The organism is Cellvibrio sp. 25HG11W-0 (assembly GCF_057815475.1).
This window is the reverse complement of record NZ_CM174230.1, coordinates 4,267,691-4,325,361: the sequence shown is the minus strand read 5'-3', so window position 1 is coordinate 4,325,361 and position 57,671 is coordinate 4,267,691. Positions and strand designations below refer to the sequence as shown.

Genomic DNA, 57,671 nt, shown 5'->3' with positions numbered 1-57,671 from the left:
GTGTAGTCAGCATCCTCAGAGGGGGGGAGGTGTTGTTCGGGGCCGCGATAGCCGTGGCGTCGATCATATTCCATTAAGCCCTTTAAGATGACTGCCTGAGCCGTCGCCTGCATCGAGCTATCGATACTGGTGTAAACCTTGTAACCATCGTTGTAGGTGGCGTCGCCAAAGCGGTCTAGGGCCTCTTGTCGTGCCATTTCAGCGATGTAAGGTGCTTGTACTTCAAGTGTGGTGCCGTGGTAGCTGGCGGAGTTGGCTTCGTTGACGGCGGCCTCATAGGTGGCTTTATCTATATGCTTAAGTTCATACATGCGGCCTAAAATCCAATTGCGACGAATCATCGCGCGCTTGAGGTTGGCGAGTGGGTTATAAGCAGAGGGTGCCTTCAAAACGCCTACAATCATGGCGTACTGCGCGACGCTTAAATCCTTAATATCCTTGCCATAATAGATCTGTGCAGCCGCTTGTAAGCCATAAGCACGGTTGCCGAAGAACATTTTGTTGTTGAAAAGTTCGAGTATTTCCTCTTTGGTGAATTTTCTTTCAATTTCAATGGATAAGAGGATTTCGTTAAACTTACGTGAGAAGACTTGTTTGCGAGTGAGAAAGAAATCACGCGCCAATTGCATAGTAAGTGTACTACCGCCGGATTGGATCTGGCCGGATTTCAAGATTTGTGAAGCGGCGCGCAACATGCCTTTAAGAGAAACCCCATGATGCTCAAAGAAATCAGCATCTTCGGCAGAAAGCAGCGCTTTTATATAAAGTGGTGGAATTTGGTTATAAGCCAGAGGAGTGCGGCGTTGTTCGCCAAATTCACCGATTAATTTTCCATCACTTGAATAAATGCGCAATGGGGTCTGTAATTTAACCTGCCTGAGGCTATCAACCGCGGGCAGTTTGGGGCTTAAGTAAAGGTAGAGTCCCGTAAGTGCTACCAAGGTAACGCTAAAACCGGATAGTAACAGCCAAAAAAAGAAAGCGAAGATGGATTTTTTATTAAACATTTTTTCTATGTGAATTAATGAGTTAGCGAGCTTGTCGCGGGTGGCGGCGATTATACGGCCTTTTTATCTGTTTACATATTCATCGGTTTGTTGCAGGCTTAAGTTAAAGTGCTATAACATAAACAACGTCTAAGTTACGGATATAGATAGAAAAATGGGCATTCTAAGTTTCCTCGATAAGAAAGCTAAGCCGGTACTGGGGTTGGACATAAGTTCCACCTCAGTCAAGTTGCTTGAGCTAAGCCGCAGTGGTGATCGCTACCGCGTTGAATCCTATTCCGTAAAAGCGCTTCCTCCCAATGCGGTGGTCGAGAAGAATATTGCGGATCAGGCTGCGGTGTCCGAAGTTATTCGCGCCATGGTTAAACAATCTAAAACCAAGCTCAAACATGCGGCCGTAGCGGTTGCGGGTTCGGCGGTGATCACCAAAATGATCGATATGCCTGCCGATTTGAGTGATGATGCCATGGAGAGTCAGATTGCTGCCGAAGCCGATCAGTATATTCCCTTCCCCTTAGAGGAGGTCGCGATCGACTTTGAAATTCAAGGCGTCTCGCCGCGCAACCCAGAGCAAGTAGAGGTATTACTGGCAGCCTGTCGGCGCGAAAATGTTGAAGTGCGCGAAGTGGTATTAATCGAATCCGACCTCATTGCTGAGAAGGTCGATATCGAAGCCTACTGTATGGAGCGAGCGTTTGAATTAATCGCTGAACAGCTAGAAGATCAGGAAGGCCAGGTTGTTGCGATCGTCGATATAGGCGCAACTATGACCACCTTGAGTGTTTTGGTGGATGGAAAAACTATTTATACCCGCGAGCAGCTGTTTGGAGGGCGTCAACTTACCGAAGAAATTCAACGTCGTTACGGGTTGTCGCGTGAAGAAGCTGGTTTAGCTAAAAAGCAGGGCGGTTTGCCTGATGACTATGAGGCGGAAGTATTGGCTCCTTTTAAAGAGGCGGTAGTGCAGCAGGTTACGCGTTCGCTGCAGTTCTTCTTCTCGGCGAGTCAATATAATGATGTTGACTATATTATTCTTGCCGGTGGTGTGGCCTCACTTGAAGGCTTGGTGAGTGTGATTGAAGAGAAGTTAGGTACTCAAACAGTAGTGGCAAATCCATTTGCGCGCATGTCGGTATCCTCACGAGTTAATGCCGCTTCTCTTGCTAACGATGCGCCCTCCTTAATGATAGTGACGGGTTTGGCGATGAGGAGTTTTGATTAATGGCAAAAATTAACTTATTGCCGTGGCGCCAAGTCTATCGCGAAGAAAAGAAGCGCGAATTTCTGGGTGTTGTCGCGGCTGTGGCTTTAGTGGCGGGTTTAGGCGCATATTCTTGGGTTGCAAGTGTTGAATCCGCAATTGAAAATCAAAATTCACGCAATCAATTGCTCAATACTGAAATTGCTAAATTGGATGCGCAGGTTAAAGAAATTAGTGAGCTGAAAAAAGTGCGCGATGATCTATTGGCGCGTATTAAAGTGATTACGGATCTTGAGGGAACTCGTCCCGTTATAGTTCGATACTTTGATGATTTTGCTCGAGCCATACCGGATGGTGTGTTCGTTTTAATGATGGAGCGCAAGGGTAACTTAGTGTCTATAGAGGGCGTTGCAGAATCCTATAACAGAGTGGCCAGTTTTATGCGGAATCTCGATGCGTCAGATTGGTTTGCCGCGCCTAGTTTGACCTCTGTCACGGCCGCGCCCGATGAGGGTGAGCAGGCAAGTAGATTTAAAATGACGGTGCAGACATCAGTACCATTGGATGCTACTAGCGCTCAAGCTGGGGAGGACAAATAAATGTCACTTCAAGAATCGTTTGAGCAGCTAAAAGAGTTCGACGTCAATAATATCGATTTTGAAAAAATTGGCGTTTGGCCGCTCGCAGCTAAAATTTTTGTTTGTCTCGTATTGGCTTTATTAATCTTTGCGGGTGCCTATTACTTAAAAGTGAGTGACCTTAATCTTGAGCTTGAATCTGTTGCAGCTCAAGAGCAGACATTGAAGTCGACTTATCAAAAGAAAAGTTTTGAGGCTGCTAATCTTGAGGCTTACAAGGCTCAGATGGAAGAGATGAAAGTTACGTTTGATTCTTTGTTGTCGCGGTTACCGGCTGAATCTGAGGTGCCAGGATTGTTGGAAGATATAGGTACGCGCGGAAGCGAAAGCGGTTTGACGATGAAGGCGGTGAATATTCAGCCAGATGTGGTCGCCGAGTACTATATTGAGGTGCCGATCAATATAGAAGTAATTGGTGGTTATCATGATATGGGGGGCTTTGTGAGTGGTGTAGCAGGTATGCCCCGTATCGTTACCCTACACGATTTCGTTATTGCATCACAAAAAGATAGTCGTGAGCTTAATATGAAAATCTCGGCTAAGACATATCGGTATAAGTCTCAGGAGGCAGCACAATGAAAAAGCTGATCCTAAGTTTAGAACTTTTATTTTTAGTGTTTACTGTAGCGGCTTGTTCGCCAACGGGTGAGCATCAAGATCTTTTAGATTTTATGGCAGAAACTAAGAAAAGACCGCAAGGTCAGATCGAGGCTCTGCCCACTTTTGCGCCTTATCAATCATTTTCTTATAGTGCTATGACGTTGCGCAGTCCATTTGAAAAGCCTGTGCCGGTAGATGAGTCTGCAGCTAAGGGAGGGCGTGCAGTAGCGCCGGATCTGAATCGTGAGCGGGAGTTCTTAGAGGGTTTCAACATTGCGTCTTTAAGGATGGTTGGAACTATATCAAGAACAAGCAAACTCTGGGCCTTAATCGACAATAGCGAAGGTTCAGTGGTGCCGGCTACGGTAGGTAATTTTCTTGGTAAGAATCACGGTAAAATTATTGCAACGTCTCCTGCGCAAATTGAAGTAATGGAAATAGTTGCTGATGGCTCAAATGGTTGGGTTGAACGTCCCAGAATTATCAAATTAGAAGAAAAGGAATAAGCGTATATGTGTGCTTTATTCTCATCGGGGTTAAATATGCGAAATTTAGTATTGCTTATGGTTTGTATGGTTTCGCCCTTAGCTTGGGCGAATACGCTAAATAAAATTGACTTTTCTCAGTTACCCGGAGAGCGGTTTGAGGCACGGTTGAGTTTTGACTCGACGCCACCCTCACCCAAAGGCTATACCATTGAAAAGCCTGCGCGCATTGTGCTCGATTTCCCTGATGTTGTCAGTGGCTTAAAAGAGCGTCGTATTCCCTTGGCTGTTGATAACGGTCAGAGCGCAATGGTGCTTACTTCTGAAGGTCGTACGCGTTTAATTTTAAACTTGAACGATTTGGCCTCCTATTCTACCCGAGTAGAAGGCAATAGCTTTATTGTTGAAGTGGGTGCAGTGGCAGGTTCGGCCGATAAAAATGTTGCTGCGCCTTCTGTGGCGCTGGCGAATAAAGGTAAGTCATATAGCGGTGAGGCTCTTGGTAATGGCGTTAAGATTACTAACATAGATTTTCGTCGTGGCACCGCAGGAGAGGGTCGTGTAATCGTGACCTTATCTAATCCAAAGGTCAGTGCCGATATGGTGGGTACTGGAGCAGGTGTGCGACTTTCGTTTAAAAATGCTTGGATGGCTCCTGAATTGCGCCGCAGACTTGATGTGGTAGATTTTGCGACGCCCGTTAGCTTGGTGACAGCCACGCAAGATGGTGAGACATCAACCTTGAATATATCTGCGGGTGGTGATTTTGATTATCTTGCTTATCAAACGGACAATGAATATGTGTTGAGTATTAAGCCTTTGACTGCGCAAGAAAAGCTGGAAAAGAAGAAAGACTTTGAGTATACCGGCGAGAAGTTGTCCTTGGACTTCCAAGATATTGAAGTTAGGGCTGTACTGCAAATTATCGCTGATTTTACTGAGTTGAATTTGGTGGCGAGCGACACCGTTCAAGGACGTATTACCTTGCGTTTACAAAATGTTCCCTGGGATCAGGCATTGGAAATGGTGCTTAAGAACAAAGGGTTGGATAAGCGCCAGGTTGGCAACGTGCTCATGGTGGCGCCTGCCGCTGAGATAGCTGAACGCGAACGTCAAGAAATCACTACCAAGAAGCAACTGGAAGAATTGGCGCCCTTACGCACTGAATATATTCGTGTTCGCTATGCGAATGCCAAAGAGATGTTTGAATTGTTTCGCGGTGATAGCGGCGGCAGTGGTGGCGGTAGTGGTAAGGGGAGCCAATCTACCGGTAGTGTGCTGTCAGAACGTGGGCAAGGCGTGGTGGATGAGCGTACTAACTCTATTATCATTACTGATACCTCGGAGCGAATCGAAGCATTCAAACGTTTAGTAGATCAAATTGATGTACCTATTCGCCAAGTGATGATTGAGGCGCGTATTGTTATAGCTAATACCGATTTTCAGCGTGAAATGGGCATTCGTTGGGGCGGGGCTGGCTATAATCTAAATAGCAGTAAGAGTCGATTGGTGGAAGTTGCTGGCTCACAGAGCGGTATGGATGATGATGATGGTACTAGCCCTTATAATTGGTTTACACAAGATCCAAATGGAGAAGCTAAGAGCTTAAACTTAACTGAAAATAATATGGTCAATGCGCCGGTTAACAATCCTGTAGGCACTCTTGCTGTCGCGCTCTTAACTGATAGTACTTTTTTAGATTTAGAGTTAAGCGCTCTTGAGAACTCGGGTTATGCTGAGATTGTATCCCAGCCCAAGGTTATTACCAGTGATAAACAAACGGCTTCAATTCGCTCAGGTAAGGAAATCGGCTATCAAGAGGCTTCTGCAAGTGGTGCAACCACAACCTCATTCCGTGAAGCCGTGTTAAAGCTGGAGGTTACGCCACAGATAACGCCAGACAATCGCATAATTATGGACTTGTCAGTTTCAAAAGATTCAATTGGCGAAGTGACAGATACGGGTATCCCAACTATCGATTTGACTCGTTTGGAAACTAAAGTGCTAGTTAACAATGGTCAGACAGTGGTGTTGGGTGGGGTCTTTTCTGTAGAGGGCACTAAGGGTGAGACTAAGGTTCCTGTCTTAGGTGATATTCCTTACTTGGGTCGTTTGTTTAAAAAGACTGTTGAGCAGCAATTCAAAACAGAATTATTGATTTTTGTTACCCCTAAACTTATGTCGGACACCCTTTCGAACTAATGCGTAAGCCCATCGTTTTTCTTGTCGGCCCCATGGGGGCCGGTAAGTCCACAATAGGCCGCCTTTTGGCGGCCGAATTAAATCTAAGTTTCCGCGATAGTGACCGTGTGATTGAAGAACGCACGGGCGCCGATATTCCTTGGATATTTGATATGGAAGGGGAAGAGGGTTTTCGTGAGCGCGAAACGGCTGTATTACAAGAGCTGGCACAAGAGCGTGATGTAGTGATTGCTACTGGCGGAGGCATAGTTCTGCGGGAGCAAAACCGCGAACTTATGAAAGCTGTTGGAAGTGTTTTTTATCTCACGGCATCTATTGAACAATTGGTTGAGCGCACGGCGCGCGATAAAAAACGCCCGTTACTACAGGTGGAAAACCCTCGGCAAAAAATCATCGACTTATTAGCCTTGCGAGATCCGCTCTATCGCGCGGCAGCTAACTTTGTGGTGAATACTGATCGCCGTTCACCTAAGTCTGTTGCACAAGAAATTGCTTCATTGGCTAAGTCATAAATATAACGCTAATTTGTACAAATCTTATTTACCTGTGCGATTTTTATAATCCACTCGTTTTCCTCTTGATGTGCATTCTGATATTCAGTATGGGTTTATGCTAAAGTGCGAGCTTTATTACAGCCCATATATTGTTTTAGAAGGCGTTTCTATGCAGGTGTTAACCGTTGATTTAAATGACCGCAGTTACCCGATCTATATTGGTGAACAGCTGCTTGGTCAATCATCACTTATTACCCAGCACATCCGTGCTAGCCAAGTTTGTATCGTAACCAATGAAACCGTTGCGCCTCTTTATTTGCAGAAGCTTACTGATAGTTTAAATGAGTTTTCTCTGGCGTCGGTCATTTTGCCTGATGGCGAGAGCTTTAAAAATCTCGATACGCTCAATAATATTTTTGATGGGCTTCTTAGTGCGCGTCACAATCGCACTACCACGCTAATTGCATTGGGTGGCGGTGTCGTTGGTGATATGACAGGGTTTGCTGCGGCTTGTTATCAGCGTGGAGTGGATTTTATTCAGGTTCCCACGACTTTGTTGTCGATGGTGGATTCTTCTGTCGGTGGTAAAACGGGCGTCAATCATGCGCTGGGTAAAAATATGATCGGCGCTTTTTATCAGCCGCGTTGTGTTATTGCTGATACCTCTGTGCTCCAGAGCCTACCTCCGCGTGAATTGTCTGCGGGCATCGCCGAAATTATTAAGTATGGATTAATTTGTGACTATGAGTTTTTTCTGTGGCTAGAAGAGCATATGGATGAACTTATGGCGAGTGATCCTGCAGCCTTAGCTTATGCGGTGAAACGCTCTTGTGAGAATAAAGCCAAAGTTGTTGCGCAAGATGAATTTGAAGGCGGTATTAGGGCCATCTTAAACCTTGGTCATACCTTTGGCCATGCGATCGAAACTGCTCAAGGCTATGGTAATTGGCTGCACGGTGAAGCTGTTGGTGCGGGCATGGCTATGGCCGCAGATCTTTCTTGGCGGCGGGGTGCGCTGAGTGATACGGATCTGGAGCGTACATTAACGCTGTTGGCTCGCGCAAAGTTACCGACCAAAGCTCCCGCAGACATGTCTCCATCGCAGTTTATGGAACTGATGGGGGTCGATAAAAAAGTGCTCGATGGTCGTTTGCGTTTGGTGTTACTTGAGGCAATGGGCAAAGCCATAGTGACTAGCGATATAGAGTTGCCTTTATTGCAGCAGACCTTTGAGGCCTGCAAGGCAAGTTAATTTCTCAGCTGCTGGACAGCATTTTAACTTTTTCATCTCAGTTTTTATTATTGCAAGGCTGAATTGGTTGGCTATTGGTCTTGGGATTTAAAATGGCACTTTAGTATTTAGAGTTTTTACTATGTCAAAAGAACCCTCAATGCGGGCAGAGTCTGATTATCGATTGTTAGATGAACCACATGACTCGCCTCAGGCTCGTTTATTTGAAGAGGCGAACTCATCATCTGATGAGCAATTGCTAGCGGACTATCGTCAGCGTTATGGCTTAGCCGAAGATCCTTTTACGAACGATTACTCCTTCCCTTTATTTACCGTAGGTGGGCGCCGCCAACTACTTGAGCAGTTGCTGCACCTCTGTCAGTTCAGCAGTAGTCTCTTATTGGTTCTTGGGGAATATGGCGTTGGTAAAACCCGCACAGCACATGGTTTTATGGATTCGCTCACCGAAGCGGATACTATTTGTTTTGTTAGCGTGCGCGCAGGGCAAACACTAGAGCAGTTGTTGTTAACCGTTGTGCAATCTTTGAAATTACCTCTAGAGGCTTTGCCTACGGCAGAAAATTTGCTGTCAGTGATAGAGGATTTTATTGCTAGCGAGCAGCCGCCAGAGGAAGAAGGTCTTGCGGTTGTGGTGTTGGATGATGCGCATCTTCTCGATGAAAAAACGATCCAGGTTATCACCTCATTGTTGCAAAGTTTTCCACAACAAACGCGTCTGCACTTTGTTTGTTTTGGTGAGTATTCACTGCTGGGGCGCGCTGAGCGAATAGGCGGCGCATCGCTACTGATTAACGACTTCAGCTTGCAGCCATTTAGTCTCGCTGAAACGGTTGATTACCTCAATTTCCGCATGGAAATGGCGGACTATTTAGGGCCAGAAATTTTTACTGAGTCTATGGTCGACCCTTGGTGGCGCGAAGCCCAAGGTGATTTGAGGGTGGTACACCTGCTAGCGCAGGAGCGCTTACTTGAATCGGTTATGCCCAAGCGTGGTGCTATGCGCAGACCGCTACCTGTACTTCATATAATTGCCATGGCCATGTTGATTGCCTTAGTCGGCATACTCTTTCTCTATATGGACGGTGATGACAAAGACAAGTCTGGTGCTGCTGTGCCTTCAGTCGCTGCGATAAATCAGCCTATAGCAGTGCCTTTGCCCGCTGCCACAAGTGCTACGCGGGAGCGGGATCTCACACGCGGTGATACACCTATTGAGCCGATATTGCCGTCTTTGCCTAGTGTAGGGCAGGAGCCTGTAGTGCAGAAATTAACGGTTGCGCCTGAGGAGGTTATTCCTTTAGCGGAATTACCTAAGTCGGCGAATAATATTGGCAGTGGGCAGATTCAATTGGAAAAGCCCGAGGTTGCTGTTGCTCCGGCTCAGGTCGCCCAAGTTACACCTGCTGCTCAGCCCGCACCTGGAGTTTCTGAAGTTGCACAAACTACCCCCAAGCCTGTACCGGTATTTACGCAAAATAAGCCCCATCAAACTGAGTCAAAAAATACAGGAAGCAGCGGTAAATCCGCGCAGGAAAAAATTATCTTGGCTTGGCCAGCGGCCCACTACACAATTCAATTGTTGGGTGTTAGTAATGCTAAAGCAGCGCAGGATTATATGGCGCAACAGCCCAACAAGAGCGAGTTGTTGATGTTTAAAAGCAAGCGTTTAGGCAAAGATTGGTTCGTGGTAATCAAGGGGCATTTTGCCAGTACCGCTCAAGCGCGGCAGGCCATTGCTGGCTTGCCATCTGCGCAGCGTGATGCGGGGCCTTGGCCGCGTGATTTAAAGGCGATTCAACAAGAAATCCGCGCTGTGCGTTAAGTCTTATGGGTCAAAATAAGCTGACGCTTCAAATCATGCAGGCAATAAAAAACGCGGCTTTGTGCCGCGTTTTTTATGAATACATTTTCTAATGCTAGCGATTATTCGTCGCTTTCTAGCAGCTCGCGGTAATCTTCTGCTTCCATGGCTTCTTCGAGCTCGGAGAGGTCGTCAGGTTTAACGCGAAAGAACCAGCCGTCGTCATAGGGCGAGCTGTTAACGGTTTCGGGTGCATCTTGCAGCAGTTCGTTAACGGCGACAACTTCACCCGATACCAGTGAGTAGATGTCCGAAGCCGCTTTAACGGATTCAACCACACCGGCTTCTTCACCAACAGTAACGCGCGTGCCCACTTCTGGCGTCTCTACATAAACCACATCACCCAAGGCATCTTGTGCGTGATCGGTGATGCCTATGGTTACGGTGCCGTCTTCTTCAAGGCGCGCCCATTCATGGCTGCTGAGGTATTTCAATTCTTTGCGGATATCGCTCATGGTCCTATTTCCTATCAAAAGATGTAATAAATAATAAGGTGTAAAAAATATTGAAGCTGGCGGCGCGCTGAAAATTAAACCAGCGCTTTACCATGACGAACAAAATTAGGTGTAACGACGTCTACTGTGACTTGCTTGCCGCGCATTTCCACATCGCATTGGTTGCCGACAGTGACGGGGACGCGTGCCAAGGCAATAGAATAGCCCAAGGTAGGGGAAAAAGTCCCGCTGGTAATGATGCCTTTTTCAGTGGTGCCCGCGCTGCTTACCTGTTGTTCTGCACGCAGTACGCCACGCTCGCGTAAAACGAGGCCGATCAATTTGTGTGTGATGCCCTTGGCCTTTTCAGCTTCAATAACTACGCGGCCAATGAAATCCCGAGAGCTTGGTTCCCAAGCAATAGTCCAGCCCATATTGGCGACTAGCGGCGAAATATTATCATCCATTTCGTGTCCGTATAAATTCATGCCCGCTTCAAGACGCAATGTGTCGCGTGCGCCCAAACCACAGGGGGCAACGCCAGCGTCGGCCAAGGCACTCCAAAAAGCGCCAGCTGCGCTGTTGGGTAGCATGATTTCGAGACCATCTTCACCGGTGTAGCCGGTACGCGCTATAAACCAATCTGCGGCGGCTAAACCTTGGAATACTTTTAGTATGTCGATAATGTCGGCGCGAGCAGGGGTGACGACGCTTTTGGTTAGTTCTATGGCCTTGGGGCCTTGAATGGCAATCATTGCCAAATCGTCACGTTCTTTCAGTTCAACAGCGAAGTCTGCAGCGACCTTTGTCATCCAGGCCAAATCTTTTTCACGGGTGCCGCAGTTGACCACGGTCCGGTACCAGCCATCCATGTTGTAGACGATCAAGTCATCGATAACGCCGCCTGCAGGGTTCAGCATACCGCTGTATAGGGCTTTGCCGAGCATGGTGTCAATTTTGGCGACATCGTTGGCGAGCAAATATTGCAAATAAGCCTTGGCATCAGCGCCAGTTATATCGACCACGGTCATGTGGGATACATCAAACATGCCTGCTGATTGGCGCACTTTATGGTGCTCTTCAATTTGCGAGCCGTAATGCAGCGGCATATCCCAGCCGCCGAAATCCACGAGTTTGCCACCCATCTGTTGATGCGTTGCGTAGAGAGCGGTTTTATTACCCATGAGTTACCTATCTGGGAGGATGAGTGAGGCTTGCTAAGAGGGCGCTATTTTAGGTGGCCGAAGAGGGGGTGTCTATGTGCTTTTGTGATTGAACGGGGAATTGCGCATGTAGTGAGTAGCGAGGGGAAAAAGGTTGGCGTATATCCGGTCACTGTCAATTTAAGTTCAGGCCTGAGCTACGCATGATTAGCTCAGGCCTGTGTTACCGAAAATGTCTATTGCCTAGGGCAATATTTTATCCGCATCCGCATCCGCATCCGCAGAGCTGGTTTGTTGACTGGAAGTTGGAGTTGTTTGATCCTCGCTGTCTTTTAAGGCTTTAGTCTTCGCGTCTTTAATCGCATTTTTATCCGCAGTGTCTTTGCGACTTTGATCAACCTTGGCTTTGAGTTTCCCAAGTTCTGTGGTGAACTCGGTGAGGCTTTGGTCGCTGCTCAGGCGCAGTACGGGTGGGTAAATTACGCCCATATACAACTCGTCTGATAGATGGCTGCTGGCTTGATAATGTTTGGTCATGGTGATGGCGGAAATAAAGACTGCCAACACGGCAAGGTAAATCTTTAATCGCCCCGGCCGCTTGTTGCCGCTGGTGACCAGATGGAAATAAAGTATTACCGCGCAGAGGTAAATCACCGGATGATTGTTAAATTTGGCGAGGCTTTCCCAGCTCAAGGCGTAGGCAAGCATACTGCTGAGGTGATCCCACAGTTCAAGTACGGCAGCGCCGCAACTGATGATAAACAGGTGTCGCCCAAAGCGAGAGTGACCGGTAAAGAGCTTGCTGAAAATAGCCCAAATACCACTCCAGCCTATGGCGAGCCCCAGCAGGCTGATTAAGTCGAGTAGGTATTTGCTCAAATTACTTTCGTTGAGGTCGGCGAGCCAAGTGCTGAGCAGGCCTGTCACTATCAATAGAGCGCTACCTGCGAGCGCGGGCAGCCAGCCCTCCCAGTGATGATTGGTGGGGTCGATTACTTCGGGGGCGACTTCATAATCGTGACTGCGCACCCTTAAACTGGTGCGACCGAGGCGGTAGCTGTGCGCGCCGTCCACCACAAAAAAACCGGCGCGCTGATGATCGAGGCTGATGCCATTGAGGCTGTCGAGGTCGGTAATAATCAGCTCGTCCAACTGGTTTTGCTCCAGCTGAGCGTGATGTGCCGCCGTGTGAGGGTCGTCGAGAATGATGTCGTTATCGTAGGCGCGACCAATACGTGCCGGCAGGCGATCAATTTTCTGACGCGACTTTACATCGCCATCGGGCGTTACAATTTCAACGAAAATAGGCAGGCTTAGGCTCATGGTTGCACCTCCTGCGCAGCAGTATCGAGGGCAATATCTTGGGAAGCCTCATCGGTTTTTTTGGTCTTAGCCGGTACTTTGGGTTTCGAATCTGTGTCGCTTATTGTTAGATCGCGGTCCATATCCTGAATAAATTGACTGATCAACTTAATGCCATTGGCATAGGATACGCCCTGAATATTGAGCATGCTCTGTAAACTCATTTGACTGTCGTCGGTGCTGGCAGTGATCAAGGTGAAATCGTAGAGATCTTTAAATTTGTGATAGGCCTCGGCGCAGGCGAGGGCACGCAGGCGAATATTTTTGTTATGGATAAACTCTTCAGTGCATTCCGCTGGGGTGATAGTGTCGCTTTTCGCGGTGCTATATACCTGATTGTCGTACACGTTGGTGGCGAGCTGAGCGAATTGCATGGCGGTTAAGCGCTTGTTGCGCAAGTATTTGTGACGCATGGAGATGTGGCCAGTTTGTAAATCGCCAGACACAAAGATTTCCGACTCCATAGAGCAGTTGATATTGGCCACTGTGTAGGGTTTTTTGGGCGTGGCATTGGCATTGCCCCAGCAGCGCACCTGATCCGATTCACGCACGGGTACTCGGTAGGGTCCCAGTTCTTTAATGCTGAAAGGTTTCTCCAGCAGCGTATCGACCATCACCGCTTGGTGTTCCAGTAACTGCTTACCAATAATCGGTTTGAAATCTTTTGGTGGCGACATACTGTTGGTCACCCGCGCGAGCAGTTCTTGCACAAAGCGGACGGGCACCAAAAAGCTCACCAGCTCGCCATCGCGACGATGGGCGACATTCACCCCCGCCACTTGGCCGTCGACGGTGATATTCGGGCCACCACTCATGCCGGGGTTTACCGGGCCGGTAAACATCAGCTGATCGGAGAAGCCGCGGCTGCTCAAGCCGTTATAAGTCCCTTCGGAAATGGTAAAGCCCAAATCGAGCGGGTTGCCTAAAGAGTAAAGGTGTTCACCTTGGCTTAGGCTTACTAATTTACCGTCACTGGCGGCGGGCACCTTAAAGAACCCTGTTCCGTGGGGTTTTACCCGCACTACCGCGAGGTCGTGGCGCACATCAACGGCCAATAATTCAAGGGAGCCGCTATTGCCTTGGGTGTCTTTGTACTCGCCGTAATAGGTTTCTGGCTCGAGGGCAATTTGCGATACCACATGAAAGTTGGTAACCACTAAATTACTGGTGCCGATTAAAAAGCCCGAGCCAACCGATGACTGGCTGTTGCCATTTTTAAGCAGCACTCGCAGTTGCAGTAAATCTCCCGCGGCGGCGGCATACAGTTGTTGTGCGGCGGTCGAGGGTGGCGGTAAGGGTTCATTGCTGTCAGCGTTTTTGGCAGCTTGTTGCGCGAAGTTGGCCATGCTAAGGCCTGTCAATAAGGCGGCGAGCGCCAAGGGTGCAAATTTCATAAGAGCCTATGTTGTGTGTCGATGATATACGTCTATGTTGTGTATGCGAACCTAACGATTGCGATGGATCTTAGCGGTTATTTGCGCTGGACTGTAACAAGATTTGTCAGTTCAGTCTTGTTGCTTGCCAGATTCACGTTGTGCGCAACCTTGTTCATTCTTTAAATATATGAAATTTACCGCATCAATTAATGCTCTGGCGTGCGCGCGAGCGCCCAAATATCCACCCGTTGGGCGCCTTGCTTACGCAAAAGTTCACTTAAGCAGCGCGCCGTAGCGGTGGTAGTCACAACATCGTCCACAAGGGCAATGTGCGCACCTTGAATTCGGGCCTTGGCGGAAGGTTTCATCCTAAAGGCGCGGCGTAAATTCTGCAGGCGTTCTCTACGTTTAAGCCCTTGCTGGGAGTGGGTAGGCAGTGGGCTCTGACAGGCATTGAGGACCTCCAAGTTAAAGGAGTTGCCCAGATGGTGTGCGAGGAGTTCAGTTTGATTGAACCCGCGCTGCCAGCGTCTGCGCCAGTGAATCGGTACAGGAATGACTAAATCCGGCATTTGATCGGGTGCTAGGTGCGCTAAATGTTCGGCCATCAGTGTCGCCAATAATTTGCCGTTGCTGAGTTGGTGTTGATATTTAAAACGATGAATCAACGCATCGAGCGGATGGGCATAATAAAAAGGAATTTGGCTGTGACTAAACGCGGGTGGCTGCTCAAGACATTGGCCGCATAGAGGTGCGGCGCTTAGCAGTGGTAGTGAGCAGCACTGGCACAGGTGAGGATGCTGGTCGAGGCGCGGCAAGCTGGTATAACAGGGGTGGCAGATAAGCGGGCTGAGCGGTGCGGCTGATTTGATCGCACCACATAATAAGCAAGGGCTAGGTAACAACAGTTCCAAGAGCTGGCCGCTTCGGCAACCGAGTTGATGCCTAAGTTGCGGGCCAAGTCGGTGGAGTTGCGCGCACTGTTGCGGTAATAGTCGTAGCAGCATAGTCAGAATCCTTCTGGGCTGGGTGATGATGGGGGTCAGCAAGTAGCTTAGCAGCCTGTCGGTTGCAAGGGCGAGCTTTAGATATGTTAGATGATTGACTTGGTTCGCGCGCAATCAAGGCATGGGAGATTAGTAAACCTTGCAACTCTTTTTAGGTTGACAGCTATATTGGCTCCGCTAAGATAGGCTCATCTTAATTCATGCCTCTCTTTCGGACTATCCCATGAACGCCAGCGCCCAGCCTCAAGGTTTATCGACCCAGCCACTTACTCGCCACGATTGGAGTCGCGCTGAAATTACCGCGCTTCTCGCCTTGCCCTTTAGCGATTTAATGTTTCAAGCACAAAGTGTACATCGCGCGCACTTCAACCCAAACGAAGTGCAAGTGAGCACCCTCTGCTCCATCAAAACTGGTGCCTGCCCAGAAGACTGCGCCTACTGCCCGCAATCGGCGCGTTATGACACCGGCCTTGAGCGCGAAAAGCTAATGGCAGTGGAAAAAGTCATCGAAGAGGCAAAGGCAGCTAAAGCCAGCGGCGCAACCCGCTTTTGCATGGGCGCCGCTTGGCGCTCGCCCAAAAACCGCGATATGGCCTATGTTACGACTATGGTGCAGGGCGTTAAATCCCTCGGCCTGGAAACCTGCATGACCTTGGGTATGCTCGATGTAGATCAAGCCAAAACTCTCGCTGACGCGGGCTTGGATTACTACAACCACAACCTTGATACTTCGCCAGAATTCTACGGTGAAATTATAACCACGCGCACCTATCAAGACCGTTTGGATACGCTCGCCAATGTGCGCAGCGCAGGCATGAAAGTATGCTGCGGCGGCATTGTAGGTATGGGTGAAGCGGAAAACGATCGCGCCGGTTTGTTACAGCAGCTCGCCAATATGCCTGAGCATCCCGAATCTGTACCTATCAATATGCTGGTAAAAGTGGAGGGTACACCGCTGGCAAGCGAAGCGGATCTAGACCCCTTCGACTTCATTCGCACTATCGCGGTTGCTCGTATTGTCATGCCACAGTCTCATGTGCGCCTTTCTGCTGGGCGCGAGCAAATGAACGAACAAACCCAGGCTATGGCGTTTCTTGCCGGTGCCAATTCTATTTTCTACGGCGAAAAACTGCTCACCACGCCCAACCCTGAAGCCAATAAAGACATGCAATTATTCAAAAAGCTCGGCATCAAACCTGAGTCTTATGAGGTGCATGAAGATGAAACTGAACAGCAAGCCGCTATTGTTAATCAATTGCAAGAAGCAAAGTTGGATGAGTTTTTTTACAACGCGGCCAAATAAGTCGCCCCGTTAGTGCTGAGCACCTGAAAGAACAATGTGCTCAGCGCTCGAAAAAGGATTCTGTATTCGTATTGCCGTCGAGTCGCTTTTCAGCGAGTAGCGCTTAGAGCCGTCGTTCAGATGAGATTCACTCAAACGCAATTAAGCTCGCGTGGTTTGGCGCTGGTTCAAGTGCTCTAGGTCGCGGATACACATTAAGGAAATCGTGATGAGATTAATTATGGCGGGTTTGCTGCTTGTGAGCAGTTCAGTGGCGGTGCAGGCAGAAAATTATGGCGGTTTCGGTATGGGTTATTCCGAAGCGTGCCGAACTAAGTACCAAGCCAGCTTTTTCGGTGGTGATTGTATTCAGCCCAATGTTGCACTGCACGGATTGATTGGGCATGAGCTGTCAGATTATTTCGCCGTTGAAGCGAGCTTTGACACGTCTTTCAGTGCTGGGCATATAGTAGATGCGGCATTGGAGGGATTACTGTCTGATGGTCAAGATGATGCGTTTAACACCGACAACACCTACCGAAAAACCACAACGAATCGCTGGACTGTAACCACGCTGGGCGTGAGTGCTTTTCTGCAGTTGCCTGTAGGCGATCAAGTGAGTTTTTTTGCAGGCCCCAGTGTGGGTGGCTCCTTTACCAACTTTGACTATGATGTGGATTATTTTGGCGATCCCAACAGTGATAGTGACTATGGTTCTGAATCGGAGTTCGGTTTAAATTACGGTGGCGCTGTCGGGGTAAATATTCGTACAGGTCGGGAGTCTGGGGTGCGCTTACAGTGGCAAAATTGGCGCTCGCTGGATGCCAATACGCCCACCAATGGTGAATTTAACAGCAATACCTTCACTGTTAATTTCATGAGTTATTTCGATTAACCTTTTTGTGCCGCCTGTTTTTTTGTTAGTAGATTTTGAGTCGAACGTTCGTTGTTCGAACTCAAAAGCGCGTTGATAAAGTGGCCAATCCTCGATTGGTCGGGTGAGCTTAAGGGTTGTTAACAGCAGCTTAAATTTGGAATAGCCGCCGCGCTATTAATGACCCTAACGTGAACCTTAAAAACACGCCTCTCTCTTCTCTCGATCAGGCGCTCGCCCCAGCCCTTGCGCAGCGCCATACGGAAAACCGCTATCGCACGCGGCGTATACTGCAATCCCCCCAAACTGCGCAACTTGTCGTCGATGGAAAAACCTACACGGCATTTTGCAGCAATGACTATTTAGGCCTCGCCAATCACCCCGATGTTATTGCCGCGCTGCAAACAGCAGCGCAGCGCTTTGGTGTGGGCAGTGGCGCCTCGCATTTGGTGGCGGGTCATTCAAGTGAGCATCACGCATTAGAGGAAGAGCTGGCGACATTTACGGGCCGCGCGCGCGCCTTGTTATTTTCCACCGGTTATATGGCGAACTTGGGTGCTGTCACGGCCTTAGTTGGCAAGGGCGATGCCATTTTTGAAGACCGTTTAAATCACGCCTCTCTGTTAGATGCGGGCTTATTAAGCGGCGCACGCTTTCAGCGTTTTTTACACAATGATGTAGCAAATTTAGCGGCGCGGTTAACCAAAACTCAAGCGGCGCGCAAGCTTATTGTGGTCGACGGTGTTTTCAGTATGGATGGCGACTGCGCGCCACTTGCGGAATTGGCTCGGTTGGCGCACGCGCATAATGCGTGGTTGATGGTGGATGATGCCCACGGTTTTGGCTGCTTGGGTGCCCATGGCGGTGGCAGTGCTGAGCAGTTTGGCTTAAATCAAGATGAACTGCCGATATTAATGGGCACACTCGGTAAAGCCTTCGGCACCTTTGGTGCTTTTATCGCGGGCAGTGAGGTGCTCATTGAAACCCTAATACAATTCGCGCGCCCTTATATTTACACCACGGCTATGCCGCCAGCCGTCGCCGCGGCGACGCGTGTGAGTTTGCGATTATTACAAACGGAGCACTGGCGGCGCGAACACCTGCAGCAATTAATCGCGTATTTTCGCGCGGGCGCAGCGCGCTTGGGATTGCAGTTGATGGATTCTTTTTCGCCGATTCAGCCCATCATTATTGGTTCGGAAACCCAAACGCTTGCGATATCAGATGCGCTGGCGGCGCGCGGCTTTTTGATTATTGCGATTCGCCCGCCCACGGTTGCGGTCGGCAGTTCGCGTTTGCGCGTCACCCTCACCGCAGAGCACAGCATGGTTCAAGTGGATGATCTGCTCAGCGCGCTCGCTGATATTTTGCAGCAAATGCCATTGCTGCCTATATCACCTTCAACTATGTCGGCGCAGGAAGAGTAGTTCATGTTGGCTGTGCGTCATTATCCTTGTTTGTCTGAATCGTCATTATCGGCTGTGCCCTTGGTGCTCTTGCATGGCTGGGGGCGAGACTCGTCAAGCTGGTTGCCGATTCTCACTGAGCTGCAAAAGATTGCGCCAGTCGTCACAATAGATTTGCCGGGTTTTGGTAGCAGTATCGCGCCAGAAAACTATGACCTTGAAAATATTTTAAATACCATTGTCGCGCAGCTGCCTGACAAAAGTATTTTGCTGGGTTGGTCCTTAGGAGGCATGTTGGCCGTGCAATTGGCCGCGCGTTTCCCCCACAGGGTTCTTGGTGTGGTAACGCTGGCGGCCAATGCAAAATTTGTCGCCAGCCGCGATTATGCCGCCGCCATGCCCGCGAGTACGAATCGTCAGTTTTTGCGCAACTTTGCTGCCGAGCCTGAGTCGACCTTAAAAATCTTTGGCAGCCTCATCATGCAAACCGACCCGCAAGAGCGTCAGCGATTAAAACAGTGGCGCGCATTGCCCAGTGTTCTAGTGAATCCATCGTGGCTGGCTGCGCTTGAACTGCTGGCGTGCTTAGATAATCGCAGCGCTTTTGCGCAGCTGACGCAACCTGGGCTGCATCTTTTGGCGGAGCAGGACGCGCTAGTGCCTGCGGTCGCGGCGGAACAATTACGTGAATTAAATCCGCAGCAGCAGGTAAAACTGCTTCCTCAATGTTCCCATGCGCTGCATTGGAGCCAGCCGGATGTTGTGATGCAGGAGTTAAAGGCATTTTTGTTGAGCATCGCTGACGCGGGCGCAGTGCCGGCCGCGACCATCGACAAACAAAAAATTGCACAATCTTTTAGTCGCGCTGCCAAAAGTTATGACGAGGTCGCAGGCCTGCAGCGCGCCATAGGTGAAAAACTTATGTTGCAATTGCCTGCTGAGTTACAGGCTGGGGCCTGTGTTTTGGATCTCGGCTCTGGCACGGGTTTTTTTACTCGCCATTTGGCGCAGCGTTTTGCGCAGCAACATATTGTTGGAATGGATATAGCCCAAGGTATGCTTCAGTATGCGGCGCAGTTGACGGATGCGGTGAGTTCGAACAAAGAAAATATTCAGTGGCTGTGTGGCGATGCAGAAAATTTACCGCTTGCGGATAACAGCCTTGATTTGATCTATTCGAGCTTGGCGATTCAGTGGTGTCATCAGTTGCCGCAGTTGATGCGTGAATTACAGCGGGCGTTAAAACCGGGGGGGCGCTTATTGTTGGCGACACTTGGCCCGCGTACGCTTCACGAATTAAAAACGGCGTGGCAGCAAGTAGATCAGTATGTTCATGTGAACCGTTTTCAACCGGTAGCCTCATTGGCTGATGCTGCAAGGGTAGCGGGCTTGGTTCAGTGCGAACTTGAGCAAGAGATGCGTGTGCTGCACTTTGAGCGCCTGCAAGATTTAACCCGTGAATTGAAGGCTTTGGGCGCACACAATATGAATTCGGGTAAGCCCGCGGGGCTTACTGGGCGTGCGCGTATTGAGGCGTTCAAAAATGCCTATGAGCATGCGCGCAACCAGCAGGGTTTGCCTGCCACCTACGAGGTGATTTATTTCGCCGCTACTAAAGCTAGAGAGTTTCTATGAGAAAACATGCATTTTTTATCGCGGGCACCGACACGGATGTGGGTAAAACGCTCGTCGCGGCGGGGTTGTTGGTGGCGGCGAAAGCGCGCGGCTTAACCACCTCAGCCTTGAAGCCTGTGGCTGCAGGTTGTGACGCAACTGAATTGGGTTTGCGCAATGCTGACGCGCTGCTTTTGCAGTCGGTCATAACGGAACAGCTCAGTTACGAGCAAGTTAATCCCATTGCTTTGGCGGCGGCCATAGCGCCACACATTGCGGCGTTGCAAGAAAAGCGCAGTTTGTCGGTCAGTCGCCTGGTGGGTTTATGTCGTGGGGTGTTGCACAGCGCGCAATTTACCTTGGTTGAGGGCGCGGGTGGTTGGCGGGTTCCGCTTAACCCGCGCGAAACCCTCGCCGATATAGTGCGCGAATTAAATTTACCGGTGATTTTGGTGGTGGGTGTGCGCTTGGGCTGTATTAATCATGCGCTTCTAACCATAGAAGCCATTCAGCGCGATGGTCTGCAGGTTGCGGGCTGGGTAGCTAATTGCATTGCGCCGGATATGCCTGCGCAGCAAGAAAATATACAGGCACTGCAAGAGCGAATCGCCGCGCCTTGTTTGGGGGTAGTGCCCTGGCTAAATGATGCATCACCCGCATCAGCTGCGACTTATTTACAGCTTGATAGCTTGGCCTTAGAGGCTTAAAAAATGTGTAAAGCGATGATGCGCAGTCGGCGCTGGGTAGCATTGATCTGGATGAGCTGCTGGGCGCTCTGTGCGGGTTGTAGTTTTGCGCCTGCAAAAAAAGAAATCCCGTTGCTGGAGCTCGAACATCAAATTCTATTTGTCTATCGCGATTGGCATACCAGCATAGTGCTAAATACTGATACCTATTTGCGCTATAGCAAGCTCGCGCCTCAAAGCCCCTTGCTGCAAGCGACATTGAGTGGGCAGCGTTATATTCGCGTGGGGTGGGGCGATGGCACCTATTTTACCGGCAAAAGTAAAACCTTGGGTGCTGCAACCAAGGCATTGTTCGCCTCCGAGTATTCTGCGTTGCAATTGATTGGCTACAAGACGAGCCCTTACTTGTCCATTCCAAAAGAGACCATAGCGCCGCTGATGATCACCGAGGCGGCCATGGGCGCTTTAGTGGCGTATATAGACCAATCTTTTTTAGTGAATGAGCAGGATGAACTTATTCTTTTGCCTGCCTATGTGACGGATGCAGGGCAGTTTTTCAAAGCTACGCAAAGCTATGGTTTGTTCAGTAATTGCAATACCTGGAGTGGGCGCGCGCTGCAGGCAGCGGGAATTCCTATTCACAGTCGCTTGCATCTCACTGCCCAGAGCGTTTTTGAGCAGGTTCAAAAAGTTTCTCAGCGGCAGGTTGCGGCAGATGTGCGCTTTACTGCCGAGTAAGGGCAGTTATATTCAGAGTTTTCTTAAGCCAAACTGATCTTAAAAGCGGCAAGCTTGGTGGCAATGTCGCCTGTTTTTTGTGCGTTTTCGGGCGTAAACTGTTAAGAACGCTAGGAGGAGTGTTTTAAATACGCTTTTCTAGTGAATGGTTTGAATCTCAAGAGGGCGCGATGATGGATATAGGTTCTGTAGTAACTCAAGGTTTGATTGGCATACAAAATAGTCAATCATCCATTCAGCAGTCTGCCCAGCAGATTGCACAGGCAAGCAGCGCTAAACCGACTGATAGTAAATCTACTGATTTGGCGGAGCCTTTAATTAACATCAAGGCGCAATCGCAGGTGTTTGATAGTTCTGCAAAAGTGATTAAGGCAGCCAATGAGTCCATAGGGACTTTGTTGGATATCAAAGCTTAAGGTTGCGTCGGAGGAGGCAGCGATGATTAGCAGTATTCCCGGTAGCAGCGTAAATACCTTGGCGCCCTATGCGCCTATGGGGCGTGCGCCTGTGAGTCAGGAAAACAGCGATTTAAAGTCTTCTAGTTTCAAGCCTACCGAGCAGCTTGCGGAAGCGGCGCGCGGCCAAAATAAACGTCCTCCTGAAGATGCCCCCAATCAAGATGCAGAGCAAGATCGTGTCGGTCGCGGTGGCGCACAGTCGGCGGGTGAAGCGGCCGCAGGTGCTGGTAAAGGTGAGGCGGCTAATAAAGCCAGTGAGTCTGTTGAAGAGAAAGAGCGTCAGCAGGTTGAGCGCGATCAAATTCAAGCTTTGGCCGCGCGCGACCGCGAAGTGCGTGCCCATGAGCAGGCGCATGCGGCTATTGCGGGTCAGCATGGTGGTAGTCCGTCTTATACTTATCAGCGCGGCCCTGATGGCGTAAGTTATGCGATAGGGGGGGAGGTCTCTATCGATACCAGTCCTATTCCCGGCGACCCCGAGGCAACACTGCGAAAAGCGCAACAAATTCAGCGGGCAGCCAATGCACCTGCAGACCCTTCGGGGCAGGATCGCATGGTGGCAGCGCAAGCGGTGCAGTTGGAGCAAGAGGCGCGTATCGAGCTGCAGCAACAGCGTGCAATCGAATCGGGTCAGCGCCAAGATGTGGCCCAAAAAGAAGAGGGTTCTGAGCAGTTAGAGGCTGGCGCTAGCGCGGGATCGGATGTAGATACTGTGGAGCAGCAGCAAGAGCGAGAGGCAGAGGCCGTTAAGCAAGAGGCTGAAGCTTCTCGTCGCGAGGAGGCGCGCTTTGCGGATGAGCAGCTGCAGTTGGATCAGCGGCGTGCACGGGCGGAGTTATTTGGAAGCCTGGGCCAAAAAAATATTGATTTGAATCGTCGTTTAATAGAAATAGGGGTTATTCAGTCTCCTTCCAGTCTAGGTAGTTTGCTTAATCAAAAGGCCTAATGTTTTTTTAGATGGCAATGCTGAGCTTGGTGCTGTTGAGTGTTCCATGGAACATGGAATTAGGTTTTTGAATCATCAAATTGACATATGCCAAGCCTAATATCCTCCATTGTACGGGTTTCTTGCTACTAATTTGACCGGCTTGGGTGTTGGTTGATCGATGTGCCAGCTAATTGCGACTTATTCGTTATTTCCCTTGACCGACTCTGTATCTGTCCCTATAATTCGCGGCCTCGGTTAAGCGCTTGCGCAAATCTGAGTTACAGTCGCGGGGTGGAGCAGTTTGGTAGCTCGTCGGGCTCATAACCCGAAGGTCGTAGGTTCAAATCCTGCCCCCGCAACCAAATTTCGATTTAGGGTAGTATTAGTCACCTTAAGTCAGGTTGAGATGACTGGGTTTTCAGCATATCGCCATGTAGATTATATTTAACCTGCAGCTTCAAGAGGCAGGTTGAATGCGAGAAGCCCCTTTATGGGGCTTTTTTGTATTTGTTTTCCGAGACTGTAGCAGCCTGAGCGGTGCTGTGGTCTCAACCACAGTGGCCTGTGGCGATTTATGTTGTATTGTTGCGAATGGGCCTAGTGCCCATTTTTGTTTTTTGGGCTTTAGCATTATCTGCGCATCTGCAGTTAACAGGTTTTTTTGAATGGCATCTAAGCAAGAACTTTTAGAGCAAATGATTGCTCCCATAGCCGCTTCGCTCAATTGCGAACTTTGGGGCTTGGAATATTTAACTCAGGGTCGCTACACCACCCTGCGCATATTTATTGATGCTGAAAATGGTGTGTCGCTAGAAGACTGCGAAAAAGTAAGTCGTCAAGTGAGCAGCGTGATGGATGTGGAGGACCCTATCGATGGCGAATATACGCTCGAGGTGTCGTCTCCCGGTCTGGATCGTCCGCTGTATACCGAAGCACATTATGCGCGCTATTTGGGTGAAACTATTAATGCGCGTCTGCGCGTTGCGCGCGATGGTCGTCGTCGCTTTAAAGGTGTTATTAATAAAGTGGAAGATGGCAATCTGTTTGTGCAGGTTGACAATCAAGAGTGGCAGTTGCCTATAAGTGCTATCGACAAGGCCAATATAGTGCCGCGCTTTGAAGAGTTGTTGCGTGGCATCGACGATAAATAAATTTTAAAACAGTGATTTTTATCTTGATCGAAGCTCGATGTAGCGGCTGTATCCAAGATCGAAATTTTTTAGTCCTGGTTATCTAGTGAGTTTTAACTGCGCTAGCTTGAGGAGTTAACAGAGGCAAACAAATGAACAAAGAAATTTTGCTCGTCGCTGATGCGGTATCGAATGAAAAAGGCGTGGATAAGGAGCTGATCTTCCAAGCGATAGAAACTGCTTTGGCAACAGCCACGAAAAAACGCTTCGAAGAAGACTCATACATTGATGTGCATATCAATCGCACTACCGGAGACTATGAAACTTTCCGTAGTTGGGATGTGGTTGCCGATGATGTCATGGCAGAGTTGGGTACCCAGCTTTATGTTGAAGAAGTTCGCGAAAAAAATGCTGATGTTAATGTTGGTGAAACTTTTCGTGAAAAAATTGAAAATGCCGAATTTGGTCGTATTGCAGCGCAAACGGCTAAGCAAGTCATTGTACAAAAAGTGCGTGAAGCTGAGCGCGCGCAAATGGTTGATGAGTATCGCGACCGTATGGGCGAGTTGATTAGCGGCACTGTTAAAAAAGTAACGCGCGATAGCATTATCGTCGACTTAGGTAACAACGCGGAAGGCATTTTGCCGCGCGATCAATTGATTGGTCGCGAGATTTTCCGTATGGGTGATCGTATTCGTGCGCTCTTGTTGGATGTGCGTACTGAAGTGCGCGGGCCGCAATTGTTTTTGAGCCGCTCTTGCCCAGAGATGTTGATTGAACTCTTTAAAATTGAAGTGCCTGAAATTTCTGAAGAAGTTATTGAGATTAAAGGCGCTGCGCGCGATCCAGGTTTGCGGGCGAAAATTGCGGTAAAAACCAACGATGGTCGTATTGATCCGGTGGGTGCTTGTGTAGGTATGCGCGGTTCGCGCGTACAAGCCGTCTCTAATGAATTGGGCGGCGAGCGCGTTGATATTGTGCTTTGGGATGATAACCCTGCTCAGTTCGTGATGAACGCTATGTCACCCGCAGAGATCGAGTCAATCGTTGTTGATGAAGATGCTAACTCTATGGACTTAGCTGTTAATGAAGATAATCTTGCGATGGCAATTGGTCGCGGCGGTCAGAATGTGCGTCTTGCGGGCGACTTGACTGGCTGGAGTATCAACGTCATGAGCGTTGCTGATTGGCAGTCAAAGCAAGAGGCTGAATCTGGCAGCTTTATCAATATGTTCATGAATGCATTAGATGTTGATGAAGATGTTGCGGCAGTTTTAGTTGAAGAAGGTTTTACTACGCTGGAAGAAGTTGCCTATGTTCCGCTCGAGGAAATGCTCAACATTGATGGCTTCGATGAAGATATAGCTGAAGAGTTGCGCGCGCGCGCGAAAGATGCGCTCTTAACGCAAGCCTTGGCTTCAGAAGAGCGTATTGAAGGTGTGGCACCAGCAGAGGATTTGCTGGCAATGGAAGGTATGGATTCAGCCTTGGCAATTCTACTGGCGGGCCGCGGCATAGTGACAATGGAAGATTTAGCCGAGCAGTCAATTGATGAATTGCTTGGTATCGATGGTGTTGATGCGACTCGTGCTGCAGCACTCATTATGAAAGCGCGTGAGCCCTGGTTTGCCTAACAGCTCTGATTAGCGGCCTAGTAGGCAAAGAACAATTCCTGAGGAAAAACAATGGCAGAAGTAACAGTTAGCGAACTCGCCAAATCTATAGGTGCACCGGTCGAGCGCTTGCTCCAGCAAATGCAAGAAGCTGGCCTTAAGCAAAAAACCGCAGAAGCAAAAGTATCTGACGATGAAAAGCAGCGCCTCTTGGCATTTTTGAAAACCAGTCATGGTGAGGCTCCACTGGAGCCTAAAAAAATAACCCTGCAGCGTAAAACGACCACCACACTTAAAACCGGTACGGGAAGTGCACGTAAAACGGTAAATGTTGAAGTGCGCAAAAAACGCACCTACGTTAAGCGTGAGGATGAAGTGGCAGATGCAGCACTGGTAGAAGAAGATATTGAGCAGACTGAGGTTGTTGAAGCCCCAGAGCCTGTTGTTGAGGCTACACCGGTCGAGGTGGTGGCAGAAGTAGTTGTGCCTGAAGCCGCCGCTGTCGTCGAAGAGGTTGCTGCTGAAGAGTCGGCGCCAGTTGAAGCTCCTTCGCATCGTATGTCCTTCACTGATGGCATTGAAGAGAAACGCCGTGCGGCCATTGAGCGCCGTCAGGGCGAAGAAGCTGCACGTGTAGCTGAAGCTAAAGCGCGTGAAGAAGCTAAGTTGGCTGCGGAAGACGCTAAGCGTCAAGCTAAGGTACAAAGCGATAAGCCTGCACCAGCGGCTAAGCCTGCTGATGCAAATCGCAGCGGTCCAGCGCGCGGTAAGCCAAGTGTTGCCGTAGTGGCTCCGCCTGCAGACAAAGAAGATACCAAGCACGGCGGCCACGGTCACAAGAAAAATCACAAGCGTGATAGCGATGATGGCGATGATAATGAGTCTCGCAAACGCGGAGCAAAGCCAGCGAAGAAAGGCGGCGGCCCGAAAAAAGCGGCAAAAATTGATCTGCTTGATTTTGTTGCAGAAGATGGTGAAGACAGCGATGTATTAGCGCGTCGTACGCACTTACGTGCTAGCCATAAAAAGCACAACAAACATGCGTTTAAAAAGCCGACTGCCAAAATTGTGCATCAAGTTGATGTGCCAGAAGTAATTCTGGTGTCTGAATTGGCATCACGCTTAACCGTTAAGGTTGGCGAAGTTATTAAGCGTTTGATGAAAATGGGCGTAATGGCCTCCATGAATGAATCTATCGATCAAGACACGGCCGTGTTGTTGGTTGAAGAGATGGGTCATGAAGCGAATCTTGTTCACTCAGATGAAATTGAGCATGCGTTAGAGAAGTCACTGGCGGTTGAAGGTGATTTAATTCAGCGCGCGCCAGTGGTTACCGTTATGGGTCACGTTGACCATGGTAAAACCTCGCTGCTTGATTACATTCGCGAAGCTAAGGTTGCCGCTGGCGAAGCCGGTGGTATTACTCAGCACATCGGTGCCTACCGCGTACCGACAAGCCGTGGTGAAATTACCTTCCTAGATACTCCCGGTCACGCCGCGTTTACGGCGATGCGTGCTCGTGGTGCCCAGTGTACTGACGTAGTTATCCTAGTCGTTGCTGCGGATGACGGTGTTATGCCGCAAACCGAAGAAGCGATTCTGCATGCCCGCGCTGCTGGCGTACCTATAGTGGTTGCTATTAATAAGTGCGATAAGCCTAGTGCTGATCCAGAGCGCGTGAAAAACGAGTTGGTCGTTAAGGGTGTAATTCCTGAAAATTACGGTGGTGATACTCAGTTTATCGAAGTATCTGCGCACACGGGTCAAGGTGTGGATGAGTTGCTGGAAGCGATTTCTCTGCAGGCTGAGTTACTTGAATTGAATGCGGTAACGCATTCTGCGGCTAAGGGTGTGATTATTGAATCGCGTCTCGATAAAGGCCGCGGTATCGTAGCAACCTTGCTGGTACAGCAGGGCACCTTGAATCAGGGCGACTTGATTCTTGCGGGTCAAAGCTATGGTCGCGTGCGTTTGATGACGGATGAACGCGGTCAAACCGTAAAAGAAGCGGGTCCATCTACGCCGGTAGAAATTTTGGGTCTGGATTCTGCACCAAGTGCGGGTGATGACTTCGTGGTGCTAACGGACGAGCGCAAAGCACGTGAAGTTGCACAGTTCCGCGCCGAGAAAGAGCGCCAAGAAAAGCTTGCGCGTCACACCGCGGCTAAATTGGAAAATATGTTTGCTGGTATGGACTCGGGCCAGAAGAAAATTCTGCCTGTTGTTGTTAAGGCTGATGTACGCGGTTCACTCGAAGCAATTCAAGCATCTTTGGCTGACATAGGTAATGAAGAAGTACAGGTCAACGTTATTTCTTCGGGTATCGGTGGCATCACAGAAAATGACATCAACCTCGCCCTGACTACCGGTGCGATTGTGATGGGCTTTAACGTGCGCGCTGATGGTACTACTCGTCGTTTGGCGGAAAATGAGGGTGTAGATATTCGTTACTACAGCATCATTTATCAATTGCTTGATGAAATCAAAGCGGCACTTAGCGGCATGCTTGATCCAGAACGCGTTGAAACCATCGTGGGTATTGCCAATGTCCGCGAAGTGTTTACCTCGCCTAAATTCGGCCAAGTTGCTGGCTGTATGGTGGTAGAAGGTACTGTATCGCGGAGCAAGCCTATTCGTGTATTGCGTGACAACGTGGTGATTTTCCAAGGTGAATTGGAATCTCTGCGCCGCTTCAAAGACGATGTCAATGAAGTGCGTAATGGCGTTGAATGCGGCATCGGCGTGAAGAACTACGACGTTAAAGTCGGCGATCAGATCGAAGTTTACGAAGTGAAAGAGGTCGCACGTCACCTTTAATTAGGTGATGCGACACCTGCGCCCCGTCACTTAACTGTGTCGGGGCTTTGTTATTTTTAATGCTTAGGCGCGAGTGGCTGTTCAGGTTGATTTATAGCCTGCAGTCTATAATCGCCTTGGTTATTTGCGTTTTTGCGCAAAGATAATTTTGAGGTTAATGGCGAATGCCAAGAGAATTTACTCGCTCGGATCGCGTATCCGATGCTATTCAGCGCCTGTTGGCGCAAATTATTCCCCAAGAAGTGCGCGATCCGCGCGTGGGCATGGTCAATATTAATGATGTGACAGTGACGCGCGATATGGCTTATGCCAAGGTTTATGTCACTTTTGTGGGCGCTGAAAGCGAAGCGGAAAGCTTAGAGGCTGCAAAAATCTTAAATAAGACTGCGGGCTTTTTGCGCAGCTTTTTGGCTAAAGAACTCATTATGCGCTCGGTGCCTAAGTTGCAGTTTATTTATGACAAAACTGCTATTCGCGGGCAGGAATTAACGTCTTTGATTAACCGCGCAATGGCAGAAGACAGTCAGCATCCACATGACGATGACGAGCCAGCTGCTGCAAATGACGATGACTCAAACAGCGGTAAAGACTAATGGCGCGGCGTAAAGGCCGTCCAGTAGACGGTGTTCTTCTGTTAAATAAGCCAACGGGAATGACCTCTAACCAAGCATTACAGCGTGCAAAGCGTTTGTTCTTCGTTGAAAAGGCAGGCCATACCGGCAGTTTGGATCCTCTCGCAACCGGGGTTTTGCCCTTATGTTTTGGCGAGGCGACCAAGTTTTCTCAGTTTTTACTGGATGCCGATAAGCGTTATCGCAGTACCTTTGTGCTGGGCATGACCATGAGCACCTCCGATGCTGACGGTGAAATGCTGGTGCAAAAATCGGCGGCGGCGATTACTCAGGCGCAAGTGTTAGAGGCTTTAGAGCAGTTCAAAGGCGATATTTTGCAGGTGCCGCCTATGTACTCGGCACTCAAGCATCAAGGGCAACCGCTCTACAAGATGGCGCGCCAAGGCATTGAAATTGAGCGGGCACCGCGTCCTGTCACCGTCTATGCTATAGAACTGCTCGCGTTTCGCGGTGGTGAGCTGGCAGAAGTCGATGTAGATATTCGCTGCAGTAAAGGCACCTATATCCGCTCAATCGCCGAAGATCTGGGCTTTGCTCTCGGTTGTGGTGGCCATGTTAAAACGCTCCATCGCTCGGCAGCAGGCTTGTTTGATGAAAGCCAGTGCATCAGCTTAGATGACTTGAATGCGCAATTTGAGGCGGCTTTACCGGTAGTTGCAGAGGGAGATATTGATACTTTGCCTGATAAATCGGCAGCCTATGCGGCACTTGATACGCATTTGCTGAGTGCCGATGCCCCCGTAGCAAGCTTGCCCGCTATCTATTTACCCGAAAGTAGTGCCTATTATTTCCGCTTGGGTAACCCCGTAATGGACGCGCAGGCCTTTAAGATTAAGGCGCAAGATGCTATTGTGCGCGTCTTTTGTGCAGAAACCGATCACTCATCCGCTCAGTTTTTAGGCTTGGCAGAAATTACTGATGATGGTCGTGTCGCACCTAAACGTATTATTGCTAACCGCTCGGTTAACGAGGGCTAGCTCAAATTTATTACTTAGCCTCGGCTGAGTGATAAAAGGCAGTGTTGACATCCCTTGTAGGGATAATCAGCGCCACAACCCACCTGTAAATATGCGCGGGCGGGCTGTAATTTTTTGCATATTAATGAGGAAACTATCATGGCTTTAAGTGCTCTAGAAAAAGCGGCAATTGTAAAAGAACATCAACAAGCTGAAGGCGACACTGGTTCACCCGAAGTTCAAGTTGCTCTGTTGACCATCAACATCAACAAGTTGCAAGGTCACTTTGCCTCTCACAAGGCTGATCACCACTCACGTCGCGGTTTGATCCGTATGGTTAACGCCCGTCGTAAGTTGTTGGACTACCTGAAAGGTAAAGACGCTTCACGTTACGTTGCTCTGATTCAAAAATTAGGTCTGCGTCGTTAAGTTTGTCCGGTGCCCGCTTTATGCGGGCATTTTTATTTTCAATCGCAAAAAACATGGATGGTCGTAAAGCCACAGTCAATTAAGGCTAAAGTGCAGGATGCGAAAAAATAAGTTGAAGTGATCCCGGCTCGTTGTGATCTTGATTCGATGTGATTTTGAATAGTAAAAGCATGTTTTGAACAAACAAACTGAAATGGCGCGTAAAAATTAACGCAAAAAAAGGATAGAAGAGTGAATCCGATTATTAAGAAGTTCCAATACGGCAACCAAACCGTAACCATTGAAACTGGCCGCATAGCGCGCCAAGCCTCAGGTGCTGTATTAGCCACCATGGGCGAAGTCTCCGTACTGTGTACCGTTGTAGGTGCAAAAACCGCTAAAGCCGGACAGGATTTCTTCCCGCTGTCTGTGCACTATGTAGAAAAAGCCTACGCTGCCGGTCGTATCCCCGGTGGTTATTTCAAGCGCGAAGGCCGTCCGTCAGAAAAAGAAACCCTGACCTCACGCTTAATCGATCGTCCAATTCGCCCACTGTTTCCAGAAGGCTTTTTGAACGAAGTACAAGTAGTTTGTACCGTTGTATCTACTGATAAAAAATACGATCCTGATATTGTTGCCATGATCGGTACCTCTGCAGCCTTGGCTGTTTCTGGCATTCCTTTTAGTGGCCCAATTGGTGCTGCGCGCGTGGCTTATACGCCAGACGCAGGTTACATCCTCAACCCAAGTTTTGTTGAGCTGGCCACTTCTGAGCTAGATATGGTTGTAGCCGGTACTAAAGATGCCGTGCTAATGGTTGAGTCTGAAGCAAAAGAATTGCCAGAAGACATCATGTTGGGCGCCGTACTTTTCGCTCACCAAGAGCTGCAAGCCGTAGTGCAAGCCTGTGCCGAATTGGCACGCGATGCGGGTAAGCCGCGTTGGGATTGGCAGCCAGAGCCAGAAAACACTGTACTGAAGGCTGCCATGGTAAGTGGTTACGGCGAAGCCGTTGCTGAAGCCTACCGCATTACTGACAAGGCTGAGCGTTACACCCGCTTGGGCGACTTGCGCACCCAAGCTATTGCGACCTTGGTGACTGAAGAGTCAGGTTTGAGCAGCGATGATGTAAAAGGCGCGTTCGGCACCTTGGAATACCGCACAGTGCGTGCAAGCATTGTTGCGGGCAAGCCGCGTATCGATGGCCGCGACAACAAAACCGTACGTCCAATTTCAGTAGAAGTGGGTGTGTTGGGTAAAGCGCACGGTTCTGCGTTGTTCACCCGCGGCGAAACCCAGGCCTTGGTTGTTGCAACCTTGGGCAACGCGCGCGATGCACAAATCATCGACTTCCTTGAAGGCGAGAAAAAAGACGCCTTCATGTTGCACTACAACTTCCCTCCCTTCTCGGTAGGTGAGTGTGGTCGTATGGGCGCAACCGGTCGTCGCGAAATCGGTCACGGCCGTTTGGCGCGTCGCGGTGTGGCGGCGGTATTGCCCGCTGCCGACAGCTTCCCCTACACCCTGCGCGTGGTAAGTGAAATTACTGAATCTAACGGTTCAAGCTCTATGGCGTCGGTGTGCGGCACTAGCTTGGCGTTGATGGATGCAGGCGTTCCACTTAAGGCACCGGTTGCCGGTATTGCTATGGGCTTGGTAAAAGAGCCTGAAGGTTTTGCCATTCTTACCGATATCTTGGGCGATGAAGATCACCTAGGCGATATGGACTTTAAGGTTGCCGGTACCGCAAGCGGTGTGACTGCACTGCAAATGGATATCAAGATCGAAGGCATTACCGAAGAGATTATGGAGATCGCCCTAGAGCAAGCTCTAGCCGCGCGTTTACACATTCTCGCCGAGATGAACAAAGTATTGGCCAAGGGCCGCGATGTTATCAACGATAACGCCCCGCGCTTTGAAACCATCAAAGTTCACCCCGACAAGATCCGCGACATCATCGGTAAAGGCGGCGCTACTATCCGTTCAATTACCGAAGAGACTGGCTCATCAATTGATATCGATGACAGCGGTACCGTTAAAATTTATGCCGACAACACCGAGTCACTGAAAGCGGCGGTTGATCGTGTATTGGGTATAGTTGCAGAAGCGGAGATAGGCGCAATCTACGAAGGTACTGTGGTGCGTATCGTAGACTTTGGTGCTTTCATCAACTTCTTGCCGGGTAAAGACGGCTTGGTACACATCTCCCAAATCGCAGAAGAGCGCGTAAACAGCGTTGCTGACTATCTTAAAGAGGGTCAGGTTGTTAAGGTTAAGTGCTTGGATGTTGATCAGCGCGGCCGTATTAAGTTGTCAATCAAAGAGGCCTTGGCTGAAGAGTCAGGTGCCGCACTAGCGGAAGAAACTGCAGCAGAATAATTTGCTTGGTTTATCGCTGTAAAAAAGGTCTGCAAGTTACTTGCAGACCTTTTTTTATGGGCGCGTTGTCGTGTGGGTTATAACAGAATAGATGAGGGAAATAACATGCAGTCTGTTGACATTTTTATCGCAGTAACTGATGGCGAGATCGGTGCCTGTTTCTCAGTATTTAAAGAGCTTCGCCCGCTGTTGCAAGAAGCTGAATTTTTAACGCAGATTCGTCGTCAAGAGCTGCATTCATACCAAATACTGGCTTTGCGAGTTGATGGTGTTATTCAGAGTGCGGCTGGATTTAGGTTGGCGGAGTTTTTGGCTTGGGGGAAGGTGTTGTATATCGATGACCTTACTACCCTTGCTGGCGCTAGAGGGAAGGGCTATGCAGCGGCTTTATTGGATTGGTTGATCGCCCATGCGCGGTCTCAAGGGTGCCAAGGCATTCACCTCGATACTGGTTACGGCCGTCACGCTGCCCACAGGGTCTATCTTGAAAAAGGCTTTGAGTTAAATTGCCATCATATGGCATTGGAACTTTAGCGAATTTGTTGTTCAGCGCGATGATATTTTTGTGACTTGGGGTGCGGAGCTGTTATCTAGTGCATCCAATGCGATAGGTGTTATTAGTGTGGCGATTGAACGTGATGCCACTAGGTCAGTTGGAGAGCGCTTTTCGGTTGGCCTTTTTTTTCAGGTATATCTTTTGTTTTTTTAACTCTACAGCCACATCAAGCTGGATAAGCCTTTAATCAGTGCCGCTCATTGTATTTCACTCGCTAGTATTCCCTCATATAATTTAAGTCTTGCTAATTTAGCGTTTTCTAATATACTAGTTAAAACAACTATTGGGAGGCGGTCATGATCGCACTAGCAATAAACCGTGAATCTATTTCAGAGCTGCAAATTCATGCTGAGGCCGCAGCACTTTTGCTGAAGGCTTTAGCCAATGAGAATCGTCTAATGATCTTGTGCTCTTTGATCGATGGAGAGCAGTCGGTGAGCGAACTTAATGCTCGGATTCCGTTGAGTCAGTCGGCGCTATCACAGCATTTGGGCAGCCTGCGCGAGGCGGGCGTCGTTGCTACGCGCAAAGAATCACAAACTGTTTTCTATCGTTTGCAGGGGGATGCGGCCTCCCGTGTGATTGCCGTGTTGCAATCTATTTATTGCCCTGTCGAATAATTCTTTTACTTTTAACATGAGGTACATCCCATGAGCCATAAGCGTATTCACCCACTTGATCTAATGAGTCAAAGAACTGATGACATGTGCATTTTGGATGTGCGCACAGCTGCCGAAGTAAATGCAGCGGGTTTGCCAAATTGCTTACATATTCCGCTGCATGAGCTGACGGCAGAAAAGTTACAAGCGGCGATTGAAAAGAGCGGTAAAAACGGCGCGCATGTTTATCTCCTCTGCCAAGCAGGTCGCCGCGCAGAAATGGCTGCCGATGCGCTAAAAGGTAAGTTTGATGCTGAGTTGTACATCATTGAAGGTGGCATGAATGCAGTGAAGCAATCCAATATTCCTTTGGAGGCAAAGGAAAAAAAGGTAATTCCTCTAGAGCGCCAAATCCGTATTGCGGCGGGCGTGCTGATTATGGTTGGTGTCGCGCTTGGCACTTGGGTTAACCCAGTTTTTTACGGTCTTTCTGCCTTTGTTGGTGCAGGTTTAACCTTTGCAGGTATTACTGACATTTGCCCTATGGGTATGGTGATCGCTAAGGCCCCTTGGAATAAATAGGTACTCGTGTATCACATGTATGGCCTTAAATTACAGGCCGGTTACTTAACGTCAAACAATATGTGTGAAAGAATAATTCAACAAAGTGCCTCACAGAAAATAGATCACATCATTTTTTAATTGCGAGCTAAATCTATGTTGCTAGTCATCGGTGTGTTAATTGGTTTAGTGCTCGGCTTAACGGGGGCGGGTGGTTCAGTGTTCGCGGTTCCGTTGTTGATGTTGCTAGCCGGGTTGCCGATGAGTAGCGCTGTGGGTATTTCACTTGGCGCCGTAGCGGCGAGTACTATTTATGGCAGCCTGCGCAATATTCGCGGTAAAAATATTTTGTGGTTACCGGGAATTATTCTGGCAGGGAGTGGCGCAGTTACAGCACCATTCGGAAAATGGTTAGGCATACAAACGCCGGAACTTTGGTTGTTGTTGGGTTTTAATGGTTTGGCCATCGTTATAGGACTGCGCATGTGGTTAAGCGCAACACGCAGCCCCGAAGCGGCGAGCATCGTGCGGGCAGGAAACTATACCAGTACCACATCGCCTGGCTTGCTGTGCAATTTCAGTAAGACGGGGCAATTTGAATTGCGCCCGCGCTGTGTCAGCGGCTTGGTGATCGGCGGCGGCTTTATCGGTTTGTTATCAGGCATGTTTGGTGTAGGAGGAGGCTTTTTAATTGTGCCGCTGTTGTTGATCTTGAGCCCCATCAGCATGGCTCAAGCGGTGAGCACATCGCTGCTGATTATCGCGGTAATTAGCAGCTCGGGTTTTATCAGTCATTTATTAATGAGCACCAGCAATAATTGGTTCTTAATCGGCATGGTGGCTTTTGGTGGCGCCTTGGGCATGATGCTCGGCCAAACCATTAGTCATAAAATTGCTAATGCTACGCTACAAAAAATATTTGCATTTGCATTATTGATTATCAGTTTTACGACGCTTGTGAGGTATTTTTTATGATTTTTAGACAGCTATTTGAACGTGAATCAAGCACCTATACCTATCTAATCGGTTGTGCGGAAACCCGTGAAGCGGTGTTAATTGATAGCGTAAAAAGCGAAGTCGATAGCTACCTTCTGTTGCTAGAACAGCTTAATCTTAACCTTGTGAGTACGCTAGACACACACACCCATGCCGATCACATTACCGGCGCGGGTGCGCTCAGAACTGCCACAGGTGCAAGCACTTTGCTGGGCGAACAGGCGCATTCCTTGTGCGTATCAAAAGCCTTGCATGATGGTGACAAAATTCCTGTGGGGCGACTTATCATTACTGCGCTGCACACGCCTGGCCACACCGATGACTCTTATACTTTTTTAATAGAAGATGAGGGGCAAACCTATGCATTTACCGGCGATACATTATTAATTCGCGGTACTGGGCGTACGGATTTTCAAAACGGTAGTGCACAGCAGCAGTACCAAAGCATCTTTCGCCGGTTGCTACAACTACCCGATAACACCTGGGTCTATCCAGGGCACGATTACAAAGGGTGGATGCGCAGTACGATTGGCGAAGAAAGAGCCCACAATCCGCGTTTGCAAGTAAATGATATTTCAGCCTATGTGGAAGTGATGAATAACTTAAAGCTGCCCAGCCCAAAGCTGATGGATATTGCGGTGCCGGCCAATAAGGCCTGCGGTAATAATTAAGGCCGCCGGTGAGTGCTGTTTGCTGAGCGAGCATCGAGCAAATTGTTTTCAAAATACATTAGCCAATCAAAAAACCTATGTGGTTGGCGAAAATATGGATAGTTATTATGAAATATCTACTAAGCCTTGCCGTTGTGTTAAGTCTGCTGGCTGCCTGTTCTGACAAATCGGCAGCGCCACAAACTGTATTAACTTTACCTCCATTGAAAAGCATTACCGTGGTGCCGAGTAAAGTGGCGCAAGCGGTAAAGTTTGATGGCGTTATAGAGGCGATCAATCAAGCGACTGTTTCTGCACAGACATCAGGCCGAGTTACTGAGTTGCCGGTTGATGTAGGCGATTTGGTGAAAAAAGGCGAATTGATTGTGCGCTTTACCGATGTTGAACAAAAAGCCCGTGTTGCGAGCGCGCAAGCCAAATTTAATGAAGCCAAGGCGCAGTACGAACGCATGCAAGATATGCTCGTCAAAAAACTTATTGCTAAGGCAGATTTTGATAAGGCCGAATCGGCTTTTAAAACCGCACAGGCAGGTTTAAATGAAGCAGAAGAAGGTTTAGCACACACCCAAATATTCGCGCCCTATGCAGGAATTGTTGTCAGTCGCATGATAAAAGTAGGCGAGACGGTTGCGCCAGGTACACCGCTCCTCGCGGGGCTCTCGCTCGAAAATTTGCGTGCGCAAGTTGATATTCCGCAGGCGCACATTGGTCCGGTCCGTAAATATAAGCAGGCGACGATTGAGTTGGCAGACGGACGTGTATTGGCAACCAGCGACCTACGTATTCCGCCCGCGGCAGATGCGCAGTCACACAGTTTTAAAGTCTTAGTCAATTTGCCGAGCGGCGATCACAACCTTTTTCCCGGCACACTTATAAAAATCGCCTTTGTCAGTGATGAAGTTGAACGCTTACTGGTGCCTGCGAGCACAATTTCCCAGCGCGGTGAAATGACGGCAGTGTATGTAATTGCCAATCAAACATTGGAGTTGCGCATGGTTAATCTCGGAACCAAAACGGTTGATGATCGTTATCCCATTTTGGCAGGATTGAACGCTGGCGAACAGATTGCCGCTGATCCAATCGCAGCCGCAAAAGCTCTTAAATCCATGCGCGCACAACAAGATTCTGGGGAGTAGTGGCTGTGACAAAAGAAACCCTGGGTATTTCTGGGCGCATTGCGCGCGCGTTTTTGAAAACGGAAATTACGCCGTTGTTGGCGCTTACTGGTTTATTGTTGGGAATTTTTGCTGTGGTCGTAACACCGCGCGAAGAAGAGCCGCAAATCAATGTCACCTTCGCCAACGTATTTATTCCTTATCCAGGCGCCACAGCTGCGGAAGTGGAGTCGCTGGTAACCAATCCTGCCGAGCACATAGTCTCCGAGATTAAAGGCGTTGAGCATATTTATTCCACCTCATCACCGGGTATGGCCGCCTTAACCGTTCGTTTTACTGTGGGCGAACCGCGTACAGATGCCATAGTGCGCCTCTACAATGCTTTCTATGCGAAAGGCGATTGGGTGCCTGCTAATGCGGGCATCGGCAAGCCGCTAATCAAACCGAAAGGTATTGATGATGTACCTATAGTGAGCCTCACGCTCTGGTCAAAGCAACAAGCGACGAATAGCGATTTACTGAGTGTGGCACGTCGGTTACAAACAGATTTACAGCGTGTCGCGGGCACGCGCGAAATCAATATTATTGGCGGTAGTGATAATGTTGTAAAAGTGCTGTTCGACCCACAACGTCTTGCCGCCTACAACCTCAGCTTGGATGACATTCGCACGGCTCTTGGCAGTGCCAATCAATCTATTGCGGCGGGCTCGGTGATTGATAACAACACTGAAATGCTGGTGCAGGCAGGCAGCTTTTTGATGAGCCCAGAAGAGATTGCCGAGCTAGTGGTTGGCGTACATCAAGCGACACCGGTATTTTTGCGCGATGTTGCACAGGTGAGCATGGGGGCAGATAAACCAATTCAATATGTGACTCATGGTGTGGTATCTATTGATGCTGAAAGACCTGGGCGCTTTCCCGCGCTGACTCTGAGTGTCGCCAAAAAGGCAGGAGAAAATGCTGTTGAGGTTGCAGAAAATGTCGTAGCGCGGGTGCAGCAAATGCGCGGTATAGATCTTCCCAGCTCAATAGAGGTGAGCGTTACGCGTAACTATGGCGCCACGGCGGAAGATAAAGCCAAGACGCTTATCAAAAAACTTATTTTCGCCACGCTCTCGGTCATAGTGCTGGTGCTTTTTGCTTTAGGTAAACGTGAATCGCTGGTGGTAGGTGCGGCAGTTGTTGTGACTCTCTCGATTACACTGTTCGCCTCTTGGGCGTGGGGTTTTACACTCAACCGTGTTTCGCTCTTTGCGCTGATTTTTTCCATTGGTATTTTAGTGGACGATGCCATAGTGGTGGTGGAAAACATTCACCGCCATATGACCCAAGGCAAGCTTGCTTTGGACGAGGCGATTCCTCTTGCCGTAGATGAGGTGGGCGGCCCAACTATTTTGGCAACTTTTACGGTAATTGCTGCGCTGCTGCCCATGGCATTTGTCAGCGGTTTAATGGGGCCTTACATGTTGCCCATTCCCATTAATGCATCCAGCGGTATGCTCATTTCGCTGGCGGTTGCATTTATGTTTACCCCTTGGCTATATCGCAAACTTTTCGCGAATGTACATCATGATCACAATCTTGATGTGCAGGAAAAAGACAGTAAATTTCTACCCTTCTTCACCAAAATAATGTCGCCACTATTGCGTAAAGAACAGGGTAAAAAAGCGCGTATATTTTTATTGGCCGGAATCCTAGGTTTAATTGTCCTGTCGATTGGGCTAGTGGTTGTGCAGGCCGTCATGCTCAAGATGCTGCCCTTCGACAATAAAAGTGAATTTCAAATAATGGTGGATATGCCGGAAGGTACGCCGCTAGAAACCACTAACCAAGTGCTCAATGCGCTGGCCAATGAAGTTGATAAAATTCCTGAAGTAACTGACTACCAACTTTATGCTGGTACTGCCGCACCAATTAATTTTAATGGTTTGGTACGTCAGTATTATTTGCGTCGTGAGCCTTTTATGGGTGATATTCAGGTGAATCTTGTTGATAAGCATCATCGCCAGCGCAAAAGCCATGAGATAGCCGTTGCTACGCGTACGTTGCTTGCACCCATTGCGCAGCGTTTTAATGCCAATGTAAAAGTGGTAGAGGTGCCGCCAGGGCCGCCCGTGTTATCGCCCTTAGTGGCAGAAATATACGGTATGGATTACACCCGCCAACTTGCGGTTGCCAAACAGGTTCGCGCGAATTTTGAGGCAATACCTGACGTGGTGGATGTGGACGATACGATTGATGCTCCGCAAATTCAATGGCAGATTTTGGTAGATCGCGCGCGCGCTGCACGCTTGGGTGTAGATCAAAAAAGCGTGTCGGCCGCGATCAGTGCCGCGCTAAACGGTGAGGATGTTACCTATCTGCACCGTGAGAATGCGAAGGTCGCCATTCCTGTTCGGTTAGAACTTTCTGCCGGTGAAAAAGATAGCCTAGAGAGTCTGCGCAATATAAAAGTGCGCGCACAGGATGGCTCACTTATAGCCATTTCTGAAGTGACGTACATAAAAAAAAGTACACGTAACCAAGCTGTCTATCATAAAGATATGCTGCCAGTTGTCTATGTTACTGGCGATGTGGCAGGGAAAACAGACAGCCCACTATATGGCTTGGGTGCTATCTATGGGCGTTTGGAAAACATACCCATCGAAGGGGCACCGCTTAAGCAGTTTTTAAATTCGCAGCCGGAGAATCCCTATGAGTGGAGTTTAAAATGGGATGGTGAATTACAAGTTACTCTCGATACCTTTCGCGATATGGGCATTGCCTATTCTGTAGGTTTGATCATGATTTATTTGCTGGTCGTAGGTATGTTCCGTAGCTACTCAGTTCCCTTGATCATAATGGCGCCTATTCCACTTACTATCATCGGCATAATGCCTGGGCACGCGTTGCTCGGCCAGCAATTTACCGCGCCGAGTATGATCGGCATGATTGCCTTGGCAGGTATTATTGTGCGCAATTCAATTTTGTTGGTGGATTTTATTCAGCAAGAAGTGCGCGCCGGTAAATCATTAGAGGCTGCAACAATAAACGCTGCTGCTGTTCGCGCCTTACCTATAACACTCACGGCGCTGGCCGCTATGATGGGAGGATTTTTTATTATTGATGACCCCATTTTTGGTGGGCTTGCCGTATCGCTCATCTTTGGTTTGATGGTATCTACGCTCTTAACCCTCGTGGTCATTCCGGTGGTGTATTACGCTTATCATTATCAAAAAATAGAAAGTGTTTGATCAATATATTGAAGTGGAAATCACATCACCTAAGAGGAGTTATTATGTCATTAGAACGCGCACTCACAGCCTTTGCTGGCTTTATGGTTCTCGTCAGCGTAGCGCTTACCCACTGGGTTCACCCTGGTTTTTTTTGGTTTACTGTTTTTATAGGGGCTAATTTATTTCAGCAATCATTTACGGGTTTCTGTCCCGCTTCACTGTTTATGCGCAAGGTATTAATGTTAAAAACGGAAGGTGAACTCGCCTGCGAAACAAAATAATTGTCTTATTTGGCCGCGACCCACAAGGATGCGGCCATTTTATTTTTTGTTAGGAGGCATTCGATAGGTGCGCTCTACTGCTCTAAACAAATAACAACAGCGGCATGATAGGCTTTCCAGTATACCGGTATTACATAAGAGCGTAGCTGGTGGGGTAGATGAATGTGACTGGGGGCACCTTCAATCATAACGGGCACAGAAATCATAAATTCATGCCCGAAAATACTGCGGGCATTACCTGAAATCGTATTGGCGACTTCGCCCACCAAATCAAAAATGTGTTCATTGGAGGTATCCATCTCGCCAATGCTCATTAATAGGTGCTTAAGTAAAATACGCGGTGCGGTAAAATATACACAGCCTCGGTAGGGCCCAGAGATACCAATAATGCCCGTCACATCGTATGCAGCGGGTTCAACATTCTCAACGAGGTAGGGGGTGCCTACGCGCACATCTTTGTCGTTGGTATGCTCAAAAAATCGAACTACACCATCAATAAATACTTGGATCGTTTGCTCTGACATTCTGGTTCCTCAATCTTCGGTAAGTTCGGTAAGCGCTTCGAGTAATTGTTCATCGCTAAAGGGTTTACATAAAAACCCACGCGCACCTTTTCTGAGTGCTTCAATTCCCGTCGCCTTATCACTTAATGCTGAAATAACCAAAATACGTAAATCCGCATCACGTGCGATAAGCTGTTCAATACAGGCTATTCCATCCATCTCTGGCATGGTTAAATCCATGGTGATCACGCGCGGCTTATATTGATCATAAAGCGCTAAAGCTTCGGCGCCATTTGCGGCGGAGGCTACCACAGTGAATTTATTTGAATCTTTACAACGTTCTATTTTTCGGCGAATGATATTGGAATCATCCACAATCATGAGGGGCAGCATGAGGACTCCTGCAGAGGTAATAGTGAACGCTAGACAGCAAATGTCGTTTCTTTCAATTCTTTCGTTTCTTTAGGTTCAGTTGAAAAGGTCGATTGCTGCTGATCATGAACAATGGGCAAGGTGATAACAAAGCGGCAATGGCGTCCGTGGCGACTGGCTACGCTAATGCGGCCACGATGTAGCATTACATGGTTCATGATCGCAGCCATACCTATGCCGCGCCCTGCATCCTTATTGATTTCTTGTGCTGTAGAAAAACCATCTTCGAAAATAAGACCCAGTAATTTCTTATTGCTCCAACCTTCTATTTCATTGTTTGACCAGCGTCCCGATGCCATAGCTTTCTCGCGAATGGCGTCGTAGTCCAAACCTTGGCCATCGTCCATCACCGTTAATTCCATCTCCGTGGACGACACTTTTGCCAAGCGTAGGTCTATACGTGCCTGCAAAGGCTTTTCACTGAGTTCGCGATCCTGGGGTGATTCAATGCCATGCATGACAGCATTGCGTAATAGCTGAATACAAACTTCTTTTAGTTGTTGTTTATATTCGGGTGCGAGAGAAACCTCACTTAAGCCGCTCATCACTAAGGTGACCAGCTTGCCATTGCGCATGGCAATATTTTGTACAAATTCTGAGAGATGATCCCAGCTATTGTCGCGATAGCTGTGAATGCTGGTCGCAGGGGTTGTTGCATTTATGTTCACGGGTGAGGATCTAGTTGGGCTCACTAAAGCAAACTGGGCGAGCTTTTCGGTAAGCTGCTCAACTTGGTGGCTATAGCTAATCAAGTTTTCTAGTTGTACGGTTAAACCGAGAAAGTCATTGCCATTGAGGTCATGCTTGTTGCGCAATTGCTCAAGACCATCCTCAATAAGATGTGCCGTGTTTTCAAAAAAATCCAAATGTAGCGAAGCCGCTTCCCCTTTAAAGTTATGAATCTCTCTAAATATGCTGGTAACTTTTTCACGTACTGACCGAGTGGTCTTGGCGGGTAAGCGCAGAATGTTGTTAATCCGGTTAAAGCAAGCATAACTGTTATCAATAAATTCTTTTAATAGGGAAGGGTGGGTATGCAGCAAGCTGGTTAGCATCTCTAATTGTGATTCATTGTGTTTGCGGCTCTCATTAAGAGCCTTCTCTAGCTTGACTTGTTCCGTTATATCTAAAACAGTGACCAAGACGTGAGAGATATTGCTTCCTTCGTAAGCGCGAGCAAAATTGAAGCGCAAATGTTTAGTCGCGAAACCACCGCTGGCCTGTGCGATATTGACTTCTATAAGTTGCAGTGGGTTGAGGTCGCCAATGAGCTTTTCTTTTATTTTTACATCAAACAATAGGTCGGCAAAGGCGCTTGCGGTTTGTGCATCCTTAGCGTTGATGATGTTTTCAAGCATGGCCTGAAATGATTGCCCAGAGAATTCTTGCTGGCCTAACACATCCCTTAATTTGGCGGAGTGCTGAGCACCAATAGTGAGTTTGTTGTCAATCAGAAATAGGCCTTCATTAACCGTGTTAAGAATTTCGTTGGTTTCGCGCCGTGCCGCATCAATTTTTTCATCACTTTCGCGTAGTTGTCTAACAAAATGAAACATGATGAATAAAAAGTTAATAATCGCAAGGCTAATGCCCACCGTTTGGATGATGCGTAAGCGCATCGCTTTGGATGTGGCTACATTCTCCAGTGTAACGGTTAGGTCATTCATCAAGCCGAGTAGCGGTAAATTGTATTGCCGTGCCATTGCAATAGCCTCGGCAAGGGATTCACTGTAGTCACGATTGGCATTTACATCTTCTGCGAATTTCTCTACTACTGTGTTGTAGGGCTTCCATATTTTTTGTGCAGCCTGCAGTGAGGATTGAGCCTTGGCGCTGGTGAGTTTTTCTAAGAAGAGGGACTCTTTATTGGCGCCTTGCGCTGCGCCACCTTGGATGAAGGCGTTAAGTGTATTATCAAATAAGTGCTGGCTTAGCTGCAGCTCCGTGAAGGATTTTTGGAATAGCTGTGGGTCGGTGTTGGCGCTATCGATCACAAATAGCGATTTCGCCATGCGTTGTGACAGCATCCGCTGTCGACCTGCTAGATTTACGCCTATAGCATCGTCTGCAATTTCAAACGAAACATAGAAGTTAAATATGAGTACTGATGCATCGAGTAATAAAAAAAGTGCAATGGAAATGATAATTCCGCGATATTTTCCATAATTAAATGTAAACATAAAAAATGCTCATTTCAGTAAAAACAAAATAAATGTAATACATTCAGCGAGCATCCTAATTTGCCCCTATCACCTCCTGTTGCTAACCCATGTTTTATCCGTGTTTTATTGAATGCGACTATGTGGTCTTGCTTAGCGAAACTTGTGCCAAAAGCTATGAATAGGGAAATTAAAATATTTAAGTGCCAGTTTTTAGGCTGGTTCCCTAAAAAAGCTTTATTTTTGCGCTGAGCTTACATAAAGCTGGCATTAAAAGCGGGCGGATTATTTTCGTGGCGCACTTATTTGGCGCTGGATTCGGGATTCAATCGGTTTTTATAGAGAGTATTGACTATGGTTGTATTTATCTATTCAAAAATATTTAGTTAGAAGGCTGAATGCCTCGCGCTACAATAAACTATCTATGGTGGATGCCTGATTCGCCGTGAGTATCGTGCAATCTATTGTGGTGCGGGTTGACGTAATTAGTATTAAGCCTACAGGTGAGCGACATCAATATCATTAATCATAACTAAGTAGGTGACTGCTATGAAAAGGATTGCAATGGTTTTTGCGATGTTTGTTGTTGTGTTCTTTCTTTTGCCTTTGTTAGAGCAGCGAGAGCTGGAACATATTCAGCTTGAAAGAGGTAAAGGCAGAACGCTGGTGGTGCTATTGCACGCTTTTGATCGAGATAATAAAACGCTTGATGCCATTAAAAATGAAATTCGCCGTGAAGGAGAGTTTGAGGGGGCGGACATATTGCAGCCAAACCTCCCCTTAGGGGTGTTTTCTATGGCCACCACCCATGAAGTCGTGGCGCAGTTGCTCGGGCTTATTGATAAAGCTTGGAATCAACGTGCATTAGAGGGTAGACCCTATGACAGCATCCTCTTTGTTGGTCACAGTATGGGTGCGCTGATTGCGCGCAAAGTTTATGTTGCCGCGAAAGGTGCAAGTCCTGATGCGGAATTTGAGCAAGCCTTGTTGGATGAGTTAAAGCAGCGCGGTAGTGCGCCTTTGGATAGCCCGCGGCCTTGGGCGGATAAGGTGAGTAAAATTATCTTATTTGCCGGTATGAACCGAGGCTGGTCCATTTCTCATCACATGAATTGGAGTCGTGCAGTTTTTATGCAGACGGGAGTAGCGGCGGGCCATTTGCTCGACATTTTTTATGGTCGCCAACCTATTGTGATGGAGATACGACGCGGTGCGCCTTTTATTACGCAGCTGCGTTTGCAGTGGCTCTCTATGGAGAATCATCTAAATCCGCGCGTCGATGTTGTGCAAATGCTCGGCACACAGGATGATTTGGTGTCACCCGATGATAATCTTGATTTGGTTGTGGGTGATAATTTCCGCTATATCACTGTTGCTTACTCTAATCATGAAAATGTAATAAATCTCCAGGATGAAACCTTCGGTGTGTTCAGGGTCAAGGCTCTGCATGAAGCGCTTGCTACACCTGCAGAGCCGCTGCTCGACCATGACCCCTGTGTTTCTAAAATGGTTCGCATCGATTGCAGGGTGAGCCAGGTTGTATTTGTCATGCATGGCATTCGTGATGAGGGCCACTGGACGCGACAAGTTGCACGGCACATAGCTGCACGTTTTCACGCGCGCTATGGGGCTGATGTGGTCGTTGAGTCAGAGACTTCTAGTTATGGCTATTTCCCCATGTTGTCATTTTTGCAGCCAGGTGCGCGCCGTGAAAAAGTAGAATGGTTTATGGATAGGTATGTAGAGGCGCGGGTGAAGTATCCACACGCGCAGTTTCATTATGTGGGGCATAGCCATGGAACCTATCTTATGGCAGAAGCACTTGAAAAATATCCATCGGTAAAATTTAATCATGTGGTTTTTGCCGGTAGTGTCGTGCAACGAAATTTTGATTGGAGCCGCTATACGCCAGAGCGAGTTAATGCCGTTTTAAATTTTGTGGCTACTGCCGATTGGGTCGTGGCCTTTTTTCCTAAGGCGCTGCAGACTATGGGTGTACAGGATCTCGGCAGTGCGGGTCATGATGGCTTTGATAGTGTAAAGGTGCTGCAACCAAAATCGCTATATGTTGAGGGTGGTCATAGCGCCGCTTTGCAAGAGCAAGTATGGGACTCAATTGCAGAGTTTGTCGTAAGTGGGGCATTCGAACCCCCACAGAGGATCATTCGTGCTGAGCAAAATCCTTGGGTTGCATATCCCGCTTATGTATCGCCGTTAATTTTGTTGCTAATAGCGCTGGTGTTGATCGGTGTTTTGATTGCTCTTGTCAAATTAAAATTACGCGAATGGAAAAAAACGTTACTTATTGTGGGATATTTGTGGCTTGTGTGGACAATATTGACTGAGTTTTAAGGAGCAATATTTTTGTGATTCAATGCTTTTTAAATAAAAGAATAGATAAATGAGTGACTCTTACTGCGGTGAACTTATAAGGCATTCTCGGGAGTTTGGTCAAAGGCGGCGATTAGCACAAAATGAACGCAGGTAGCGTGAGCTTATGCAAATATCACCCGATTACAATTTAATACAAAGTTTCTTGGTGGTCGTATCTTTTTCAAAGATTCGGAATTGTCTATTTTGGCAATCGTTCATCAACCGCCAAGCAATTACTGCCAATTGCTTGAGGTGGGAAAGATCATAGGCTTTTACTGAATATTTACCTGCGTAGGCGTTGTTGGTATGCCGTTAGTCTTCAGTAAAACACTGATGTTAAACAGGGCTAGAAGGCAATTCGGCCCTAAGCTATTGGTTGCAATTTTCCGTGGGTGAGGGCAGCATTGCTGCCATTAGGATGTACCTATAGATTTCAATAATATTTGTCCTCGCCAACTGGAAGGTTTTATGAGTGTTAAACGTGAATTCAGCGCTACAACTGGGATGTTAACCAACTGTTTTTTAGTTAAAAGCTTTTCAATGAATAGCTTCCTTATCAACAGATATGTGGCGTTATTTTGGTTGCTTTGCTTTAGCGCACTTGTTACGGCGCAAAGTGCGCCGCCAGAGCCTCAAGCAGCGCCAGATTGGGCTGAGCATATTAGTCAGGTATCTGGGCCCTTGTTGTCCAAGGTGGATCAAATTCGTATAGGGTTTGTAAACCCTGTCGTGGGACCAGAGCAAGTTGGCAAGCGTGCTAAGGATATTATTACGTCATCGCCAGAGATTAAGGGAAAGGTCATTTTTTCCGCACTTAACGAAATTACGCTGGTACCCCAGCGCCCGCTCACTCCTGGTCAGAGCTATCAAATTGAAGTAAATACGGCGCAGCTCACCAATATTCCCCCCGCCTTAGGCACCTATAAGTTTACCTTTCATGTGCGTGAGCAAGCCTTAGATATTCACTTTGAGGGGTTGAATGTTAACTCTGCGAATGAAGGTGAATTTAATTTGCGCGGTAACTTGACGACCGCCGACTTAGCAGACCCTCAGGCCATTGAGTCGGTACTTAAAGCGCGCTTTTTGAATAAGGTAGTGCCCATTCTTTGGCGTCATCAAGAAAATGGATTGAATCACGGTTTTACCATTCTCGGCTTAAAGAAGGACGATATAGAAAACACTCTGAATGTGACTTGGAGTGGCAAGTCACTGGGTATTCCCGCTACGCTTGGTAGTAAAGATATAAAAATTCCTGCACGCACCGGTCTTTCAATCACCTCAATAGCGCCAGTTCAAGATACGCGCCGTTATATCGCCGTGTATTTTTCTAAGTCGCTGGATAAACGTCAAAATCTTAAGGGGCTGGTGCGGCTTAATCGCAAGGGCTATTCATTTGCAGTTGAATCCAACGTATTAAAAGTCTTTGCGGAAAACCAATTGGAAGGCCAGGTTAAATTAACCTTGGAGCCGGGCATTAAAGCCGCTGATGGCTCTAAGCTCGTTAAACAAAAAGTGAAAAGCCTGCTTTTTTCTGGCCAGAAACCTATGGTCAGTTTTATCGGTAAGGGCGTAGTACTGCCGACCAACGATCGCTTAACTATTCCATTTAATGCGGCGGGAGTATCTGCCGTACAGGTAACGGCGTTTGAGGTGTTCGATAATAATATCGGCCACTTTTTGCAAGAGAATACGCTGTCATCGAATAACAACCTCTATAGAGTCGGGCGCTTTTTGTGGCGTAAACGCATTCCCCTAACGGCGACTGATTTAAATAATACCAATCGCTTTGAATTGGATGCTACGCAATTGATGAGCGAGCACCCAGGTAGTTTGTTTCGCTTAGAAATTTCTGTGGCGCGTAAAGATTCAGTTTATACCTGTTCGGAAGCGGAAAATGCTGAAGCTATGCCCGCTGTTACGCCTTTAGAAAATGCGTCTGATGTCAATGTGAATGAATCGAGCGGTTGGGATTTTGCCGATGCCAATTACAACCCCTATCAAAATGCATCTTGGGCAGAGAGAGAAAATCCCTGTAAGGACGCCTATTACTATTATTCGAGCAGCATTAAAGCAGAGCGAAATTTTTTCTCCTCTAATATCGGCATGATTGCCAAAGAGGGTAGTGATAACCGTCTGCATGTAGTGCTAACCGATTTGCGTAATGCAACACCTTTGGTCGGTGCAAGCCTCAAGGTTATGAACTTTCAAAACCAAAGTTTTGCGCAGGGCGCGAGCGATGCTAACGGCATGCTGAGTTTAAGTTTGAAAGATAAGCCCTTTTATTTAGTGGCGCGTCAGGGTAAGCAAATTGGCTATTTAAAGGTTAATGACAATGCCGCTTTACCTGTTTCAAATTTCGATATTTCGGGTGAGCAGGTTAATAAGGGTGTTAAAGGTGTTATTTACGGCGAGCGCGATGTTTGGCGCCCGGGCGATAAAATTTATTTAACCTTTGTGTTACAGGATCGCGAGAAATTAATTCCCGCGAATCACCCAGTGACTATGCAGCTGTTTAACCCGCAAGGGCAAATTATACAAACGCTCAATAATGCCAGCCCCATTAATGGCTTTTATACCTTTACGCTGCAAACTGCAGAGGACGCACCTACAGGTACTTGGAACGCCAGAGCATTGCTTGGTGGCAGCGTGTTTACCCGCGCAATACCTATAGAAACCATTGTACCCAACCGCTTAAAAATGCAATTGGAGTTGGGGGAGCAGCCACTCTTGGCGAGTGAGCCCCTAGAAACCACGCTCTTTGCGCAGTGGTTACAAGGCGCTTCCGCCGGTGGTTTAAAAGCCGAGGTATCCGTATCTTTAGGCGCGCGCGGCACTGAATTTAAGCGCTATTCTGATTATGTTTTCGATGACCCTGCGCGCCAGTTTTCCGGTGTAAATCAAGAGCTTTTTAATGGCCTACTGGACGACGATGGCAATGCAGAGATTGAAGCTTCAATTGAGGTGGATAAGGAGCAAACCCCCGGTGTGTTAACTGCTCGCTTCACCACGCGCGTTTACGAGGAGAGCGGTGCTTTCAGTACCGGCTTCCAATCAAAAGAATTTTTCCCGTTTGATAATTATGTGGGTGTGCGTTTGCCCAAGGGCGATGCTGCGCGCGGCATGCTGCTAACGGATGTGGATCAAACGGTACAAATTGCTACCTTAGATACCCAGGGTGAACCGGTTTCTTTGGATGATGTGCAGGTGACGCTATACAAAATTTCGTGGGAGTGGTGGTGGGATAAAAACAGTCGCACTGTCGCAAATTTTGCCAGCAGTAGTTATCACACCAAAATTAGCGAAGGCGTTATTAATACTAAAAACGGTCAGGGTACCTGGACTTTCCAAGTTCACTACCCCGATTGGGGCCGCTATTTTGTGCGCGCCTGTGATAGTGATGGCGGCCACTGTTCGGGTAAAGTGGTTTACATCGATTGGCCGGGTTGGGCTGGGCGCGCACAGGAAGATGGTGCATCGGGGGCGAATATTTTGAATTTCTTCCCCGATAAAACGCAATACACCGTCGGTGAAACGGCGAAAATCCGCTTCCCTGATGCGACGCAAGGGCGGGCACTGGTCAGCATTGAAAATGGTATAGGGGTAATAGAGCAGCGCTGGGTGGAGTTCGGTAAAGACAATACTGAAATCAATTTGCCGATTACCTCGGCCATGTCGCCCAATGTGTATGTGAGCGTAACCCTGATTCAACCGCATAAAGATAGAGACAATGATCGCCCCATTCGTCTTTATGGTATTGCCTCGATAAAAGTAGATGACCCCAAGACGCGCTTAGAGCCACAAATTCTTGTGCCTGAGGAAGTGAAACCTGAAACAACGATTCAGGTATCTGTGTCGGAAAAATCTGGGCGCAGCATGACCTACACCCTCGCACTGGTGGATGAAGGTTTGCTCGGCATTACCAATTTCCGCACGCCCGATTTGCAAAAACATTTTTATGCCAAAGAGTCGCTAGGGGTAAAAACCTGGGACATGTTTGACTATGTGGTCGGCGCCTACGGCGGTGAGCTAGATCGGTTGTTGGCATTGGGTGGTAGTGATTATGCCACTGACAAAGAAGACGAAAACAACAAGCGCCGCTTTCCGCCGGTAGTGCGCTTTATTGGCCCCTTTACCTTAGCCGCAGGCGCTACCGATAAACGTGAATTTGCATTGCCGCAATATATTGGCGCGGTGCGCGTTATGTTGGTTGCCGGTAAAGATGGTGCCTATGGTTTAGCGGAGCAAAGTGTGCGCGTTACCGAGCCGCTTGCCATGCTTTCTACACTGCCGCGAGTATTATCTCCAGGAGAGGAATTACAAGTTCCTATAGATTTGTTTTTAACTGATGCTAAAACGCGCAGCGTGCAGGTGAGTGTTGATGCTGATGCGGATTATATTGAAAACCTAAATCCCGATGGTACTCAGGTTGAGTTTGAGCGCACGGGCGAAAAAATGGCCTTTCTAAATTTGAAAGTTAAAAACCGTTTAGGTAAGGCACATTTACATTTTACCGCGGCGGGCGGCGATCATACGGCCAACTCGGATGTATATATCGATATTCGCAGCCCCAATCCGCCCGCGGTAAAACTGGAACGTGTCGCCTTGGCGCCCGGCGAAAGTTGGGATAAGAACATTATTCCGTTTGGGTTGGATGGCACGCGCAAAGTTAAGTTAGAGGTTTCCACCAGTCAGCCCATTAATTTGCAAGGGCGAATGGATTATCTTATTCAATATCCTCATGGCTGTATTGAGCAGACAACCTCATCAGTATTCCCACAGTTGTCATTACCTAATTTGCTGCAATTAGATTCCGACCAACAGGCACGCATTAGTAACAACATTGCCTTGGGTATAGACCGAATTCGCAGCTTCCAAACTGCCGACGGTGGTTTTGCATACTGGCCGGGCAATGGCGAAACTAATTCCTGGGGCACTAACTATGCTGGGCACTTTTTGTTAGAAGCTAAGGCCATGGGGTATTTTGTGCCCGCAGAATTACTGTCGGCCTGGGAAAGTTACCAGCGTAAAAAAGCGGCGGCCTGGAATAAAGATGCCAGTGATAACTCCGCGCTCGATCAAGCCTATCGTTTATATACCCTTGCCTTGGCCGGCGCGCCAGATTTAGGCGCTATGAATCGCTTGCGTGAAATTAGTAGCCAGCTACAGCCGATTGATCTTTGGCAATTGGCGGCGGCTTATCAACAGGCCGGTTTAACCCCAACGGCGCTGGAATTAGTCAGCGCGCGTAATTTCGATGTTGAAAGCTATACCGCTGCAGACACCACCTTCGGCTCAGACTTGCGCGATAAAGCGATTATCTTAAAAGTGTTAGTGGGCTTAGATCGTTGGAGTGATGCGCAGGGTTTAGCAGACGAAATTTCCGGTTACATGTCAGGTGATCAATGGTATAGCACTCAGTCTGTTGCTTATGGGTTGTTGTCGCTTGCACAATTTAGTGGCAATGAAAAAAATGCGACCGACAAAATTGCCAGCTTTTATTATAAGTTTGGCAGCGAAGCTAAAGTTGCTGAGACACTGAGTAAAGCTATTTTCACGCGTGATTTGACCGTGCCGGAGGATAAGGGTGAAAAATTCAAACTGAAAAATACCTCAGAGCGCCGCTTGTTTTTAACTTTGGCGGTGCAGGGGGTGCCGCAGCACGGCGAAGAGCAGGCCGTCAGTCAAGGTTTGGATTTGAATGTTCTTTATACCGACGCCGAGGGTAAAACACTCGATGTTGAGCGCTTAGTGCAGGGCACGGATATTAGTGCGCGCGTGACTGTGACCAATACCAGCGGCTTGCAATTAAAAAATCTTGCGTTGAGCCACATGGTGCCTTCAGGTTGGGAAATTCATAACGATCGCATGAGTAGCGCTAGCCGTGCGGGTGGCAGTTATGATTTCCAAGATATACGCGACGATAGAATCAACACCTATTTCGATTTAATGCCTGGGCAAAGCCGTGAGATTAAAATTCAACTGAATGCCGCCTATTTAGGTAAGTTTTATTTGCCGTCAATCACCGTTGAGGCCATGTACGATGCCTCTAAGCGCGCGGTGGTTAAAGGCACTTGGGTGGAAGTTGTAAAAAAATAAATGCTTAAAGTGTGGCTGCGTAAACCACTTGTCATTGGAGTACTGGTGATAAGTGTTATTTTGGGCATCGTCTTCTGGCGATGCCTGCCTTCTCCGCTGTTCGACAGTCCCTACTCGGCGATCTTAGTCGATCGTCACGGCGAACTTTTGGGTGCAAAAATTGCGCTCGACCAACAGTGGCGTTTTCCAGAGGCAGAAACGGTGCCCGCTAAATTTCGTCTTGCGGCAACTACCTTCGAAGACAAACGCTTTTATCTTCACCCAGGGGTTGATCCACTGGCGCTGGCGCGCGCGTTTTATTTGAATATTAAAAAACAAAAAGTTGTTAGCGGCGGCAGCACTATATCCATGCAGGTTATTCGTTTGGCGCGGCAAAATCCTCCGCGCACTTACTATGAAAAGCTGCTCGAAATGTTGATGACCTTGCGTTTAGAATTGTCGTTTTCAAAAGACGAAATTCTCGCACTCTACGCCTCGCATGCGCCCTTCGGTGGCAATGTGGTGGGTTTGGATGCTGCGGCTTGGCGCTACTTTGGGCGCGATGCACAGCATCTTTCTTGGGCGGAATACTGCACCCTAGCGGTATTGCCAAATAACCCTGCACTGATTCATCTTGGTAGAAATCGCGCTGCATTAAAACGCAAGCGCGACGCACTGCTGGTGCGTTTGCATCAGCGCGGCGCTCTATCGGACATGGACTTACAGCTTGCACAGCTTGAATTGCTGCCAGTAAAGCCTAAGGCAATGCCACGCGATGCAACTCATTTGCTAGAAACGCTGGTGTTGCAGCAGGGCAAACCAGCGCGCTTTGTATCCACGCTTGATAAACAACTTCAGCGAAATGTGAATCGCATTCTGCACCTGCATGCGCGTGCACTGCGCAAACAAGCTATTGGTAACCTTGCAGCAGTTGTGCTTGATAATCGCACCTTTGAAGTGCTTGCTTATATCGGCAATACCGCGCCGAGTTCAGCTGAAGCGGCGGCACCCCATGTAGATTTAATTCAAAGCCCGCGCAGCACCGGCAGTATTCTTAAACCTTTTTTATATACCGCAATGCTAGAAAGCGGCGATATTTTACCCTCTACGCTTGTGAGTGATGTTCCCACCGATTACGGCGGCTATGTGCCGCAGAATTATGACAAAGCCTATCGCGGTGCAATACCCGCGCGCGAAGCCTTGGCGCGCTCGTTAAATATTCCGGCGGTGCGCATGCTTAATCGCTTTGGCGTAAGTCGCTTCTACGATTTTTTGCAGGGCGCGGGTATGTCCACTTTATTTCGCACGCCGACCGACTATGGTTTGACCTTGGTATTGGGCGGTGCAGAGGCCAAACTGTGGGATATAACCTCGCTCTTTGGCAACCTCGCCCATGTTGCGCGCGCGGAAACCAGTGCGCCCATTTATTTTCAAAAACCGAAATTACTTTTAAGTGATAATGCAGCAACACAAAAAATTGCTGAATACTCGCCTGCAAGCGCATGGCTAACACTGAGGGCGCTGGTGGAGGTGAATCGCCCCGGTGTTGAAGGCCACTGGCGCAACTTTTCCAGTTCGCGCCCCATCGCGTGGAAAACCGGAACCAGTTTTGGTTTGCGCGATGCCTGGGCGGTAGGCACAACTAACGGCTATACCGTTGGGCTATGGGCGGGCAATGCCGATGGTGAAGGTAATTCAGCCTTAACCGGTACTGCGACCGCAGCGCCGTCGCTCTTCGATATTTTTAATAGCTTAGAAACGACTGATTGGTTTGAACGGCCAACAGCGGATATGCGATTGGTGAAAGTCTGCAAAAATGACGGCTACCTGGCGTCGGATGCCTGTGTGTCCATGAATCAATGGATTCCTAAAAATAGTCACTTTCAGCAGATATCACCTCACCATCAATTGGTTCACTTAGATCAAGCGGGCCTTTGGCAGGTGCACAGCGGCTGCCAGCCTCTAGACAAAATGCAACACCTCAATTGGTTTGTACTGCCGCCGGGTGAAGCATTTTATTACCGCAAAAATCACCCCGAATATCGCCCGCTGCCGCAATTTCGGCGCGACTGTCAAAAATTGCTTTCCAGTGCGCCCGAGCACAATCCTTTAGAGTTAATTTATCCGCGCGAAGGCAGTCAAATTTATATTCCCACCGACTTAGGTGGCGTGCGTGCAAAAACGGTATTCAATGCGGCGAATGAAAATACCCAAGGAAAAATATTTTGGCACCTCGACAACGAATTTCTCGGCGCCACCGAAACCTTTCATCAATTTGCGCTGGACCTAATTCCCGGCGAGCACCAAATAACCTTGGTGGATGAGCAGGGGAATCGTTTGACGCACCACTTTCGGGTACTGGGAAAGGCGGATAATTGATTGATCACAATTGCTGTTTGTTGGTTATTTCGGAAGTTTGCGAGCAAATACTATTCGCTGAGTGCTTAAGCTAAAAACCCCAGTTTTTCAAGCTGGGGTTTTTTATTTTTAGCCAGCTAATTTTTTGGTGGACTTATATTTGCGTGTTAATAGTATTTAAGTTGCGTCGCTTTGCCCCAAAATATTTTGTAAGAGATGGCGGTGTAAACCAGAATGGTAGGCAGTACGATTAGTGCACCATATAGGATAAACATGAGGGACTCCGAGGCGCTTGCCGCTTGCCAAATATCTAATTGGTTGGGTACTACGTAGGGGAAGAAACTGTAGGCTAAACCGATAAAGCTGAGTAGGAAAATCATTGCCGCTGCAGCGAAGGGAATCCAGCAGCCAAAATCCTGCGGGTAGGGGAAGCCTTTTAAGTAGCGATCTACAATAAAAAATAACACCGCGCAAAACACGGGAATCACCAGTAGCAGCACTATCAGCGGGCTACCAAACCATTTGGCAAAAATGGCAGGGTTAATTAAGGGGTTTACAATGGATACTGCCACAATGCCCAGCGCCATAAGCCAGCCGCATTTGCGCGCCCAGCGCGCGGCGCGCAATTGTAATTCCCCTTCGGTTTTCATGACCAGCCAAGCTGCACCTATAAATGAATAGCCTGCGGTAACACAAATAGCACTGAGGCTTGCAAACAGATAGGCGGCTAAGCTCTGCTCAAACCCCATAACATAGATGCCGAGCATATAGCCTTGCGAGAGCGTTGCGAGGAGCGAGCCCGTTTTAAAAATAGTGTCCCACAGGTTTTTATGATCCTCTGGTGCTTTAGCGCGAAAATCAAAGGCGACACCGCGCAAAATTAATCCAGCAAGCATGATAGTTACGGGTAAATAGAGGTGAAATAAAATCATGCTATGTGCAGCGGGAAATGCAATTAAGAGTAAGCCGATACCCAGCACTAGCCAAGTTTCATTGGCATCCCAAAATGGGCCTATGCTGGCGATCATGGTGTCGCGCTGAGCCTCGGAGTCTTTAGGCAATAAAATACCTACCCCTAAATCATAACCATCAAGTATGGCGTAGATAAAAAATGCCAATCCCATAAGCCCTATAAAAATGATCGGCAACCAAAAATCTTGACCACTGAGCTGTGTAATATCTGTCATGACTTTTCTCCTGGGTTGGTCCTTGGTTGCTGAGTTGCTGGCTGGCTGGCTGACGTTGAATTTTGAGGAACTTGCGCGTTGATCAGTTGCTCTTGTAGGGTTTCGACTTCATCGGCGCGGTCGACCAATACTGATTTTCTCGCCATTAAAAACAGGGTGCGCACATAAGCAAAAAGTAAAAGTGCGTAGAGCGTTAAATAAATACTAAGAGAAATACCTACATTACTCGGCGGAGTTTTGGTGACTGCGTCAGCAGTTTTTAATACGCCAGTAACTAACCAAGGTTGGCGGCCGATTTCGGTCACGTACCAGCCCGCGAGTGTGGCGAGCCAGCCGGAGAAGGTCATGGCTACAAATACTTTTAGTAGCAAGGGTGAAATTTCTTTGGCGCGGCCCTTAAACCCCGAGAACAACTGCCAGCAACCTAGCCAGCTCACCAGCAGCATTAAAACGCCTAAGCCAACCATGATGCGAAAGCCGTAAAACAGCGGCTTAACTGGAGGATGAGCATTGGCGAATTCATTGAGGCCTTTCAGTTCGCCATCGAGTTTATGGGTCAGAATTAAACTCGCCGCCTTAGGGATTTCAAGGGCGAAGAGGTTGCTTTGGGTTTTTTCATCAGGTACTGCAAACAATATCAGCGGCGCGCCTTTTTCGGTGTGCCATACCGCTTCCATTGCCGCTATTTTCGCGGGCTGATGCTGCAGCGTATTCAAGCCGTGCATGTCTCCCAATAAAATTTGTAAGGGAATTAACAGCGCGGCTGCAACTACAGCGGTTTTTAGTGCGAGACGCGGTGCGGGTTTGTGATCACCTTTTAATAGCCGATACGCAGACAGCCCTGCAATTAAAAAGGCTGCAGTTAGGCCTGACGCTACCACCATATGTGCAAGGCGATAAGGCATAGAAGGGTTGAAAATAATTGCCCACCAGTCAGTAGGAAAGGCTTTAAGACTATCGCCAACTTGACGCATTTCGAAACCGACGGGTGTTTGCATCCAAGAATTAAGAGCAATAATCCAGAAGGCAGACATACTGGTGCCGACGGCAACCAAAAGTGTTGCAAGCGTATGGATGCGATTAGAAACGCGCTTAATACCAAACAACATAATACCGAGAAAAGTTGCCTCGAGAAAAAAGGCCGTCAGCACTTCATAGCCAAGCAGTGGCCCCGCGATGTTGCCCACGGTTTCCATATAGCCCGGCCAGTTGGTGCCAAATTGAAAGCTCATGGTAATACCGCTGACCACACCCATCGCAAAGGTGAGTGCAAAAATTTTCACCCAAAAACGATAAGCGCGCATCCATACATCATCGCCGCTGCCGTTATAGCGCAGTTTGAAATAAACCAAAAACCAACACATGGCAATGGAGATGGAAGGAAATAAAATATGAAAGGAAATGTTTGCAGCAAATTGAATACGCGAGAGTATGAGTGTATCTATTACGGCGGGTTCGAGCATGGTGTACCTCGATGAAGAAAATAAAAATCCTTCTGGGTTGGTCAATCTTAAATGTGCTGTGCTGCAATGGTGATTGTGAGGAGCCTTGTGCGCGCGACTCATTCAATCTCAGCGAATTCAGCTT

Annotated in this window: 45 protein-coding genes and 1 tRNA gene (1 of these 46 cut by a window edge); 35 read left to right on the top strand and 11 right to left on the bottom strand. The window is 48.3% G+C overall.

Annotated features, from left to right (window positions below):
• Positions 1–1,007: the 5' portion of a penicillin-binding protein 1A gene (locus AC0KUT_RS18145; protein ID WP_488831803.1), read on the bottom strand. Its footprint begins 1,420 nt before the window's first position; only the first 1,007 of its 2,427 coding nucleotides appear in the window; the start codon lies at positions 1,005–1,007; its stop codon lies beyond the left edge, outside the window.
• 154 nt (positions 1,008–1,161) lie between these two features.
• On the opposite strand from AC0KUT_RS18145, the gene AC0KUT_RS18140 reads away from it, so the two are divergent.
• From AC0KUT_RS18140 to AC0KUT_RS18105, 8 genes are all read left to right on the top strand, one after another.
• The gene (locus AC0KUT_RS18140) at positions 1,162–2,229 is read left to right on the top strand and encodes a pilus assembly protein PilM (protein WP_488831802.1); all 1,068 of its coding nucleotides are present in this window, start codon (positions 1,162–1,164) and stop codon (positions 2,227–2,229) included.
• Positions 2,229–2,807: a PilN domain-containing protein gene (locus AC0KUT_RS18135; RefSeq protein ID WP_488831801.1), complete on the top strand. Its 579-nt coding sequence runs from the start codon at positions 2,229–2,231 to the stop codon at positions 2,805–2,807. The genes AC0KUT_RS18140 and AC0KUT_RS18135 overlap by 1 nt, the downstream gene beginning before the upstream one ends.
• The gene (locus tag AC0KUT_RS18130; RefSeq protein ID WP_488831800.1) at positions 2,808–3,425 is read left to right on the top strand and encodes a type IV pilus inner membrane component PilO; all 618 of its coding nucleotides are present in this window, start codon (positions 2,808–2,810) and stop codon (positions 3,423–3,425) included. It begins immediately after the preceding gene.
• Complete coding sequence (locus AC0KUT_RS18125; protein WP_488831799.1) at positions 3,422–3,952, top strand: pilus assembly protein PilP; 531 nt, start codon at positions 3,422–3,424, stop codon at positions 3,950–3,952. The genes AC0KUT_RS18130 and AC0KUT_RS18125 overlap by 4 nt, the downstream gene beginning before the upstream one ends.
• 36 nt (positions 3,953–3,988) lie before the next feature.
• The gene (locus AC0KUT_RS18120) at positions 3,989–6,133 is read left to right on the top strand and encodes a type IV pilus secretin PilQ (RefSeq protein ID WP_488831798.1); all 2,145 of its coding nucleotides are present in this window, start codon (positions 3,989–3,991) and stop codon (positions 6,131–6,133) included.
• Positions 6,133–6,645, top strand: coding sequence for a shikimate kinase AroK (gene aroK / locus AC0KUT_RS18115; RefSeq protein ID WP_488831797.1), 513 nt, complete (start codon positions 6,133–6,135; stop codon positions 6,643–6,645). Before AC0KUT_RS18120 ends, aroK begins: the two co-directional genes overlap by 1 nt.
• Before the next feature lie 151 nt (positions 6,646–6,796).
• A complete protein-coding gene (gene aroB / locus AC0KUT_RS18110) occupies positions 6,797–7,879 on the top strand; it encodes a 3-dehydroquinate synthase (RefSeq protein ID WP_488831796.1) in 1,083 nt (360 codons plus the stop codon).
• A 121-nt stretch (positions 7,880–8,000) separates the two neighbouring features.
• Entirely contained in the window at positions 8,001–9,701 is a 1,701-nt protein-coding gene (locus tag AC0KUT_RS18105) for an SPOR domain-containing protein (RefSeq protein WP_488831795.1), read from the top strand.
• Between the two features lie 101 nt (positions 9,702–9,802).
• On the opposite strand, the gene gcvH is transcribed toward AC0KUT_RS18105, so the two are convergent.
• From gcvH to AC0KUT_RS18080, 5 genes are all read right to left on the bottom strand, one after another.
• The gene (gene gcvH, locus AC0KUT_RS18100; RefSeq protein WP_488831794.1) at positions 9,803–10,195 is read right to left on the bottom strand and encodes a glycine cleavage system protein GcvH; all 393 of its coding nucleotides are present in this window, start codon (positions 10,193–10,195) and stop codon (positions 9,803–9,805) included.
• A gap of 74 nt (positions 10,196–10,269) precedes the next feature.
• The gene (gene gcvT / locus AC0KUT_RS18095) at positions 10,270–11,358 is read right to left on the bottom strand and encodes a glycine cleavage system aminomethyltransferase GcvT (protein WP_488831793.1); all 1,089 of its coding nucleotides are present in this window, start codon (positions 11,356–11,358) and stop codon (positions 10,270–10,272) included.
• A 222-nt stretch (positions 11,359–11,580) separates the two neighbouring features.
• Positions 11,581–12,660 (bottom strand): FHA domain-containing protein, encoded by a 1,080-nt coding sequence (locus AC0KUT_RS18090; protein WP_488831792.1) that lies wholly within the window; start codon positions 12,658–12,660, stop codon positions 11,581–11,583.
• Entirely contained in the window at positions 12,657–14,093 is a 1,437-nt protein-coding gene (locus tag AC0KUT_RS18085; RefSeq protein WP_488831791.1) for a S1 family peptidase, read from the bottom strand. Before AC0KUT_RS18085 ends, AC0KUT_RS18090 begins: the two co-directional genes overlap by 4 nt.
• Before the next feature lie 188 nt (positions 14,094–14,281).
• Positions 14,282–15,082: a ComF family protein gene (locus AC0KUT_RS18080; protein ID WP_488831790.1), complete on the bottom strand. Its 801-nt coding sequence runs from the start codon at positions 15,080–15,082 to the stop codon at positions 14,282–14,284.
• Positions 15,083–15,305: 223 nt separating this feature from the next.
• Between AC0KUT_RS18080 and bioB the strand changes: the two genes are divergently transcribed.
• From bioB to AC0KUT_RS17960, 24 genes are all read left to right on the top strand, one after another.
• Positions 15,306–16,385 carry a biotin synthase BioB gene (gene bioB, locus AC0KUT_RS18075; protein ID WP_488831789.1) on the top strand — a complete coding sequence of 360 codons (1,080 nt, stop codon included), beginning with the start codon at positions 15,306–15,308 and terminating at the stop codon, positions 16,383–16,385.
• Between the two features lie 208 nt (positions 16,386–16,593).
• Positions 16,594–17,259 (top strand): outer membrane beta-barrel protein, encoded by a 666-nt coding sequence (locus tag AC0KUT_RS18070; protein ID WP_488831788.1) that lies wholly within the window; start codon positions 16,594–16,596, stop codon positions 17,257–17,259.
• Positions 17,260–17,429: 170 nt separating this feature from the next.
• Positions 17,430–18,665, top strand: coding sequence for an 8-amino-7-oxononanoate synthase (bioF, locus tag AC0KUT_RS18065; protein ID WP_488831787.1), 1,236 nt, complete (start codon positions 17,430–17,432; stop codon positions 18,663–18,665).
• A 3-nt stretch (positions 18,666–18,668) separates the two neighbouring features.
• Positions 18,669–20,279 carry a malonyl-ACP O-methyltransferase BioC gene (gene bioC, locus AC0KUT_RS18060; protein ID WP_488831786.1) on the top strand — a complete coding sequence of 537 codons (1,611 nt, stop codon included), beginning with the start codon at positions 18,669–18,671 and terminating at the stop codon, positions 20,277–20,279.
• Entirely contained in the window at positions 20,276–20,965 is a 690-nt protein-coding gene (bioD, locus tag AC0KUT_RS18055) for a dethiobiotin synthase (RefSeq protein WP_488831785.1), read from the top strand. Before bioC ends, bioD begins: the two co-directional genes overlap by 4 nt.
• A 3-nt stretch (positions 20,966–20,968) precedes the next feature.
• Positions 20,969–21,682 carry a DUF2459 domain-containing protein gene (locus tag AC0KUT_RS18050; RefSeq protein WP_488831784.1) on the top strand — a complete coding sequence of 238 codons (714 nt, stop codon included), beginning with the start codon at positions 20,969–20,971 and terminating at the stop codon, positions 21,680–21,682.
• Between the two features lie 170 nt (positions 21,683–21,852).
• A complete protein-coding gene (locus AC0KUT_RS18045; RefSeq protein ID WP_488831783.1) occupies positions 21,853–22,098 on the top strand; it encodes a hypothetical protein in 246 nt (81 codons plus the stop codon).
• Between the two features lie 22 nt (positions 22,099–22,120).
• A complete protein-coding gene (locus AC0KUT_RS18040) occupies positions 22,121–23,086 on the top strand; it encodes a putative metalloprotease CJM1_0395 family protein (protein ID WP_488831782.1) in 966 nt (321 codons plus the stop codon).
• Positions 23,087–23,353: 267 nt separating this feature from the next.
• A tRNA-Met gene (locus AC0KUT_RS18035) sits at positions 23,354–23,430 on the top strand.
• A gap of 303 nt (positions 23,431–23,733) precedes the next feature.
• Positions 23,734–24,219, top strand: coding sequence for a ribosome maturation factor RimP (gene rimP / locus AC0KUT_RS18030; protein WP_488831781.1), 486 nt, complete (start codon positions 23,734–23,736; stop codon positions 24,217–24,219).
• A 131-nt stretch (positions 24,220–24,350) separates the two neighbouring features.
• Complete coding sequence (nusA, locus tag AC0KUT_RS18025; RefSeq protein WP_488831780.1) at positions 24,351–25,832, top strand: transcription termination factor NusA; 1,482 nt, start codon at positions 24,351–24,353, stop codon at positions 25,830–25,832.
• Between the two features lie 51 nt (positions 25,833–25,883).
• Positions 25,884–28,628 (top strand): translation initiation factor IF-2, encoded by a 2,745-nt coding sequence (infB, locus tag AC0KUT_RS18020; protein WP_488831779.1) that lies wholly within the window; start codon positions 25,884–25,886, stop codon positions 28,626–28,628.
• Positions 28,629–28,792: 164 nt separating this feature from the next.
• The gene (gene rbfA / locus AC0KUT_RS18015; RefSeq protein WP_488831778.1) at positions 28,793–29,221 is read left to right on the top strand and encodes a 30S ribosome-binding factor RbfA; all 429 of its coding nucleotides are present in this window, start codon (positions 28,793–28,795) and stop codon (positions 29,219–29,221) included.
• On the top strand, positions 29,221–30,237 hold the full coding sequence (truB, locus tag AC0KUT_RS18010; protein WP_488831777.1) for a tRNA pseudouridine(55) synthase TruB: 1,017 nt from the start codon (positions 29,221–29,223) through the stop codon (positions 30,235–30,237). The genes rbfA and truB overlap by 1 nt, the downstream gene beginning before the upstream one ends.
• Positions 30,238–30,375: 138 nt before the next feature.
• Positions 30,376–30,645: a 30S ribosomal protein S15 gene (gene rpsO, locus AC0KUT_RS18005; RefSeq protein WP_488831776.1), complete on the top strand. Its 270-nt coding sequence runs from the start codon at positions 30,376–30,378 to the stop codon at positions 30,643–30,645.
• Positions 30,646–30,876: 231 nt separating this feature from the next.
• Positions 30,877–33,003 carry a polyribonucleotide nucleotidyltransferase gene (gene pnp, locus AC0KUT_RS18000; RefSeq protein ID WP_488831775.1) on the top strand — a complete coding sequence of 709 codons (2,127 nt, stop codon included), beginning with the start codon at positions 30,877–30,879 and terminating at the stop codon, positions 33,001–33,003.
• A gap of 105 nt (positions 33,004–33,108) precedes the next feature.
• Complete coding sequence (locus tag AC0KUT_RS17995; RefSeq protein WP_488831774.1) at positions 33,109–33,537, top strand: GNAT family N-acetyltransferase; 429 nt, start codon at positions 33,109–33,111, stop codon at positions 33,535–33,537.
• A gap of 318 nt (positions 33,538–33,855) precedes the next feature.
• Positions 33,856–34,179, top strand: coding sequence for an ArsR/SmtB family transcription factor (locus AC0KUT_RS17990; RefSeq protein ID WP_488831773.1), 324 nt, complete (start codon positions 33,856–33,858; stop codon positions 34,177–34,179).
• Positions 34,180–34,209: 30 nt separating this feature from the next.
• On the top strand, positions 34,210–34,740 hold the full coding sequence (locus AC0KUT_RS17985) for a rhodanese-like domain-containing protein (RefSeq protein WP_488831772.1): 531 nt from the start codon (positions 34,210–34,212) through the stop codon (positions 34,738–34,740).
• A 135-nt stretch (positions 34,741–34,875) separates the two neighbouring features.
• Positions 34,876–35,694, top strand: coding sequence for a sulfite exporter TauE/SafE family protein (locus AC0KUT_RS17980; RefSeq protein ID WP_488831771.1), 819 nt, complete (start codon positions 34,876–34,878; stop codon positions 35,692–35,694).
• Positions 35,691–36,386, top strand: a complete 696-nt coding sequence (locus tag AC0KUT_RS17975) for an MBL fold metallo-hydrolase (protein ID WP_488831770.1) — start codon at positions 35,691–35,693, stop codon at positions 36,384–36,386. The genes AC0KUT_RS17980 and AC0KUT_RS17975 overlap by 4 nt, the downstream gene beginning before the upstream one ends.
• A 107-nt stretch (positions 36,387–36,493) precedes the next feature.
• A complete protein-coding gene (locus AC0KUT_RS17970; protein WP_488831769.1) occupies positions 36,494–37,522 on the top strand; it encodes an efflux RND transporter periplasmic adaptor subunit in 1,029 nt (342 codons plus the stop codon).
• 5 nt (positions 37,523–37,527) lie between these two features.
• On the top strand, positions 37,528–40,734 hold the full coding sequence (locus AC0KUT_RS17965) for an efflux RND transporter permease subunit (protein ID WP_488831768.1): 3,207 nt from the start codon (positions 37,528–37,530) through the stop codon (positions 40,732–40,734).
• A gap of 44 nt (positions 40,735–40,778) precedes the next feature.
• Positions 40,779–40,997 carry a YgaP family membrane protein gene (locus AC0KUT_RS17960; RefSeq protein WP_488831767.1) on the top strand — a complete coding sequence of 73 codons (219 nt, stop codon included), beginning with the start codon at positions 40,779–40,781 and terminating at the stop codon, positions 40,995–40,997.
• Between the two features lie 74 nt (positions 40,998–41,071).
• Here AC0KUT_RS17960 and AC0KUT_RS17955 read toward each other — a convergent pair whose 3' ends face one another.
• The 3 genes from AC0KUT_RS17955 to AC0KUT_RS17945 are packed head-to-tail and all read right to left on the bottom strand — an operon-like array spanning position 41,072 to position 44,112.
• Positions 41,072–41,521: a chemotaxis protein CheX gene (locus tag AC0KUT_RS17955; protein WP_488831766.1), complete on the bottom strand. Its 450-nt coding sequence runs from the start codon at positions 41,519–41,521 to the stop codon at positions 41,072–41,074.
• Positions 41,522–41,530: 9 nt separating this feature from the next.
• Positions 41,531–41,893 carry a response regulator gene (locus tag AC0KUT_RS17950; RefSeq protein WP_488831765.1) on the bottom strand — a complete coding sequence of 121 codons (363 nt, stop codon included), beginning with the start codon at positions 41,891–41,893 and terminating at the stop codon, positions 41,531–41,533.
• 29 nt (positions 41,894–41,922) lie between these two features.
• On the bottom strand, positions 41,923–44,112 hold the full coding sequence (locus AC0KUT_RS17945) for an ATP-binding protein (RefSeq protein WP_488831764.1): 2,190 nt from the start codon (positions 44,110–44,112) through the stop codon (positions 41,923–41,925).
• A gap of 528 nt (positions 44,113–44,640) precedes the next feature.
• Here AC0KUT_RS17945 and AC0KUT_RS17940 point away from each other — a divergent pair.
• The 3 genes from AC0KUT_RS17940 (at position 44,641) to pbpC (ending at position 54,918) form a co-directional block, all read left to right on the top strand.
• The gene (locus AC0KUT_RS17940; protein ID WP_488831763.1) at positions 44,641–46,443 is read left to right on the top strand and encodes a lipase family alpha/beta hydrolase; all 1,803 of its coding nucleotides are present in this window, start codon (positions 44,641–44,643) and stop codon (positions 46,441–46,443) included.
• Positions 46,444–47,004: 561 nt separating this feature from the next.
• On the top strand, positions 47,005–52,560 hold the full coding sequence (locus AC0KUT_RS17935) for an alpha-2-macroglobulin family protein (protein ID WP_488831762.1): 5,556 nt from the start codon (positions 47,005–47,007) through the stop codon (positions 52,558–52,560).
• Positions 52,561–54,918 (top strand): penicillin-binding protein 1C, encoded by a 2,358-nt coding sequence (gene pbpC, locus AC0KUT_RS17930; RefSeq protein ID WP_488831761.1) that lies wholly within the window; start codon positions 52,561–52,563, stop codon positions 54,916–54,918.
• A gap of 146 nt (positions 54,919–55,064) precedes the next feature.
• On the opposite strand, the gene AC0KUT_RS17925 is transcribed toward pbpC, so the two are convergent.
• Complete coding sequence (locus AC0KUT_RS17925) at positions 55,065–56,084, bottom strand: cytochrome d ubiquinol oxidase subunit II (protein WP_488831760.1); 1,020 nt, start codon at positions 56,082–56,084, stop codon at positions 55,065–55,067.
• A complete protein-coding gene (locus AC0KUT_RS17920) occupies positions 56,081–57,547 on the bottom strand; it encodes a cytochrome ubiquinol oxidase subunit I (protein ID WP_488831759.1) in 1,467 nt (488 codons plus the stop codon). The genes AC0KUT_RS17925 and AC0KUT_RS17920 overlap by 4 nt, the downstream gene beginning before the upstream one ends.
• Positions 57,548–57,671 lie beyond the last annotated feature (124 nt).

Bases quoted from the DNA above. Each gene is read 5' to 3' on its own strand.
- AC0KUT_RS18085 (WP_488831791.1), bottom strand. From the start codon at position 14,093: ATGAAATTTGCACCCTTGGCGCTCGCCGCCTTATTGACAGGCCTTAGC.
- AC0KUT_RS18125 (WP_488831799.1), top strand. From the start codon at position 3,422: ATGAAAAAGCTGATCCTAAGTTTAGAACTTTTATTTTTAGTGTTTACT.
- AC0KUT_RS17950 (WP_488831765.1), bottom strand. From the start codon at position 41,893: ATGCTGCCCCTCATGATTGTGGATGATTCCAATATCATTCGCCGAAAA.
- AC0KUT_RS17935 (WP_488831762.1), top strand. From the start codon at position 47,005: ATGAATAGCTTCCTTATCAACAGATATGTGGCGTTATTTTGGTTGCTT.
- AC0KUT_RS17940 (WP_488831763.1), top strand. From the start codon at position 44,641: ATGAAAAGGATTGCAATGGTTTTTGCGATGTTTGTTGTTGTGTTCTTT.
- gcvT (WP_488831793.1), bottom strand. From the start codon at position 11,358: ATGGGTAATAAAACCGCTCTCTACGCAACGCATCAACAGATGGGTGGC.
- bioC (WP_488831786.1), top strand. From the start codon at position 18,669: ATGTTGGCTGTGCGTCATTATCCTTGTTTGTCTGAATCGTCATTATCG.
- AC0KUT_RS18090 (WP_488831792.1), bottom strand. From the start codon at position 12,660: ATGAGCCTAAGCCTGCCTATTTTCGTTGAAATTGTAACGCCCGATGGC.
- rimP (WP_488831781.1), top strand. From the start codon at position 23,734: ATGGCATCTAAGCAAGAACTTTTAGAGCAAATGATTGCTCCCATAGCC.
- AC0KUT_RS18080 (WP_488831790.1), bottom strand. From the start codon at position 15,082: ATGCTGCTACGACTATTACCGCAACAGTGCGCGCAACTCCACCGACTT.
- aroB (WP_488831796.1), top strand. From the start codon at position 6,797: ATGCAGGTGTTAACCGTTGATTTAAATGACCGCAGTTACCCGATCTAT.
- AC0KUT_RS17990 (WP_488831773.1), top strand. From the start codon at position 33,856: ATGATCGCACTAGCAATAAACCGTGAATCTATTTCAGAGCTGCAAATT.
- truB (WP_488831777.1), top strand. From the start codon at position 29,221: ATGGCGCGGCGTAAAGGCCGTCCAGTAGACGGTGTTCTTCTGTTAAAT.
- AC0KUT_RS18130 (WP_488831800.1), top strand. From the start codon at position 2,808: ATGTCACTTCAAGAATCGTTTGAGCAGCTAAAAGAGTTCGACGTCAAT.
- nusA (WP_488831780.1), top strand. From the start codon at position 24,351: ATGAACAAAGAAATTTTGCTCGTCGCTGATGCGGTATCGAATGAAAAA.
- infB (WP_488831779.1), top strand. From the start codon at position 25,884: ATGGCAGAAGTAACAGTTAGCGAACTCGCCAAATCTATAGGTGCACCG.
- AC0KUT_RS18140 (WP_488831802.1), top strand. From the start codon at position 1,162: ATGGGCATTCTAAGTTTCCTCGATAAGAAAGCTAAGCCGGTACTGGGG.
- pbpC (WP_488831761.1), top strand. From the start codon at position 52,561: ATGCTTAAAGTGTGGCTGCGTAAACCACTTGTCATTGGAGTACTGGTG.
- AC0KUT_RS17920 (WP_488831759.1), bottom strand. From the start codon at position 57,547: ATGCTCGAACCCGCCGTAATAGATACACTCATACTCTCGCGTATTCAA.
- AC0KUT_RS18045 (WP_488831783.1), top strand. From the start codon at position 21,853: ATGATGGATATAGGTTCTGTAGTAACTCAAGGTTTGATTGGCATACAA.
- AC0KUT_RS17975 (WP_488831770.1), top strand. From the start codon at position 35,691: ATGATTTTTAGACAGCTATTTGAACGTGAATCAAGCACCTATACCTAT.
- rbfA (WP_488831778.1), top strand. From the start codon at position 28,793: ATGCCAAGAGAATTTACTCGCTCGGATCGCGTATCCGATGCTATTCAG.
- AC0KUT_RS18070 (WP_488831788.1), top strand. From the start codon at position 16,594: ATGAGATTAATTATGGCGGGTTTGCTGCTTGTGAGCAGTTCAGTGGCG.
- AC0KUT_RS17995 (WP_488831774.1), top strand. From the start codon at position 33,109: ATGCAGTCTGTTGACATTTTTATCGCAGTAACTGATGGCGAGATCGGT.
- AC0KUT_RS17960 (WP_488831767.1), top strand. From the start codon at position 40,779: ATGTCATTAGAACGCGCACTCACAGCCTTTGCTGGCTTTATGGTTCTC.
- AC0KUT_RS17970 (WP_488831769.1), top strand. From the start codon at position 36,494: ATGAAATATCTACTAAGCCTTGCCGTTGTGTTAAGTCTGCTGGCTGCC.
- AC0KUT_RS17955 (WP_488831766.1), bottom strand. From the start codon at position 41,521: ATGTCAGAGCAAACGATCCAAGTATTTATTGATGGTGTAGTTCGATTT.
- AC0KUT_RS18050 (WP_488831784.1), top strand. From the start codon at position 20,969: ATGTGTAAAGCGATGATGCGCAGTCGGCGCTGGGTAGCATTGATCTGG.
- bioB (WP_488831789.1), top strand. From the start codon at position 15,306: ATGAACGCCAGCGCCCAGCCTCAAGGTTTATCGACCCAGCCACTTACT.
- AC0KUT_RS17980 (WP_488831771.1), top strand. From the start codon at position 34,876: ATGTTGCTAGTCATCGGTGTGTTAATTGGTTTAGTGCTCGGCTTAACG.
- AC0KUT_RS18120 (WP_488831798.1), top strand. From the start codon at position 3,989: ATGCGAAATTTAGTATTGCTTATGGTTTGTATGGTTTCGCCCTTAGCT.
- AC0KUT_RS17985 (WP_488831772.1), top strand. From the start codon at position 34,210: ATGAGCCATAAGCGTATTCACCCACTTGATCTAATGAGTCAAAGAACT.
- rpsO (WP_488831776.1), top strand. From the start codon at position 30,376: ATGGCTTTAAGTGCTCTAGAAAAAGCGGCAATTGTAAAAGAACATCAA.
- AC0KUT_RS17925 (WP_488831760.1), bottom strand. From the start codon at position 56,084: ATGACAGATATTACACAGCTCAGTGGTCAAGATTTTTGGTTGCCGATC.
- AC0KUT_RS17945 (WP_488831764.1), bottom strand. From the start codon at position 44,112: ATGTTTACATTTAATTATGGAAAATATCGCGGAATTATCATTTCCATT.
- aroK (WP_488831797.1), top strand. From the start codon at position 6,133: ATGCGTAAGCCCATCGTTTTTCTTGTCGGCCCCATGGGGGCCGGTAAG.
- AC0KUT_RS18135 (WP_488831801.1), top strand. From the start codon at position 2,229: ATGGCAAAAATTAACTTATTGCCGTGGCGCCAAGTCTATCGCGAAGAA.
- gcvH (WP_488831794.1), bottom strand. From the start codon at position 10,195: ATGAGCGATATCCGCAAAGAATTGAAATACCTCAGCAGCCATGAATGG.
- AC0KUT_RS18040 (WP_488831782.1), top strand. From the start codon at position 22,121: ATGATTAGCAGTATTCCCGGTAGCAGCGTAAATACCTTGGCGCCCTAT.
- AC0KUT_RS18105 (WP_488831795.1), top strand. From the start codon at position 8,001: ATGTCAAAAGAACCCTCAATGCGGGCAGAGTCTGATTATCGATTGTTA.
- bioD (WP_488831785.1), top strand. From the start codon at position 20,276: ATGAGAAAACATGCATTTTTTATCGCGGGCACCGACACGGATGTGGGT.